This window comes from Shimia isoporae (assembly GCF_004346865.1).
GTDB lineage: Bacteria > Pseudomonadota > Alphaproteobacteria > Rhodobacterales > Rhodobacteraceae > Shimia > Shimia isoporae.
Genome location: NZ_SMGR01000004.1, coordinates 114096 through 170655 on the forward strand (window position 1 = coordinate 114096; position 56560 = coordinate 170655).

A 56560-nucleotide genomic window follows, 5' to 3' on the forward strand; every position below is an offset into this window, starting at 1 on the left:
GCAACGATCAAAAGGGCGAAACCGCCAATAATCGTCGACACCAAGGTAAAGTTGTCTTGTATCCAGTCGCTTACGGCGAGGACATACTGGGTGAGCGGAGGCAAAGGTTGACCCGAGATCTCGAACATGGCGACGATTTCCGGCGCGACGTTGATCATCAAAATTGCGCAAACGAGAAAAGAAACAGCGGCAACAAACGCGGGGTACACCAAGGCGCTGACAATCTCTGCCTTCTCGTTGCCGAGATTTTCCAGATGGCGTGCAAGTTCCTCAAATACTGCGGCAAGTTCACCAGCGCCTTCGCCGGCATGAATCGCTGCGGTGACATAGGCAGGAAATCCTGCGCCGGCTTCTTCCAAAGCTTCCGCAAGGGTACTGCCTTGCATCAGAGCCGCGCGCGCGCGAGTGGCAACGGTCGACAAAGTGGTTCCATTTCCGGATGTGCGGATCGCTTCCAGCGCGGCCTCAAGAGGCATTTCGGCAGATAGCAGGACGGCCATTTGCCGCGCGAAAACGGCTTGCAGGTCGCTGTTGAGGCGGGCGGAACGGCGCAGACGTTCTGTCAGATTGGTACGTTGGCGCGAAACGGAGAGTTCCGAAACAAACAAACCCTGCGCCCGCAGTCTGGCAGAAGCGTCAGACTCGGTATCTGCCAGAATGAGCCCCTTAGTGCGCGCGCCGTCAGCATCATAAGCGACATAGGAAAACGGTCTCATGCTCCGTCACCCACAACGCGCAATGCCTCGGCCAACGAGGTTTTGCCAGATGCAACCTGAAAAAGGGCCTGACCTATGAGAGTTTGTTCTTCGGACAAGCCAAGCCGCGTCAGCTCGATTTCGGAGGCGCCACCATCGATGGCAGTACGCATGGCATCGTCCACTTCCGTCATTTCGAAGATACCCACGCGGCCGGCATAGCCGGAAGAATTGCAAGCTGCACATCCTTTGGGAGCATGGATGCTTTCGGGTACGTCCATGTGGTGGCGAATGAAGTGTGCGGCCTCGGCTTGGCTCGGTGCAGCGGGTTCCGAGCATTCCGAACAGAGGCGTCGCAGCAGGCGCTGGGCGATCACGCCCCGTAGGGTGGCGGAGATCAGGAAGTCATCGAGGCCAAGGTCGCGCAGGCGCACGATTGCCCCGATGGACGAGTTTGCGTGCAGTGATGAAAACACCAGGTGTCCGGTGAGGGCGGCTTGGGCGGCGACAGAAGCCGTCTCAGTATCACGAATCTCGCCGACGAGGATCACATCAGGGTCTTGGCGCAGAGTGGCGCGAAGTCCGGCAGCGAAGGTCATGCCGATTTCGGAATTGACTTGCGACTGGTTAACACCTGGCAGGTCATATTCCACGGGATCTTCCACAGTAACGATATTTCGATCGTCGTGGTTGGTGAGCTTCAGGAGAGAGTAAAGAGTTGTGGTCTTGCCTGATCCTGTTGGGCCGGTGGCAAGAATGATGCCGTTGGGAAGGGCAGACAAACGTTCAAGCAGCGCAACCTGATCTGCGGTGAGGCCAAGTGCGTCGAGTTCCATCAGACCAGTGGAGCGGTCCAGAATACGCAGAACAATACGTTCGCCGTAGTTGCCGGGAAGCGAACTCACACGGGTGTCGATCAAACGACCTCCAAGCCGGAGCGGAATGCGCCCGTCTTGTGGCAGGCGAGTTTCGGCGATGTCCAGACCGGCCATGACCTTTAGACGGCTAACGACTCGACGGACAGGAACATCATCGCGCTCCATGATTGTTTGCAAAAACCCGTCGATCCGCATTCTGACTCGAAGGCCGGTTTCTGACGGTTCGAGGTGCAAATCCGAAGCGCGCGACAGGACCGCACGACGCAAAAGCTGATTCACAAGCTGGATAACAGGCGCGTCCTCGGCGTCTTCCAATAGGTCGCGCTGACGGGCTCCGGCGCTTCCCTCTTCGAGATCAAAGGACAATCCGTCGTCTGGCGCTGCTGCGGCGCCCTGAGATTGATAGAGCCGTTCCAACGCTCGCTCGAATGCATCTTGGCCTAGGTGCGAGATCGCAAGCGTACGCCCCGCACGTCGCCGTGCCTCCCGCAGTCCCAGAACGCTCGCCCGTGGCCCCACGATCAGTGTATCGCCGTCGCGCGCAACCTGATGGTCGCGGGCAAAGGAAAACGGCAAGCTTTGAGTTGACCGCGCCTCAGTTGGAGATGGGGAGGCGGGCTGGGAGGGGCGGGAGATTTCGGCTTTGGGCGACATTGTCGATGAATCCCGCATCAAAAGGTTGGTTCAGGTTGTTGCCATCAAAGGGCAGAGCCGCATTCGGCGTTTGCGGATAAAGATGACTGTCTGCGGGTTGCAAGGCAAGGCTGGCCTTGCGCGTCTCCCGTGCGACCTGTTTCGTGATGCGCTGGGCTTCGGCGTCGTTGTTGATCACGCGCGGGCGCAACATAACCAAAAGAACCGACTGGTTTTTCGTGGCGTTTTTGCCTCTGAACAGGCCTCCAATCAAAGGCGTGTTGGAAATACCTGGAACTTTTTTGGAGGTCGCGCCGCTTTCGTTTTCCAGAAGCCCGCCAAGCATGATGACGTTTCCGTCGCGAACCAGAACGGTTGTTGACAATGCACGGCGTGCCGTTATCTCACCACCGGCAGCGGAGGCTTGCCGGGTCAGGTTAGACACCTCCTGCTTGATTAGAAGGCGGACGGTCTGGTCTGCGTTGATTTGCGGTGTCACGTTAAGCGTCAAGCCAACGTCTCGTCGCTCAATGGTCTGAAACGGGTTTTCAGGGTTCGAATTGTTGCCGGTGGATGTATAGGAGCCGGTCACAAAGGGAACGTTTTGCGCAACAACAATTTCGGCTTCCTGATTGTTTAGGGTCATGATTGACGGTGTGCTGAGCAGGCGCACTGAGCTGGTTGAAGCAAGCGCTGAGATGAAGCCAAAGAACGCATTGTCGCCGCTCTGGTTACCGCCGCCAAACACACCGCCGTCTCCTGGGTTTACCACTTCGCCATTCACGGCAGCGGAAATAAGGCTGGTCAGGCTTGGGCGTCCTTCTAGCGTAAATTGAACGCCGCCAACGATCGCATTGTTAATAACGCCAGCGAATTGGCTGGACAGATCCGAATAGCCTTCAACGGAAAGTTCAAAGATAACCGCCTCCACGAGGACCTGCGTCGGGCGACGGTCAAGGTGGCGAACCATAGCTGTAATGTCTCGCATCATGTCGCGCGGAGCGGTGATCAACAATGCGTTGGTCTGAAGTTCCGGCACGATACGAACGAGCTGTCCCTGCTCGCTTTGGTCGGCAAAGCTGCGCAGGACAACGTCGGCAAGAGCGGAGGCATCAGCGTAGTTGAGTTGTTCGACGCTGCTGACGGTCACGGTTCCGCGCTGATCAAGTTTGGTGACCAATGCGCGAACAGTGTCGCGCACTTCATCCGAGCCAGAAACGATCAGTGCATTGGAGCGGCGGTCGACAGAAACGGTCGCGCCGCCACGAAGCAGTCCCATGCCTTCAACAACTCCGACCATTTCGGCGGCGCTGGCGTTGTTAAGGCGGATCAGTTCGATGGTGTCATCACGCGGTTGGTCGAGGCGTTTGATGAGGTTTGAAATGCGGCGATGGTTTTTGCCGCGGTCCGAAAGGATCAGCAAGCCTGACCCTGGTACAGGCGTTATTACCGCTTCTGAGGGCAACAGGGGGCGGATGACTGTGATTACTTCGTCCAGGGAGGCATGGTTGACCTTGATGACGCGGGTTTCATAGCCGGCACTATCAGTTGGAAGCGCCGAACCGTCTGCGAGTTCACGCGCAACGGTCATAGGCACAATGCGGGTCACAGCGCCGCCTTCGACCACTGTCAGACGATTGAGTTCAAGCACACTGAGAAACACTTCGTACAATGCGTCGGGTGCAAGGCCTTGCGGAGCCAGAACCGTAACGGTTCCTCTGACTTGAGGGTCGAGAACGAAGTTGCGTCCGGTGGCTTCGGAGACAATCTGAACAAAGCTGCGTAAATCCGCGTCACGCAGGTCCAGTTCCACTTGTGCTTGGACCGGGGATGTTGCCACCGACAACTGTGCAATTGCCAGACCGAAGGTCAAAACAAGTGTGCGAAAAGGGTGTTTCAACATGGTTTGCCTGCCCTGTTGGGGCCAAACAAGCCGCGATTCACGTCACCATCACACCGCCGGACCTGCCGTGGCATGAAAAACTTGTCTCGCGGGGTGCTCTGCCCTTGCCTCATGTGTTCGCCAATTTTTGGCGTTATTGTCGCAGAGGGTATCTTGCGTGACCGGTTTTGTCCCTATTGAAAATTGGATTTGACAGAACTTGGTACACACCCTGTGGCCAAATGCCCTCAGTTGGTTGTGCCGTTATTCTTTTACAAATCCCAAAAGAGCCCGTTCTCCACCTCTGTCGACCCAGAGACCCTCTTCGGTGATTTCAACCACTGTGATGCCGTCGGTGAGTTCATCGCCAACCCGTAAAAGCTGGTCGCCGGTCGGATGCCCGACAATGGCCCAGTCGCCTCTCCCATCTTCGGCACCAGTACGAACCATGCCTTTGAGAGTGTAGCCAAGGCTGTCTATCGGAGGAGCCGGTGGCTTGGGCGGCTGAGGTTCGCGCGGTTGTGTCGGTGGCGCTGGCGGTTGAGGTTCTTCCGCGACTACGGTGCCAAAGAGAGCAGGCCATCGTATCGGTGGTTGAGGCTCGTTGCGCGTTACGTCGGGAGCAGGTTTTGCGGATGCGACCCGTTGATCCGCGGGCGGCACGGGATTTGAGAGTGCTGTTTGAAGCTCAAGCGCGGCAAACGCCAGCCCGGCCATAGCAGCCAGAGTAAAAACGAAGGCAATCAGACGCATGGCGCACCTGTTTTTCTCGAAATATGCTGGTGCCGCAGGGCGAAAGAAATGGGCATGGGCGGCGAAGGCCTTTCGAGATTGTGGACGCGGATGCGCGCTTCATGGTAGGGTTTTTCCAAAGAATATAAAGAGCATGTGATGCAGGCAGGATCAATTCTCAGAAACGCTATGGCAGGCGTGTGCCTATGCCTTGTCGCGGCTTGCGGTGGGGATGGCAATTTCGGCGGTTCGTTCGGCGAAGGCACCTCGTTTGCTTCGCGCTATGCTTCGGCGCGCAGCGCACTTGAAGCGGGAAAGTATGACCGCGCCAACCGGATTTACGCTGATCTGGTCGAGACCGCCGGTCCGAACGAAGCAGCTGTGCGGCTGGAATACGCGCATAGCTTGTTGCGAGGTGAAGAATACGCGGAAGCCAGTGCACAAGCGAGGTTCCTGGCGCAGGGCAGCGAAGGAGCGGATCGGGCAGCGGCATTGTATGTGTTGGGAACAGCGCAGGATGAACTGGGTCGAGATGCAGCGCAGGCGGGCGATTTCCCACTGGCCAAAAGCCACTTCAGTTCCGCGCGCTCAGCCCTTACGGAAGCTCTGAAAATCAGCCCTGAAATGGATTCGATCGGGTCGATGGCTGGGCGGTTGAAAGAGATCGAACTAAGGTTGAAATCCCTGGGTTAGAGACTGTTTTTCAGGGTCTCAGTTTCGAGGGTGCAGTGCCAGCTCGGCAGACACCACGCCTGAAACGTCAGTCCGCTCCAGTCTGAAGCTGTTGAGTTCGTAGCCCCAAACCGCCTCGCTGTTAGACAACCAAAGTATCAGAGCATCGAATGCCACTTCGTCAAACCGTAGGGCAAGCGTTCCGTCACCGGGGTCCGAAAGTCCCGACAGGCTTTCTCGCAGACCAGAGGAAATCAGTGTCTGTTCGACGCCAGACGCGCCAATAGCTGGAGGAGATTTTTGGGGTGCAGTGGCGCGAAGCAGCGCGTTCTCGGCGGCTCGGTCATTAACCCAAGCCTCCAATGCCCGTGCTTCGTTCAGAGACGAAAGTGCAGTTACCCGATCCTGTGCCAAGGGTGCGAGCAGTCCAAACCATAGCGCAAGAGGCGCAATGACGCCGACGAGCACACCAAGTAGAGCCCGTTCCCGGCCAGAAAGACGGCCTAGCAGGTCAATCAGCCGATCAGTCATTCGCCGTCTCCAGTATCAGTTCAAGCAAAACGCCGGAACGCTCACCACCTGCTTCGGAACGCACAACATCAACGCTCAGGTTTAGGTCACCTAGTGCAGATACCAGTGCTTCGCCGGTCGCAAAGTCGGCCACTTCCAGAACCAACCGTAGCCCGTCGTTTTCGCGATATTCCACTCGTTCAGGGGTCACGCCGGGAGCGGAAATCAGATCGACAGTTTCGCCAAACAGCGCCAAAGGGGATAATCCGTCGTCGCTTAAAAGCGCCTCTGCGCGGGCTTCCGAGATGACACGACTGACCTGCGTACGGACATCCAAGACTGGGCCAGACGGAACAAACTGCGCGCGAACGACATCCATCGTTCGGGCAGTCACAATGTCACGTTCCTGCCGGAGGGCATCGACTGCAACCGTTTGGGCGGTGGCCCATATGCCCACGGCAATCAAGCCAATGATTACTGGCCAGCGCCACGGCAACACTGCTTGTCTTAGGTGTGCTCGCGTTGCGAACGGATCTTTTCGCAAATCCAGCGCCAATTCGCCATGACCAAGGATTTTGGCCCCGGCATCCTGAGAGTTTTGCACTCTGGGTAGGCCCGCGGTGTCAAAAAGCGCGGAAACAGTCTCTAACTCAGGCCCTTCCCACAGAATCGCGTCTGGTGAGGGGCCTTCGGAAAGAGCACGTTCAAGCAGCAAAGGAGCCAATGAGATTTCTGTTGTAAATCCATCGTCCAGTCCCAGGCGTGCCAACAATCGCTCCTCGGCTTCGTCGTATCGGAAGCTCCACAGACCAGATGCGGCAGGAAGGGCGACGTAGTCAGGAAGCACGGCTTTACAATCTGACGGTGCGGCCGCCACCCAGTCGATGATCAACTTTTGGTCCGCAACAAGCGCGCGGGTCCAGTTCTTGTCGTTTCCGGAAAGTGCGAAAGGACGGATTTCCGCAGTGTTAGGGTCTAAAGAGGCGCTGTCCTCGAGTTGACGCCTGGCCACTTGTTCGCGCGTGCTTCCGCGCAACGATACAGGCAGATCAAGCGGTAAAACGGGCACAAGCTCGCCCGGCACAAGGGTGGTGCCTTCCGGGCCGGCTTTGGTGGGTGTGACACCCGTCAGCGTCATGTCTTGATCCTGCATCATGGCCTATCTGACAAACGATAAGCGACCCGTGGCGCAAGAGGAAGCGGACGACGTTCAAAGACGGTCAGGCGTGTCACTCTCCTGCCACGTCCTTCGGGTTCTGTTGTGGCGGTCAGTTCCACGGCCACCCAGTCGGTCGCAACTGAGAAACGATTGTCTTCCAGATTTCCGGCAACCTCGAAGCCACCGACACCACCAAGCCGGGTACGAAAGTCATCTATTGAAACAAGAGGCTCGCGGAGGCGTTCGTTTGTAAGCCGGTTCCAGCCTGACAATGGAACACCCGGCAACATGGCATCCAGAACTTCGGGTGGCGCTGTATTGACGTTGAGTACACTGTCGCTTGGTAAGGCGGAGATAAATGGCAGCAGTTTGTCGAGTTCATTTTCACGCCATTCGGGCATAATGCGAAGCTGTTCTAACATCAGAACAGGGCCACCAACGTGCGTGATTGGTGGGGTTCGGTTTTCAAAACTGTCCTGCTTTTGTCCGGGTGTGAGGAACTTCGCGAGTGCATCACCCCGTGCGGCGGGTAACCCGAGACGTTGTAACAGGCGGTCGAAAGCGGCACGGCTGAATGTGTCCTCCGGGTTTGCCAGCCAGTTCACGTTAAAGCGGCCTTGAAGATCATAGGGTTTTAGCGAAAGTGTGCCGCGATCAACCGGAATAGCTTCCCATTCCTGCGCCCAGGAATCGTTGGCATGATCGATGCTACGAACATCCCGTAGAAGAGCGGTTCGCATCATTGCCTCGCCTCCATCCAGAGCCAGTCGTAATTGCGCGGCGTCCTGATCAGCAAGCCGGCGGGCAAAACTCTCGTTTGCACGAGACAGCAAGAGAACGGCCACAGCGGACAAGGCCGCGACAAGGATCAGCGCATTCAAAAGAACAAAGCCACGATTGTCGTTCATTGCAGCACCTCGACAAGGCGTAGATTTCCGAAATCGCGTGTGCGCAGAGTGATTTCCACCGCGACAGGAAGTTGGTCCGTGTATCCGTTTGCCGCCAGCGGACCGCGGTCACTGTCTTGTGCTGGCGCGGTGGTCGCCGGAGCCGGATTCGGGTCGTTTGTGCCATCAACCCAGCCGCGGACGGGCCAATACGTGCGAAGTGACAGAGAGGAAACGCCAGACAATACGGTTTGCTCAGGGCTTTTTGCCGTTGCGTTGGCGGGTGCCAACACGGGCCAGTGCTGACGCGTCAGCGTCCCTTCCGAGGTTACTCGCCATTCAATCCTGTGAAATCCCAATGCATCCACTGGTGGCAGGTCGGATTGGCCGGAAACAGAAATTTCGAATCCGCCAGGTGTGGACAGAAGTGCCGAAAGAGGCCGTGAATCTCCCGGTGGGTTGAACAGAAGCGGTGCTGCGTTGGCGATGTCGGCCCGCAAAAGAGCCAGGCTGCGCGACAATTCGGCGGTTTCGGTTGAACTCGTCTCCAGTCTGTCCCGCATCCGCAGCGTTCCTGTCATCAACTGCAGACCCATGACTGCGACCAAAGCAAAGAGCGCCATCGCCACAACGAGCTCAAGTAATGACAGTCCGGCATCGGATTGAACTTTCATAGCCCCGGACCCGCGTTGGGCGAAGCGATCCAGGTTATCCGAAGCGCGCCCGGGCCTCCGTTGCCTTCGGCAAGTTGTGCCCGAATGGTTGCCTCGGTAAAACCGCCTTCTGTCCCACGCAGGGTCTCGGTTATTCGGAACCGCAATCCGCCCATGGTGACTTCTGCCGGCAGAGCCCGCCCGCCGGGCAAACGCAGTTCTTCGGCGCGATTGTCCGCGACAACCCCGGCGAGAAGGCGGGCTTTCTCCTGTGTTATGGTAATTCCGGACTGATCCACTGCGGTCAGCACCGCGAGCGTTCCCACCGCCATGACGAACACAGCAACAACCAGCTCCAGAAGGCTAAGCCCCGCGTCGGATTGGCCGTTTTCGGCAATATTAGTCTCTAGTTCTGGCTGCATGTGACCTCCGCCCAGCCATCACTTTCACAGGAAGCGCTGCCACTTTCCGAGCTGAAGAACCTAATTTGAAACGCAGTGGTTTGTCCATTCGGTAGAAAGGTAACTTCCGGAGAGTCAAAGCTTTGACCCGCGCCAATCGGACCCAAGTTCTGGAAGGCAACGCGGCCGCGCCAACGAATTATCTGGCTTGATTGTTCCCAGCCGCCTTGTGTTCGCGCCATCAAGGCGACCCCGCGGGGTTCGATACGCAGACCACGCAATTGCTGCTTGTGAATGGCGAGTGTTCGACTGTTTTCAAATAGAGACTGAAATCTTGCAGCGTCAGAAGGGGCATTGTTCCCGTCGTTTCGCAAAGGCAGAGATATTCCTACCGCCAGCACAGACAAGACCGCAACAACGACCAGTAACTCGATCAGGCTAACACCGGCGTCGGCGGGTTTCACTGCCCGAGGGTCCAGGACCCAATATCGGCGTCAGCGCCTGAACCGCCCTGCGCCCCGTCTGCGCCGTAGGAAAACACGTCAAAGTCTCCATGCACGCCGGGTGCGAGATATTGGTAAGGTGTCCCCCAGGGGTCCACGGGCAAACGATCCATGTATCCGCCGGTAGCCCAATTTTTTGGAGCGGGTTCCGAAGTGGGTGCGGTGACAAGCGCGGCCAGACCCTGTTCCGTGGTCGGGTATCGGAAATTATCGAGCCTATAAAGGTTCACGGCGCTCACGATGGCTGCGATGTCGGCTTGCGCGCGAGCCGCGCGGGCTTGATCTGGGCGGTCGATGACGCGCGGCACAATCACCAAAGCAAGCACCGAAAGGATCACCACCACGACCATCAGTTCCAGCAAGGAAAACCCCGAGTCGCGCGTGTGTTCCGTGTCACCTGAGTTGTGCATTTTCGCCCCGCATTGTCCCGTATTTGTTTTGGCACATCATATGCGGGCTGCTGGGGGGCTGGCAATTGGCAAACGTGCTTCCGGACCGTAGAACCACACTATGTTTCAAACAGATGCTATAGTTGGTCCGGATGGTGGGGTGATCATTTTTCTGATCCTGCTCTCGCCCGCGGTTGGATCTTTTCTGGCGGTGCTGATTGACAGATTGCCGCGTGGTGAAGACGCTTTGATTGCCCGGTCTCGCTGTCGTAGCTGCCGCAACGCGCTGACATGGCGCGATCTGATTCCTTTGGTTTCTTTTTTCGCCTCGCGTGGTGTGTGTCGCCACTGCGGTGCTCCCGTGCCGCAGTGGTTGTTGGCGATGGAAGTCTCGGCTTTGGTGATTGCGCTGGTGCTTATCTTGCTGTGGCCTGAGAGTTGGCCGATACATGCGATGGCTGTCGATTTGGCATTTCTTTGGCTGTTGTTGGCGCTGTTTGCGGCGGACCTAAAATGGATGAGGCTTCCCGATTTGCTCACGGGAGCGTTGTTTGGTCTTGTCCTTCTTCGAAGCCTGGTGTTGCCGGGCATGGCTACGGGAGCCGCCTTAGCCGGTGCGGTTCTCGGGAGCATGAGTTTCCTGATTTTGCGGTGGGCTTACTTGCGTTTTCGCCGTCGTGAAGGGCTGGGCTTGGGCGACGTGAAGCTTATGGCGGGATTAGGAGCTTTTGCGGGGCCTTTGGATCTGCCGTTGTTGATCCTTGTTGCGGCTCTGTTGACGCTGGCGAGCGCATTGGTTTTACGTGTGTCGGGCAAGCAGGTTAACGTTGCAACCCCGTTTCCATTCGGCGCGGCGCTCTGTCTTTCAGGGGCGCTACTTTGGGTGGCTTATGCGACAGCAGTGATTGTTCCGGCATGAATGAGAGCGGATTACGCACTGGACCTGACCGGCGACTGAAGGCATTCTCCGCGCCAAAATGAACCGCGCCGTTGGGGTGCGTCCAGAAAAAACAAATTGAGATTTCATGACCCGTAAACTGGTTCTCGCGCTTTTGGTTTCAACTGCGATTGCAACTGTTTCTGCCGCTGAAGACGCGACCGATTCGCCTGTTGTTCCAAGCACAATGGAAGAGATTGAAAACGCGTATCGCGCTCAGGATTTCGCCGCAGTCCGCGCTGGTCTGAAAATGCTGGCGGAGACCGAGCCAACGGGGAATGTGGCTTATCGCTACGCCAGAATTTTGCTGGATGAGCGCAGTGGTCCGGTTGACCCTCAAGAAGCCGCTGAATGGCTGTCAAAAGCCGTAGAAGCGGAATATGCGCCTGCTCATACCTTGCTTGCCCGTCTTTTGTTGAGCGGCGGTGAGGTGCCGCGCGATGCGGAGCGCGCAGCTCGGCTGTTGCAGGATGGTGCTACCCGTGGCGAGCAAGAGGCTCAGTACTATCTCGCATTGCTGTCTCTGGCCGGTGATGGCGTAGAGCAAAACGAGCGCGATGCGTTTGTATGGTTTCGTGCGGCCGCAGAACAGGGCCATGTTGAATCTGCCTATGAATTGAGCCGCCTGTATTCCCGCGGGATCGGGACAGAAATGGACACCCAAAAAGCGTTGGATTGGCTGCGGCGAGCTGCGAGCGACGGTCACGTTCCAGCACAGTTCTTTTTGGCGAACGCGCTGGAAAGTGGTCAAGGCGCAAAGCAAGACCGGAACGAAGCTTTAGATTGGTTTCGCAAAGCAGCCGAAGGCGGTCATCCTTTGGCAATGCGGATTGTTGGAACAAAATATTTGCAGGGTGAAGGGGTCTATCAGGACACTGACGCTGCGATTGAGTGGCTCACCAAAGCCGCCGATGCGGGCGAACCCGGCGCTCTGTTTAACCTTGGTTTGATGTATGGAACCGGCGAGCAAGTCGAGCGCGACGATGTTCTTGCGTTCGCCTATATAGAGCGCGCTGCGGCAACCAATCTCCCTCGCGCAATCGCAATGCAAGCCGCCTTCCTCGAACTTGGCCGGGGGACGGACGCCGATTTGCCTCGGGCTGTAGCACTGTATCAAAAGGCAGCCGATGCTGGTCATGATCCCTCGAAAGATGCCTTGAAGCGGCTTGCGCTGTCGGGTGCGCTGGATGACGAAATGGCGCCTCACGACCTCGTTCCACTTGTTGCTGAGGTTGCGGAAGCTGGTGACGAGACCGCGATCGCATGGCTGGAGAAACAAACAGAAAGCGGCGTGACTCCTGCTGCGATCGCGCTTGGTGCTCTTTTGCTGGGTGATCCGGTGCGGGCCTCGGAGGGTCTGGCGTATCTGAAAGCGCCAGCGCGTCAGGGTCAGGCGCATGCTCAGTTTTTGCTGGGAGAGGCACTAAGCACGGGTTCCGGTGTTTCGCAGGATTTAGAAGCCGCACACATGTGGTTCAACCTCGCAGCGTCGCGAGGTCATAAATCGGCCGCGGAAAGCCGCGATGTTTTGACCGACCTTATGACACCAGAACAGATTGACGCAGCACAGGCGGCGGCACGCGCTTTTGTCGAGGAGGCGCCAACCGGCAGGTCGAAGCCATGAGGCACCTCGTCTGCGCTATTGCTATTTGTGCGCTGAACGTTTGGGCGTTTGCCGCGTGGGCGCAAGACGATGCTGACTCAATCTTTCAGGAAGCCAACAGGTTTCATCAGGGCGTCGAGGTTCCCCAAAATCATGGGCGCGCCGCCGCGCTTTACTTGAAGGCCGCGGAAATGGGTCATCACGGCGCTCAGCATCAGTTGGGCAAGTACCTTTTTGCTGGCTTGGGCGGTGAGTCGGCCGACGAAGTCAGAGCCCTTTATTGGCTCGGCAAATCAGCGGAGGCAGGCCAGCCGGAATACATTTTTGATTTTGCGCGGGCCTTGGAGGCGACGGGCGCGCTGGAAGAGGCGGTAGCTCAATACAGGATCGCAGCGGATCTCGGATATCCTGATGCGGCAGTGAGCCTTGGTGTGATGTACCAGAATGGCACCGGCGTTGCGCAAAATTTTGATGTCGCGCGTCAGTTCTATGAAGCCCCCGCAGCAAATGGACATCCGCGCGCAATGAATAACCTTGGACTGCTCTATGTACGAGGGGACGGGGTTGCGCAGGACTATGAAAAAGCCGCCCGACTCCTTGAACGTGCAGCCCAAGGCGGCCTCCAGCAGGCCATGACGAATCTTGGCGTTTTATATGACAACGGATTCGGTGTGCCGCAGAGCGACGAAACTGCCGCCTTGTGGTACCGGCGAGGCGGACAGGGCAGCGACGAAGCGCGAGGTTTCGCGATTTTTGATAACCGGTTGGCGCCCGTGCCCGAAGAGCCTCAGCAGAGAATCGATTTTGCTGTCAGAACTGAGGTTCAGGCAAAGGCTGGGGACCCGGTTGCGCAGTTTTTGGCCGGTTGGTTGGCACTGGAGCAGGGCGACCCCCGTTCCGCAGCGCTTTGGTTTTCGCAGGCGGCCGATCGCGGACATGCTCCATCAATGGCCAATTTGGCAAGGCTGCATTTCCTTGGTGAGGGTGTTTTGCAGGACTTCGTTGTTGCGCAAATGTGGGTCACATTGGCCATGGCGGGTGGTCTTCCGGCCGCTGACGGAATGGCCGCGAGCCTTGGAATTACCCTCACTCCTGCTCAGGTTGCATTGGCCCAGCAAGAGGCCGAAATCAGGTGGCGAGAGGCCAAATGATCAATCGCCAAGTTGACGCAGGGTCAATGTTTTTCATTTTTGGTAAAAAATGAGTTAAATTCCCGTGATCTACACGTTATGATGTTGATCAGGACGAGCGAGAAGCCCGTCTTAGCGATTGTCGGCCCGAAGAAATATGGCGCCGGCAAAAACAGGGACACAATAATGGCACGCAGAACTGGCCATGTAATCGCGCTGGCGACAGCGCTGGCATTTTCGTTTTTGAACGGGGTGCTTGCGGCTTCCGAGCCAGTCAAGCAGCACAACTCGAACGCGCTGTGGTTTGAAAACTGGGGGGGCATGACGAATGCGACTCTCAAAGTGTTTTCGCCTGATGGCACAATGACAGAACTGTTCACCAATGCAGGAACACCGGTTTATCAGCTGCCCGGTCGTGATGTCGTCGACGGCGTCTATCACTTCGAACTTAGCGCTGCGACAACCGAACAGGAAAAAGTCGTGAACCAGACGAACAACGGTCGCGGCGACGCGGCTCGTGATACGGTCGCGAAATCCTACCATACCTCCGGCTCCTTCACCGTTTCGCGCGGTGTTATCGTTACGCCGGAGGACATCAAAGAAGACGACAACAACTGATCCAATGGACATCCCGAGGGACGCCTCGGTCTTTATTCAGGGAGACTCAAACGTGAAACAAATTGGGACCAAAACAATTAGCAAACTCGCCGGCACCGCCTCGGCGTTTTGCCTCATGGCCGGCTTTGCAAGCGCTGATCAAGTATTCAACGACGATGTCATCGTTACCTTCAGCCTCTGTGTCGGCAACGACTGTGTAAACGGCGAGAGCTTTAGCTTCGATACGCTCCGCCTCAAGGAAAACAACCTTCGTATCCACTTCAGCGATACGTCCACTTCGGCTAGTTTCCCAAGCAACGACTGGCGCATCGTGGCAAACGACAGCTCTAACGGTGGTGCAAACTACCTGGCGATTGAGGACAGTACCGCTGGTCGCGTGCCTTTCCGCGTAGAGGCCGGTGCGCAAGCGAACACTCTTGTGGTTGAAGCCGACGGCGACATCGGTGTGAAAACCCTGAACCCCGCCGTCGACGTGCACATCGTCGAAGGCAACACGCCCACACTGCGTCTTGAGCAGGACGGCTCTGACGGGTTTACACCTCAAACTTATGACGTTGCAGCCAACGAAGCGAACTTCTTCATTCGCGATGTGACCAACGGCTCCAGGCTGTTCTTCCGCGCCAAGCCCGGCGCACCGGAAGACTCGATCTTCATCGCCGCAAACGGTGATATCGGCTTGGGCACGGACTCTCCGGAGAAAGATTTACACGTTCGCCGTACCGGTTCGGGCAACCACGTTGAAACGCAATTTGAACAAACCGATGGTGGCGCAGTTCAAATCCGTTTGCAGACTTCCAACGCCAACAACCGTCGTTTCGTTGGCCTGAGCGCTGCTAACACGCCTGTTTCTCAGATTAACCTTGGCGACGAACAAATTAGACTTGCAGGCTCTGCTTTCAACGCCCCGTTTGCGGTGTTTGATGCCTCAGGCGTGACAATCAATGGTACCGGCCTGAACGTTCCGGACTATGTTTTTGAAGATGACTATGATCTGCGCACACTGTCTGAAGTGCGCGCGTTCATTGATCAGAACGGCCACCTCCCCGACGTTCCGTCCGCGGCAGAGGTAAACGCCAATGGCCTTAACATGAACGACATGCAGCTGACCCTGTTGCGCAAGGTTGAAGAGCTGACGCTGTACACGCTTGCTCAGCAAGAAGAGATCGAGCGTCTGAACTCGCAGCTGCAGCAAGTTGAGGACTGAGGTTCAACGGTTTTTCCGAGACCTTCAGTCAACAGAGAATCGAAAAGTGCCGGGGCAAATCCTCGGCACTTTTTTGTAAGTTGCACTACGTTCCCGCCTGTACAGGCTGTCTCCAACAGTACGGCATAACGCCCAGTTCATTGCCGAGATGGACCTACGTCTGAATTGCGTTCATACAGTCATGGAACAACTCTCGCCGCAACAGTTGCAACCGGATTGGTAGGCCATGCACAGTTTCGCTTTCGTCCAAGAAGGACGAAACAGTCGATTTCTGATCTGTTTAATAGTGTTGATCGCTCTTGCTGTTATGTTCTGGACCGGATCACGTTATCCGGCGCTGGATGAAAAGGCGATGATGAGCGGTGCGATCCAATTGGACGATCCTCTGAGCTTTGATGCTGTGGTTCCGATTGATGCAGCCATGGGGACGCTGGAAAAAATCGGCTATTCCACGCTGAACTGGCTTAACACCAACAAAAAAGGCATGACTTTCGGTGTGCTCTTCGCGGCAACGTTCCTCACCTTGATGGGCTATGTCACACAGCGCAGTTTTCGGGGTGGACTCGCGAATGCGACCCTCGGATTGGCGATTGGAACGCCCTTGGGAGTATGCGTGAACTGTGCGGCCCCAATTGCCCGGGGAATGCACGCAGGAGGGTTGCGTGCAGAAACGACACTTGCCGCGATGATGGCATCGCCAACGCTGAACGTGGTGGTACTAACGCTGGCTCTGTCTTTGCTTCCGTTTTACATGGTCGCTGCCAAGCTTTCAGTTTCGCTCATCATTATCCTAGTGGCGGTTCCTGCTATCGCGCGTGTTTTGCCTGATGAAGTTCGAACACCTTCCCCCGAGATTTCCGCTCCCCAGCCTTGGACCGCTGCTGAGTTAGGTCAGGCTAAGTCCGAGCCTTTGGGTAAAGCTGTTATGGGCGTTGTGGCGGATTTCGCCAAAAACCTTTGGTTCATATTTAAAATGACAGTCCCGCTCATGTTTCTCGCCGGATTCCTCGGGGCTGTAGCGATAACTTTGTTGCCAGGGGAGTTGATCACCACATTGCCCTACGGCGTTTTGGCGTTGGTCGCGATCGCGGCTGTGGGATTATTTCTCCCAGTACCAATTGCATTTGACGTTGTAGTTGTAGGAGTGCTGCTGGCTGCCGGGCTTGCGCACGGATACGCAATGGCACTGCTCATCACACTTGGCAGTTTTTCAGTCTACTCATGGTTCATCGTGACTCAATCGATGGGAGCACGTGCCGCAACGATGATCGCGGGTGCTGTATTGATATGCGGCGTCGCTGCAGGCGCGCTTGTGCAAGGTTGGCATGATTATCAAAGCCAAAGAGCGCTGGAATTGTTGACCGGCGAAGGCCCGAAGACGACCCGGTTCATGTCTGCCGCTGCGAGCCCTTCAGCAGAGTTGGTGATCTCGTCCGAACCATTCGCGCCGCGTTCTTCTGCCGGTGACGCACCGTTTACCCGTATGGAGGCGCAAGCGCTTGGTATCGACAAACCGGTAGAATTTTCCATGCGTGATATGTGGCCGCCTTTCTGGGAGGGCCGCAGCCTTTCCAGCGGTGACATCGACAACGATGGCGACGTGGATCTGGTCATCGCATCCACAGAAGTCGGTCTGTATGTCTATTCCAACAACGGACAGGGACAGTTTGAGCGTATTGCCGTTGCGGGCGGGCCACTCGATCAATTACCGGTGTTCAATGCGGTTCTTGTGGACGTCGATAACGATGGTTGGCGAGAGATTGTGGTGGCGACTTATCGGCGTGGCATTTTCCTTGTGGAAAACGAATTGGGTCGACTTGTGACGGAAACGCCAGAGCCGATTGCAAATCGGGACGATGCCATTCTAGCGCTCGCGATGAGCTTCGGTGACCCAGACAGGGACGGGGATCTGGATCTTGCGCTCGGAAATTGGGCGGCAGGTTGGTATCGGCGCATTCCGGGAGAGGAATCTCGTAACCGTATCCTCTGGAACGACAACGGCTCTCTATCGGATGCAGCGTTTACTGACCTGCCAGGAATTCCAGGCGAAACACTGTCGATCCTTTTTGCCGATATGAACGCTGATGGTCATTCAGACCTTCTGGTGGGCAACGACTTCGAAATACCGGACTATTATTATTTAGGCGATGGGACTGGAGGGTTCGAGGCGATCACCTATCAGGACAACCTTGTCGAACATGTACCCACGACGACAATGGGCCTGAAGGTTGCGGACCTTCTGAATGACGGTTTGCCTGAAGTATACGCCGTTCAGATAGCGGGCCGGTCTTCTGGTGTTTCGGACCGCCTCAAGATGCAGCCACTCGCGCAATACTGTGATCGCATAGAAGACACGCAGGCAGCCGAAACGTGCCGTGAAAACATGTCGATCAAGCGTTGGTATCGCTCGGGGAACAACTTCAACCCGACCTACGCTACAAAGTGTCAGCAACTCGGTGGTCGGCAGGCGGCGGAATGCAAGGCGATGTTGATAAAAGACCTTGCGATACAGAAACGGGATCCCAAAGTTTGTCGATTGATCCCCGCCGATCAGTGGGTGGCGCAAAGTTATTGCGAGATTCATTTCATGCCTCCGCGCAGGATCACCCAGTCGGAGGCAGATGCGGCTTTGCCTCAGGTTAAGCGGGCAAATGTGCTTTTGGAAAGCGATACACAGGGTGCACCTTTTGCCGACACCGCTACAGAGCGCGGCCTGGAAGTTGGCGGCTGGAGTTGGGATACAAAAGTCGCGGATTTCGACAATGACGGGTGGCAGGACGTTTATATTGTGAACGGAACATGGGTACCGAATGAGGTCAGCCCCTCAAATCTGTTTTTTCGCAATTTGGGCGACGGGACTTTTGCCGAAGCATCCAGTCCGTTTGGGTTGGAAGACTATTTGATGACCGCTTCGGCCACGGCTTTCGACATGGATGGAGATGGCGATCTAGATATGATCACACATCCCGTTAACGGGCCGCTGGTGGCGTTTTTGAACAATACCCAGGAATCCAACGCGGTGGTTCTCCGCTTGAATGACCTACGTGGAAATCGCGACGGCATTGGTGCGCTTATAACAGTCACAGACGGTCTTGGTGTAACCCGCACGCGGGAAGTGCAGATGGGTGGCGGTTTCATGAGTTTTGACGCGCCCGAAGTGCATATTGGCCTTGGCGAGGCACAAGAGATCATCGGCGGCCAAATTCGCTGGGCTGATGGCACAGTGACCAAACTGGAGAAACCGCTGCGATCCGGATTTCGCTATACGCTGACGAGGCAATAGCCCATCAGAATAGGAAGTCGTTGGCGTCTAGATGTGCCAGATTCACACCTTGAAGCGTGATTGTGCCTGCTCCTGTGTCGATGACCACGTTTCCTCCAGCGGAAGATAGAATGTGATTGGTCAACAGGTCGTTGATATCTGAGACACCGGCGATGGCCGACAAGTCGATCTTTTCCAGATCATTTCCTTCGTTGAAATCGGTGATGGTGTCGTTGCCGTGAGCGCTTTGGAAAATGAACGTGTCGCCGTTTCCGCCACCACTCAACAGATCATTGCCAACCCCGCCAGTCAGCGTGTCAAAACCGTTGCCTCCAGTTAGCGAGTCAGCACCGTTGCCACCTTGGAGGATGTCGTCACCCCCCTGTCCAAAAGCCTTGTCATTCCCATTGCCTCCAACAAAGGAGTCGTTTCCATTGCCGCCCCAAAAACGGTCCTGACCCATGCCCCCAAAGGCGCTGTCATTTCCGTTTCCGCCGTGAAGAATGTCTGCGCCAGATCCGCCGACCAGCATATCATAGCCTGCGTCGCCGCGCAGGACGTCCTTGCCATCGCCGCCTTCCAGACGGTCCGCGTTCAGGCCACCGAACATGCGATCAGACCCGTCGCCGCCAAGCAGCGTATCGTTTCCCATGCCGGCAAGGAGGGAGTCGTTGCCGTTTCCGCCGGCAATGTTGTTTGCGGCTTCGTTACCCTGAACCGTGTCCGCACCCGAACCGCCGATGAAATTCTCGATAATTGTGCCGCGAGCGATGGCAAGGTTCTTTGTCCCGCCATTCAAATCCGAGAAGGTTTCGTCGTTCATGTCGATGCGGTTGTTGAACGTCGAAGAGGACAGATCAAAAGTATCGTTCCCGCCATTGTCATAGATGGTGAAAACCTGAGCATTGTTGGCTACGTCGGCGGAATCCACACCGTCAAAGAGTTCCCCAAAGAGGGTCGCCCAATAGCCGCTGAGATTGGTATTGGCGCCCCAAGTGGTGTTTCCGTTTGTGGCGGTGGATGCGCCGTAGAGTGTCTGCCCGGCCAGAATGTCCGCCAGCATAAGGCTGGAGACAAAACCGAAGGATGCGTCGGTTGTGTGGTTATTGTTCTGAGAAAAGTACGACATTACAGACATTTGCCAACTGTCGTTGGTGAAGGTTTCGTCGGTTCCGTAGCCATAGGTTGCGGCGCCGTTATATGACCCTTGGTGACCAAGACCGAGTGCGTGTCCGATTTCGTGGACAAATGTTTGCAGCGAGTAGGTTCCGATTTTGGTTCCCGCCTGCGTCAACCAGTCGGTCGATACGTTGATCCATGAACGAGAGATTGTGTCGCCAAACACCACGGAGTTTGCGAAAGCCCCAGCTGACACATCGTCAAAGTCGATCCTCGAGCCGGAACCCAAACCAGTCTCGACAAAGTTTACGTCGATGGCGGACTCCCATATCTCGAAGGCCCAACGTGCCAGCTGCTGGCCTTCGGCCGTAAGCTTGGTGATGTCGACCGTGATCTGGTTGCTTCCGGAAGTATCGAAAGATCGCGCGCTGCGGCCTGTGTCTTGCCAATACCCGTCTGTCAGATAACGCGCCAGTTGGTCCAGTGACCCATTTGTGGGAGCCGGTTTTGGTACGCCTGACGTTGCGATCGCGTAGCTGCCCACGTCGGACGAATAATACCCCTGTGCCGACAAATAGTATGTGCCTGTGTACAGCGCCGTATAGGTTATGGTCGCCGTTTGACCGGAACCGGCATCAATACTGTAATCAAGTCGTTGCGTTCCAGAGGAATAGAGCGCGAGAACGGAGTCGTTCAGACTGCCTCCAGTAAGCGTGAAAGTGTAGGTCTCTCCTTCGACCAGAGCGATCCGAACAACGTCGAAATCTCCGCCATAGGAAATACTTCCGTTGAACCTGTCGCCGGCCGAAAGCGTGTATGGAGTGCCAGTTGTGCTTGGTGCATCGCTTCCTTCGGTAATAACCGCGGAATCAGGCAAAGCAGTTGGCACTAACCCTTCTTGAAAGTGGCGGCTTGGGTCATAGGTACCCGTGGCTTCGCACATAAAACACATAAAAGAACTTCCTACTCTTTAGTCGATCGCTTGAAGCAATTCTCTGGCTACTCGGCCAAAAATTCCGGCGTCGCTTCTAGGAGACCTTGAACGAAGTGCGGAAAAAACTCGGCGGACAATGTGGTGTCCATCACGTCAAAGCGGACTTCCGGACCCTTTGAAGGCTTGGGAGAGGACGCGGTACGCCATTCCAAATGCCCGATGATGCCAAAATGGTTTTGAGACGTCACAACAAGTGACACATGCGTCCCGCTGGCGTGGCCCAAATTCTCCTGAGCAAAGTATAGCACAGAATCAGGGGAAATTGCCCGGATGCCGTCAGCTAGAGCTCTGCACAGTTTGTCTGACTCCGGCAGAGGCATCGGACAAGAAAGAACCATCTGGTGCTGTTTTGTAGTTTTGCCGATTGCCAAAGCATCCCCGAACATTGGGCCCGAAGTCGCGAGAACGGCCGCAGCGAATGTCAGCGCACGCCTTCGCAAGCCTTTGCAGCTAGCAAGGCAAGAATAAGAGTATACTGAAATCGCAGCAGCTATTTTCTTCATCTCCCCTCGCAACATCCCGCTGTTTCCAAAACCTCGAAAATCCCAACAACAACACTCACTGAACCGCATAATTTAATTGAAATGTGCCGACACTATGACTTTCTTCAGAATAGGACACATCCGAGAACGGCAAACACCCAGAATTATCCCGCAATCAGAGCCGGCGAATAAAAGCGGCAACAAAAAGGGCCACGTTGCTCGCTTTGGATTGCCGGTAGATTCCTAAGTCCTTCAATTCACTCAGACGTCGCAAGAGAGGGGCTTTTCTAAGCTTGGTAAACCTGTCGAGATCTGCTTGCGCTTGTGGTGTAAAACGATGACGCGAGGCCGCTAGAGCGATGACATTTATGTCGTTCCACTCTTTGAAATCGCCACGGATCATTCGCATCAGCCGATTTAGTTTTGCACGCAGACCATTGTTGGCGCCAACCTCGTTGCCTGCATGTTGACGATACAGAAGTGTCGGTGTGTCATCATGAACCACAAGACCACCAGCGCCGGTGACGATCTGATATGCCCACCAGTCGTGCATCACGACATCAGAGGTTTCTCTGGCCGCTTCCATTGCCAGCCGCGCAGCCGCTCCGTTCAAAAGGATTGTATTTCCAGCCGCGATGTTTTGTGCGAGCGCGTTAAGAAAACTGGGTGGGCGGGGTCGCGCTGCAGACAATGTGCGCCCCTTCAGGTTTTCGTCGACCACCCATGTGCGACTACAGTAAAGCGCGGGTCCTTCTGTAATTTCGTCCGAAACCGCAGCAACACTCCGCGCCAATTTGTCTGAGAGCCAGACGTCATCCTGATCGCAAAATGCAATCCAGCTTCCAGCAGGTAGGTTGTCCTCAGCCCGAGCCAGTAGTGACATGAAATTCGCGGCCGCTCCGTTTCCTCGACCTTTGAAAATTGTCACGGGATGTGAGGCACCGAAGTTATCCAGAATATTCAGGGTTTCATCGGTCGACCCATCGTCGCTGACCAAGAGCTGCCAATCCGTATGGCTCTGTGCATCCAAACTGTCCAGCTGCTCCTGAAGGCAGTCGGCACCATTGTAGGTTGCTAGCAAAATACCGATATGCGGGCGAGCGTCGGAAGCTTGTGATGCCGTCGGGTGCATGGCTGGCCGTCAGTGTTGAGTGGTCTGTTCAGAGGTAAATCAGCCGAAGGTTTCAGTCCAGCCTGTTGTGCGGACTGCCGCCAGCGTTCGGTCATTTCAGTACCTGTTGAGAAAGCCATGCGAGCGTTCGCTCTCCCGATCGCAGCACACAGGATTTCAGATGTCCGACCTTTCACCCAACCTGGATATGCCCTTTCTGTATCCTGCCCAAGCGCAGAAGCACGTAACGCACAATGAAGCTTTGCAGGTTCTGGACGCCGTTGTGCAACTGAGCGTGGCGGCATTCAACATCACCACACCACCATCGGCACCACAGGCGGGAAGCACTTTTGCGCTGGGCGCTGGTGCATCGGGGGTCTGGGCTGGACAAGACGGGATGCTCGCCCATTGGGATGGCACGGGGTGGTTGTACGTTGCTCCGAAGCAGGGGTGGCGCGCTTGGGGGCGTGCGGAAGGTGAGCTTCGGGTGTTCGACGGGTCGCAATGGCTGGTTCCTTCGATCGCAGAATTGGGAGTGAACACGAGCGCAGACGCAACCAACAGGTTTTCGGTTGCTGCCGAAGCCAGTCTTTTGAGCCACGAAGGTGCCGGTCACCAACTAAAGCTGAACAAAAACTCGACGTCAGACACGGCCTCGTTGCTGTTTCAAACAAATTGGACCGGACACGCAGAGATGGGCCTCGCAGGAGAGGACAACTGGTCTGTAAAGGTTTCGGCGGATGGCGTTGGCTGGACGGAGGCGTTGAAAATTGATTCCACAAGCGGTCTTGTCAGTGGGGCCGCGGTGCAAACTTCTGCAAATGACGCGACGCCCGGTCGATTGATGCGGGCTGACTTTGGGTACAGCCCTGCCAATCTTGTTGCGCCAGTCATTGAAATCGGTGGGGTTCCAAACGGGGGCGTCATAGAACGAGGAAGCAATGCAAATGGAGAGTTTGTTCGGTATGCGGACGGCACTGCAGAGGGCTGGGCGAGCTTGACGCTGGTCTATGCAAACGCGGCCAAATTAGCGGAGACCTGGACATACCCCATCGCTTTGGTCAGCGGTGTTGTTGTGTCAAGCGCCATCTTGAATGTGAGCGGTCTCTCAACTTCGGCCACACCTTCGACTTCTGATCTTTGCAGCGTTTGCGCAGGCACAATCTCTGTTTCGAGTTGCAACTTCCAACTGTTTCGAATGACAGGCGCACGAAACTTTGAAGCGGCCGACACCGCTCAGGTCCGCGTGCGTGTCATTGGCCGTTGGTTCTAAGGAGTATCGCGATGAAAATCAATTTGTCCCCGCAAGAACGCCCGGATCGACTTGAGTTGTGTCGCCAAGGTGACGTGCTTCTTTTCAACGGCGAAGCAACCGACCTTCGAGACTTGGTCGGTAAGGAGGAAATTGAACATCCATGGATCGCTGGACCTGTGCGAGAGGTTGGTGGATCCCTGTGTGTGACAGTCATCCTTCCGCATGGACCGGACGCGCCGTTAGACACAAGATATCCGTCGGCAATTGAGTTGACAGAAGACGGTAATGTCCCACTTCCCGCCTTTTCGCGCTAGAACTGCTGGGGTCAGTCCGACCCGAAAATATCCCGCGTGAACACCTTGTCAGCGACATCGGCAAGATCATCAGATAGCCTATTTGCTATGATGACATCCGCTTCGGATTTGAAGGTATCAAGTTCGCTGATCACGCGCGAATTGAAGAAATCATCTTCCTCCAGTGCAGGCTCATAAACGACAACCTCAATGCCTTTGGCCTTGATGCGTTTCATGATGCCCTGAATGGAACTTTGGCGGAAGTTGTCCGACCCGGCCTTCATCACCAAACGGTGCACACCCACGATCTTCGGCTTTCGCGATATGATCTGGTCGGCGATGAAGTCTTTCCGTGTCCGGTTTGCATCTACCACGGCGCGGATAAGGTTTTGCGGTACTTCGGAATAGTTGGCCAGAAGTTGTTTGCTGTCCTTGGGCAGGCAATACCCGCCATATCCGAAAGACGGATTGTTGTAGTGGTGCCCGATCCGCGGATCGTGTCCGACGCCTTCGATGATCTGGCGACTGTCCATGCCGAGAGCGAGCGCATAGCTATCCAATTCATTGAAATAGGCCACACGCATCGCAAGGTATGTGTTCGCAAACAGCTTGATGGCTTCTGCTTCATCCGAGCCGGTGAACAGCACGGGGACGTCTTCGTCCAGCGCCCCGTCTTTCAGCAACTGGGCGAACCGTCTACCAGTGTCTGTATCAGAACCCACGATAATGCGGGACGGATGTAAGTTGTCGTAAAGTGCTCGCCCTTCACGCAAAAACTCGGGGCTAAAAACCACACGGTCCGTATTTAATTCTGTGTTGATGCGTTTGGTAAAGCCAACGGGAATAGTCGACTTCACTACGATCAGCGCTTCGTCATTGACCGCAAGCACATCCCGGATCACGGCTTCGACCGAGGACGTGTCAAAGAAGTTGGTATTTGGGTCATAATTCGTCGGCGTCGCGACAACGACGTACTGAGCGCCTTCATAGGCGGCATGGGCATCGGTAGTTGCGATGAGATCGAGCTCTTTCTCCGCGAGATAGTGCTCGATTTCCGTGTCTTCGATCGGTGACTTGCGTGCATTGAGTTGCGCGACGCGCTCTTCGGAAAGATCAACCGCAACAACCGTGTTGTTTTGTGCCAGAAGAACGGCGTTCGAAAGGCCCACATAGCCGATTCCAACAACTGCGATTTTCATGACCCGAGCAAGCCTCATTCCGAAAATATTTGGACACACATGTCACGAAGACCGTGTTCACGCAAGGAACACGGTCAAAGACCGCTCAGGGAGTGGAACCGTTTCAGGCCAGCAGTTTACCCAGTTTCATAGCCACGCCCATCTCACCTGAAACCTTCAACTTGCCAGTCATGACGCCGGTCATTGGATTCAGTTTTCCGGTGAGCAGCTTGACCAGGTTGTCCTGGGTGATTTTTATTGTGCAGTCGGTATCCCTGTCTTCACGCGATGCAGTTCCGTCTGCGAGAACCACAACGCCGTCGGCGCCGCAGTCAAATTTCAAAGATCCGTCGAATTCTTTGCTTTTAAGCTCTTTCTGCATCCGTTCGACAACTTGATCGAGCATGTGAAACCTTCCTCTATAGCGCGTCGGCGAAGAGGTGGCAGGCGTTGGATTGCGACGCAAGTCTGACGTTCCGGCATCTATTTCGCGGCAAAACTTCCGCCCAGAGCCACGTTCAGGTCAACGAAATCAACTGCCCGGTTGCGCCGATCGAGGGCAAGCGCGTTTTGTGTGTCTAGATGCGCCCGTTCTGCGTCCAGAACCTGCAAGAACGACACGTTTCCTTCCGTATAAGACTTGCGGGCAATGTCCAGAACACGGGCTGTTGCCTTTTCTGCGGCTTCCGCTTTGGTCACGGCTTTGGTGTTCTGATCCAGCGCATACATTGCATTGCGCACTTCCTCCACTGCCAGAACAACTTCTTTTTCCCATGCAGCCTGCCGTTCTGCTATCAAGCCTTTTGCAGTTTCCACTTTGCCCCTGCGCACTGGTAGATCGAAAATTGGAAGGTCGAAATTCAGCCGTACAAATCCAGCGACAGGAGCAAACCCCGCGCCACCGTTGGACAGGTTGATGTTGCCCGTCACGCTCATGTTCGGATAGAGATCCGCCTCTGCCACGCCAAGTAAAGCGACAGCTTCAGCCAGTTTTTTTTCGGCATAGACGATGTCGGGGCGGTTGCGCACAAGGTCAGCGGGGACACCCGTTTTCAACACCTTTATGCTCGGGATTGGTTGAGGTGCTCTTACGTCTAGGTCATCCCTTTGCACGAGATCAGTGCTGCCAGCCAAAGCTGCAATTCGGTTCACCATCCGGACAAAGAATACGCGTGCGTCTGGGACCGCTGCTGCGGTTCGCAAAACCAGCGATTCGGCTTGCGCCACTTCGAGTTCCGTTGCTCCGCCAGTTTCCTGCAACTTCAGCGTTGCCGCCAACGTGTCTTCGCGACTTTTAAGAACCCGCTGGATGATCCGGATCAGCTCCTGACCATAGCGCATGTCCATGTAGGCGGTGATAACTTCATCGACAAACAACAAACGCCAGACATCCGCGTCAGCGTAGCTTGCTTCCAGCCGGGCAAAGGCAGATTCTTTTTCCCGTTGCAACTTGCCATAAAGGTCAAGTTTCCAGGTCGCTTCGGCACGTGCGAAACCCGTATGGTCTGGCCGGTCTCCACCCCCGCCCGAAATGGCGGCTTCGCCCACTTTGGTCGCTCCGGAAAAAGGAAATCCGGAAGACGCAAGAATTCCCTGGGATTGCTGGATACGCGCTGCGATGCGTTGAATGTCTTTGTTGTTCTCCAGACCGTAAGCTACCAGCTGATTGAGGAGGTTGTCGTTAAATGCTTTCCACCATTGTTCGGTGTTGTTGCGGGCAACAGACGACTCTTCGCGGAGAAATCTGCTTGGAAGCCCAATTTTGGGTTTCTCGAATTCTGGACCCGCGACTGTGCAACCGGACAGCAAACCAAGAACGAAACCACGCCGGGACATACGTGCTGCCGTGCCCATGCTCGTCAGGCCTCCTTGGGCTCTTCGTCCGGAATCAGCGTTGCTTCATGGGCGAGAGGACCTTCCCAATCCACGTCCGATATTTTCAACTCGGCTGTATCGGCCTCATAATTTGGCGTCATGATCTGGACTTGGTTTTCATTGAAAACGTCGGTGATGTTCTTGTGCAATTCAGACAGCATGAGGGGCAGCGATGAGCCTCGGGTTGTGAAAGCGTTGATCTGATAGATCGTCGCAAAATCCGACAAACCGGTTACCAGTACAAACGGTGCGGGAGATTTCTTGAGTCCGGTTGTACGCCGCGCGGACTCAATCAACATCGCTTCGACTTTTTTGCGCGGTTCTTCATAGCCGATGCCGACAGACGTATGCAGCAACAACCCCTTGCCGTCGATCTTGCTTGAATAGTTGATGACTTCGCTGGAAAGCAGCGTTGCGTTGGGGATCGAGATCAGCTCGTTTTTGACAGACTTGAGATAGGTTTCCATCAGGCGGATCTGCATTACGTCGCCATAAAAATCACCTACACGGATGCGGTCACCGACATTCATACTGCGTTTATAGAGCACGAACAGACCTGCAAGCACGTTGGAAACCACGGAGTTCGAGCCAAGAGAAACCATCACACCAACAAGGATTGTCAGACCTTGAAAGGCCGCTGAGTCTGACCCGGGTATATAGGGAAAACAGATCACAGCAGCGATCACGATCAGTCCGCCACGGATTAAGTTGAAGGTCGGCCAGATCCAGTGCTCTTCAAAGGCGTGCAGCTCTATGACGCCCTGATCGACGCTTTCAAAAAACAACCGGGTTCCTTTTATGAGCCAACGTGTGATTGCAGCAATGATCAGGATCGTGATCAGGTTTGGCAAATAACTCAAAAAGCCAGCCAGAATACCCAATATCGGGTCGGTTACATAGCGGATCAACAGCTCCGCGATCGGGCGGGTGTTCGGAAACGATAGAAGCACAAACGACAGATAGTAATAAAAGCCGGTAAACAGCGTAATATCCACCAGCAGGCGAATGAAGAAACGCGCCAAGTTGGACACTGCCGAACTTTGCACGATGTCTGCGGTCGCTTTCTGAAGCGCGCGCGCGCGTCGTTCCACAAGCCTTGCGACCAGCCGCGGAACCCGCTTTCTGAGCCAGAGCAGGATTGCGCAATAAAGACCAAAGACCAAAGACCATATGCCAGCCGCGATCGCCCCGTAGGAAAACGCCTCATCCGTGCGATTTGCACGATACAGCAGGATGGCTTCTTCAACGGCGTCGGCATGCAATTGCGCCAGCACCACAATGTCCATTTGCTCAAAATCGGCGTCGGCTGTTGTAGTCACTGTTACAAGCGTGCCGTCAGCGTAGATCGAGCGCCCAAGTTCGCTGCGCTCGATGCGCATATGTACTTCGGTCGCTTCATTTCGCGTGGCCACTTCAATTATGCGGGTGTTGACCAGGTCGGCCCGCTCTTCTGCCGGAAGCGCGGTGGACCCCCTGACCGAAAATATTTCTTCGCCATCGACAACCACTGGGGCGAGGTAGACCTCACTGTCTACCGCATTGACGTCTTCTTCCGGGGGGTCTTCTTGGGCAACTGCCAGCGTGGCGCAGAACATCAGAATGCTCACAGCCATCAGTTTCTTGAGCAGTGAAGTCATCCTGTTCGTCCCCGTCAGAGTGCCTCAGCGGTTTACATCCGCTGCTTTTGTAAAATGCTAGTTGCGCTTGGCACATTCGCAAAGTGATTTATCGATCTCTGTGCAATCAGCTTGGCGAGTGTCGAAGCGGGGACTCAGTTGAGGCATCTCGGTTTCAAACGAAAAGGCCCGCCAAAACTGGCGGGCCTTTGAAAACTCAAGGTGGCCGTCGGCTTCAGCCGTCGACGCGTTTGTTGCGCATTGCGATGAGCTTAAGACGCAGCGCTTGCAATTGGATGAAGCCGGCAGCGTCCTTCTGGTCGTATGCGCCAGCGTCGTCCTCGAAAGTCACATGTTCTTCCGAATAGAGAGAGTGTTCCGACCAGCGACCGACGGTATTCACAGAGCCCTTGTAAAGTTTCAGGCGCACCGTGCCCGTTACGTGTTCCTGGCTCTTGTCAATTGCCGCCTGGAGCATCTCGCGTTCGGGCGAGTACCAGAAGCCGTTATAAATTAGCTCGGCATAGCGCGGCATCAACTCGTCTTTGAGGTGCATCGCGCCGCGGTCCATCGTGATCGATTCTATACCGCGGTGCGCTTCAAGCAACAGCGTGCCACCCGGGGTTTCATAGATGCCACGGGATTTCATCCCGACGAAGCGGCCCTCTACGAGGTCAAGACGGCCGATACCATGCTTGCCACCGTATTCGTTGAGTTTGGTCAGGATCGTTGCTGGGCTCATAGCCTCGCCATTGATGCTGACGGCGTCGCCCCGTTCGAAACCGATCTCGATGAATTCGGGTGCATCGGGCGCTTCCTCTGGATGCACCGTGCGCTGATAAACATAGTCCGGTGCCGCAACAGCCGGATCCTCAAGTACTTTGCCCTCGGAGGATGTGTGCAGCAAGTTGGCGTCCACAGAGAACGGCGCCTCGCCGCGCTTGTCCTTGGCCACCGGAATCTGGTGTGCTTCCGCGAATTCCAGAAGTTTGGTGCGCGATGACAGGTCCCATTCACGCCAAGGCGCAATCACCTTGATGTCCGGGTTCAGGGCGTAGGCCGCCAATTCGAAACGGACCTGATCGTTGCCTTTGCCCGTGGCGCCATGCGCCACAGCATCGGCACCGGTTGCCTCAGCGATCTCGACCAGTCGCTTGGAAATCAGCGGACGCGCGATGGACGTGCCAAGCAGGTAAAGACCCTCGTAAACCGCATTGGCGCGGAACATCGGGAACACAAAGTCACGCACGAATTCTTCTCGGACATCTTCGATAAAGATGTTTTCAGGCTTGATGCCCAGCATTTCGGCTTTTTGGCGGGCTGGTTCCAGCTCTTCGCCTTGACCCAGATCGGCGGTAAAGGTCACAACTTCGCAACCATATTCCGTCTGCAGCCACTTCAGGATGATCGAGGTATCCAGGCCGCCAGAATAGGCCAGCACAACTTTCTTCGGTGCGGACATGTCCAAATCCTTTGTACGTGTATCGCAGGCGCGATAACGGGTTTTGACCAAAGGGGCAAGACGGAGGGGCACCCTGACTTGCTTTTGCTGCCCAATCAGGTTTTTTCTGGTGTCACGACAGAACCAAAATACTTTGAACGGGGAATTTCATGGAAGGCTGGAAAATTTTTGCGCATTCGGTGCGCCTTGTCGCGCGTAACTGGCGTGAGGCACTCAAGATATTTCTCGTGCCCGGTCTTATTGCCGCCATTGTCCTTGGATTTGCTCTCACATCGAGCGGCGTTTCCTATTCCATGATGACCAGCGAAGAGGCGACCTCTGCAGAGTTTTTCTCGGGGACGACAGTGTTTTCGCTGCTGGTCGGATATCTTGCTGTTTTGATTGTTGCGTTCTGGTGTGTCGTCTCGTGGCACCGTTATGTGCTTCTTGAGGAATATCCGTCCGGATGGATTCCGCCTTTCCGTTTTGATCGCATTCTGTCCTATCTCGGACACGGTCTTCTGCTCATACTGGTCGCGATGGTTTTGATGGTTCCGGTGTTTGCGATTATTGCATTGTTGGCAAGCATCGGCCTTGAAGGGTTGACTGTCGTCCTTGCCATTCCCGCCTATTTCTTTGTCGTCGTGATTATGTACCGGCTGGCTCCAATCCTTCCAGCAGCAGCCATCGGCAAACCATTGAAGCTCATGGAAAGCCTTCAAGCCACAAAGGGTGCGGCGGGCGCGATCATCCTTCTGCTGGTCGTCAGCTTCGCGGTGAACTTGGCTGTTCAACTGTTGGCAACTTTGCTCGGAATGATATCTCCGGTTGTTGCCGGTCTGGCCCTGTTTCTTGCAACCTTGTTCCTGATGATGGTCAACATCAGCATTTTGACCACTTTCTACGGGCTTTACATCGAAGGCCGGTCCATCGACTGACCCTTGCCACCGCACCCGTCTTCGGTATGTGATCGGGCATGTCTGATTTTCAAACCAGTGCCCGGTCCGCCGTTGCGGCGATGCGTGAAGTCTTTCCTGCAACGCCCCTGCAACTCAACGCACACCTTTCCAAACGGTTTGAGGCGGATGTCTGGCTCAAACGCGAAGACCTGACGCCGGTCCGTTCCTACAAGTTGCGCGGAGCGATGAACGCGATGCGAAAACGTCGCGCCGAGGATCCCGACCAGCGAATTTTTGTCTGTGCCAGTGCGGGCAATCACGCACAGGGTGTCGCATTCATGTGCAAGCATTTTGGAGTTCAAGGCGTGATCTTCATGCCGGTAACAACCCCGCAGCAAAAGATCTTCAAGACTCAGGTTTTCGGGGGCGATAACGTCGAAATTCGCCTTGTCGGGGACTATTTTGACGATACCCTCGCTGCCGCCAAGGCCTATTGTGACGAAGCCGCCGCCGCATTTCTCTCGCCCTTTGACGACGAAGATGTGATCGAAGGGCAGGCGGCTGTGGCAGTCGAGATTGAAGAACAGCTAGGCCGCGTTCCGGATCACATTATCCTGCCCGTCGGCGGAGGAGGGCTGAGCTCTGGTGTGCGGAGCTACTTTGCGGCCCAAACCCGCTACACATTCGTGGAACCCTCAGGTGGTGCCAGTCTCGCGGCTGCCGTTGAGGCGGGGCATCCGGTTACGCTCAATCAATTGGATGGATTTGTGGATGGCGCAGCTGTGGCGCGCATTGGCGATCTGACTTTTGCACGTCTTGCAGACATATCGCGAAGCTCGGTGATCGCAGCTTCGGAAGACCGGATTTGTGCCACAATGATGGAGATGCTGAATGTCGAGGGAATCGTATTGGAGCCTGCAGGCGCGCTCGCTGTCGATGCCCTAACCGATGTGGCTGACCAAATTCGCGGAAAGACAGTTGTTTGCGTCGTGTCTGGCGGAAACTTCGACTTTGAACGCCTGCCCGAGGTCAAGGAGCGAGCGCAGCGTTTCTCTGGGGTGAAAAAATACTTCATCCTGCGGATGCCCCAGCGACCCGGTGCTCTGCGTGATTTCCTTGAAACATTGGGGCCCGAAGACGATATTGCGCGTTTCGAATACCTCAAGAAGTCGGCACGCAATTTCGGCTCGGTTCTGATTGGTATTGAAACAAAAAGCCCGCAGAATTTCGACGCGCTTTTTGAACGCATCGAAGCTGCGGGCATGACGTTTACTGACATAACCAACGATGAAACGTTGGGTGAGTTCGTCTTGTAATGTCTTAGGCGGCGGCCAGTTTCTGTTGGAAAGTTGCTTTGCTGTCTGCAAACGCAGCCAGCACAGCGGGCACGTCAACAGATGCAGCCTGACCAGCGGCGGAGGCCGCTTCGCCTGCCTGGCAAAGCTGAGAAAAGGTTTCAAAACCGAGGTTTAGCGCGCTACCTTTGAGGAAGTGCAGGTCGGCCTCCAACGAAGACAGATCAGGTTCCGAACGCAGACGTTCAATCACTTCTTCGACTTCGTCCAGAAAGAGGTCGACGACCTCATCAAAATCTTCGGGTCCGATCTCGTCGCGCAGTTCTTCCACGCGTTCCCAGTTAATCATGGGTCTCTCCATTTTGACTTTGGGTGGAGAGTCGCAGGGAATGGTTAACAAAGTCTGGCTTTTAAAATTTTATGTAAATCTTGCTTCGCGTTGACGTGCTATTAAGTGACACCCCTCTAGGGTTTGGAGAATTCCCAAAGACCGAGGGTTGGATGACTTTGCAAACGATGAATGTACAGGCTGTGGACGTTGCGCCGGATACCGGGGTGATCCGCCGTGTGCTGGTTGTGGATGACAGCCGGGTCCAACGCCGTATTCTCAGTGTTTCGCTGAAGCGCGAGGGCTATGAAGTCATCGAAGCCGCCTCTGGTCAGGAAGCACTCGAAATCTGCCGTGAGGACCTGCCCGATCTGATTTTGTCGGATTGGATGATGCCCGGCATGTCTGGTCTCGAGTTCTGCCGCGAATTGCGCGAGATCCCATTTGAAAGCTACGCATATTTCATCTTGCTGACCTCCAAGAGCGAGAAGGGTGAAGTTGCTCAGGGATTTGCGGCGGGTGCGGATGATTTTCTCACCAAACCGGTGAACGGATACGAATTGCGCGCGCGGATCAGCGCGGGGGAGCGCATTCTCAAAATGCAGCATGAGCTGACCGAGAAAAATCGCGTGATTACCGATACGCTGGATGAGCTACAGCGACTCTACGACTCCCTCGACAACGACCTTCTGGCGGCCAAGAAGCTTCAGCAGTCTCTGGTCCCGGATCGGTTCCGCGACTTCGGTCAAGGCGCAGTCTCTCTTCTGTTGCAATCCTCAGGCCACGTTGGCGGTGACCTTGTTGGGCACTACAAAATCTCCGAAACACGTGTCGGGCTCTACTCGATCGATGTTTCCGGTCACGGTATCAGCTCGGCGCTGATCACCGCGCGGCTGGCAGGATATCTTTCCTCGTCTTCTCCGGAACAGAACGTGGCGATGCAGGTTTATCCGGACGGGTCGCACGAACACCTGGAGCCCAAGGAAGTTGTGCAGCGCCTGAACGAGATCATCCTCGATGAGATGGAGACAGAGCACTATTTCACTATGCTACTGGCCGATGTCGATCTCGAAACCGGCAAGATTGTTATGGCGCAGGCAGGTCACCCGCACCCGCTGATACAGCGTGCAGATGGCACAATTGAACAGGATGGTCCCGGTGGCCTACCTGTCGGTCTGATCCCCGGCGCGGAATTCTCGCAGTTTGAGTTGAGCCTCAAGCCGGGCGATCGTCTGTTTATGATGTCGGACGGCGTCACGGAGTGCCCGGACACCAACAACGGCATGCTTGGTGAGGAAGGCTTTGAAGATCTGGTCAAGGGTCTGAAAGGCCACGCGCTTGAGGAAACGCTGCAGACGATTGTTTGGCAGCTTGACGAATACAGCGGTGGTCAAGGCTTCCCCGACGATATTTCCGGTATTCTGTTTGAGTATCGCGGCTAAAGCAGAAACGTCCTGACAAACTGTCGGTCGCCTTCGTTGGCAAGCACTTTTGCTGCCACCTTTGCAGGCATCCACACCGGCTCATGATCGGTTTCCAAAGGCGGGCCAAGTCGTAATGCTGGTCGCGCCACGTAAATCGCACAGACCTTCTCGGCCCATTTGTCGTATTCCGGCATATACGTGAAACGGCGAAATGCGCCCAATCGCCGTGGCGTGGTCATTGTATATCCGGTTTCCTCGTATACCTCACGATGCAGAGCCGACACCGGAGACTCTCCCGGATCAATACCGCCGCCCGGCAGCTGGAACTCGTCATGCGGCGCATGCTGATAGGTCACCAACAACTCGTCTCCGCGCAGCAAAATGGCGTAAGCGCCAGGCCGGATAACATAACGCCGTCCGCTTTCCGGTGTCCGTCCGAAACGTGGTATCATGCGTGAAACCCCTTTTTGTCGCTCTTGCTGGCCCTATATAGTCGCGGTATGGCAAGGGAAGGCCGATAAGGAAACCCCATGAAACCCGCAAACTCGATTGCCTGGGACGACACAGTACTGCCGTTCCAGCTGGACAAATCTGACATTCGCGGCCGCGTTGCGCGCCTTGATGGCGTGCTGTCGGGCGTGCTCAAGCAACACAACTACCCAGAAGTTGTGGAAGCTCTGGTGGCCGAGATGGCCTTGCTGACCGCATTGATCGGCCAGACCATCAGCCTGCGCTGGAAGCTGCAACTTCAGGTGCAATCCAATGGCCCTGTGCGCATGATCGCGACCGACTATTATGCTCCCACCAAGGAAGGCGAACCGGCCCGCATTCGCGCCTACGCCAGCTTTGACGAAGAGCGACTTACCGATGGCGCACCATTCGATCAGCTTGGCAACGGTTACTTCGCGTTGCTCATCGATCAAGGCGAGGGCATGCAGCCCTATCAAGGCATCTCTGGTCTGAACGGCGGCTCTTTGCAAGCTTCGGCGGAGGCGTATTTTGCGCAATCCGAACAGCTGGCCACCCGCTTTTCGCTCAAGTTCGGCAAATCGATCGAGCCCGGTGTGGGTGAGCATTGGCGGGCCGGAGGCATCATGCTTCAGCACATGCCCAAAGCCAGCCCGCACGTCACCGGCGAGGGCGGAAGTGGCGATGGTGGGCTTTTGTTGGCTAAAGACGTGCTGAATGAAGAAGACGAAGAGAACTGGAACCGCGCCAATATCCTTCTGGATTCGGTTGAGGATCTGGAAATGATTGGGCCTTCCGTTCCACCCACGGACCTTTTGATCCGTCTGTTCCACGAGGAACAGCCGCGTGTTTACGACACGCAACCGGTCAAGTTCGGATGTACCTGTTCTGAGGAACGTGTGCGCCAGTCGCTGTCGATTTATTCGGCCAAGGACATCGAAAAGATGACCACACCCGAGGGTCGTGTGACTGCGGATTGCCAATACTGTAGTGCGCACTACGACCTTGACCCGGCGACGGTCGGCTTTGATGCCAAAAAGGACGGAGACGCCGCGGGTGCCTGACCCGCTCGCTTCCCTCAGGGCCGCGCTTTCTGCAGAGAGCGCGGCCTCTTCCGACTTTGATCTGAACCCAGATGTCGTCCTACCACAAGGTCGCAAGTTACGGCCGGCAGGCGTTCTGGTTCCCATCGAAATCCGCGATGGTGTTCCGCACGTGATCCTCACTAAACGGGCCAGCCATCTCAAGCATCATCCCGGTCAAATCGCGTTTCCCGGTGGAAAGCAGGACGAGGCCGACGCTGATGTCATCGCCGCTGCTTTGCGTGAGGCCCGCGAAGAAATCGGACTGCCGCCAGAAATTGTGGATGTCATTGGCACATTACCCACGCACGAAACGGTCACCAGCTTTCGGGTTACGCCAGTTTTGGGACAAGTGAATGATGTTTTCGACATTGTCCCCGAACCGGGAGAAGTCGAGGAAGTATTTCGTGTCCCACTGGCTCATGTAACCGACACCGCGCGGTTTTCCGTCCAGTCCCGCCGATGGCAGGGGCAGCGGCGCCACTACTTTACCGTTCCCTTCGGCCCCTATTACATATGGGGTGCAACGGCCCGCATATTGCGCGGCCTGGCGGAGCGGATGGACCAAGTATGAAGGTAACCGGGGATTGGCTGACCAATCCAGCGACACAGAAGGTGTGCAAAGCCCTAACTGAGGCGGGCCATCGGGCGCTGTTTGTTGGCGGTTGTGTGCGCAACGCGCTTTTGCAGGCACCCGTCAACGACATAGACATCTCCACTGATGCTCTGCCGGAACAGGTGATCGCGTTGTCGAAGGCCGCCGGTCTCAATGCCGTTCCAACGGGCATTGAGCACGGAACGATAACTGTCATTTCCAGCCATATTCCGCATGAAGTCACCACCTTTCGCCACGATATAGAAACCGATGGAAGACGTGCCGTGGTGGCCTTCTCGCAGAATGTCGAAGACGATGCGCGAAGACGCGATTTCACAATGAACGCGATCTATGCCGAACCGGATGGTACCGTTGTCGACCCACTGGGCGGCATGGAAGATCTGAAGGCGCGTCGCTTGCGATTTATCGATGCTGCTGAAGATCGCATTCGAGAGGATTACTTGCGAATTCTGCGCTACTTTCGTTTTCACGCGATCTACGGCGATCCTACTGCGGGTATGGACCCTGATGCGCTGGCTGCGATTGCGGCCAACACAGACGGGCTATCGACGCTTTCAAAAGAGCGCGTGGGGTCGGAGATCAAAAAACTACTGAAAGCTCCTGATCCGGCACCTGCCGTCGCGGCAATGCGCTCGACGGGTGTTTTGCATGCAATTCTTCACGGCACTGACGATAAGGCGCTAGCTCCACTGGTGTATTTCGAGCAAATGCTCGATCTGTCGCCAGCTCCCATGCGTCGCCTTGCAAGCCTTGGGGGAGTTGGCATGACAGAAGCGTTGCGTCTTTCCAAACGCGAGTCCCGCGTCCTTCAGGACTTGCGGGAAGGCGTGGAGAACACCATGGGTCCCGCCGAGTTGGGCTATCGTCTCGGAGAAGAGGCGGGCGTTTCCATTCTTCTTTTGAGGGCGGCAATGCTTGAGTTGCCTTTCAACCCTGCAGGTCCGGCCGAGGTCGCGCGCGGAGCAGCTGCTGAGTTCCCCATCCGGCCAGCGGACCTAATGCCTGATCATGCCGGTCCAGCGCTGGGCAAGGCTCTCAAAACGCTGGAAGCGCGCTGGATCGAGTGCGGACTTACGGCGACAAAGTCAGAATTGCTTGCCCATTTGAAGGGCTGACGGCATCCGAGAATCGATACCGACGAAAAACCGATGTTTTGCCGACGCGATGCAGACAGCAAAATCCGGCACGCCCGAAGGCGGGGTTTTCTCACCAAACATTCACAGACTGTGCGATTGACAGGCCGATGACCTTGCGGCAGTCTGGCGTCACCTGAGTTGAAGGAGGGTGCAAGATGTATCGCGGAATCTGGTTGTCATAAGCACACCCTGACCGCACGCGCGCGGCCAGACGGTTCGTGCGCTCTCACATTTTGTCCACCCTTTTTGTTTGGGTTTCCCCATGTTCAAGTTTTTCGAAAACCTCGTTGACCCTTATTGCGACTACGTTGAAACCGACGAGCCGCCCCGCAGGCTTTGGCCTTTCCTTATGGATTACGCGCAGCCATTCAAGCGCGTATTCGTGTTGGCCGCGATCATGTCAGTCGTGGTCGCTGCAGTTGAAATCGGCCTGATTGGCTACATGGGTCGCATTGTCGATTTATTGGTTGGCGATCCCACACAGGTTTGGGTCGAGCACAAATTGGAGTTTGCGCTTGTCGTGTCTTTTGTGCTGTTGATCCGACCCCTGTTGCAGGGTCTGGATGTGCTGCTGCTCAATAACGCAATGCTACCAAACTTTGGCACACTGATACGTTGGCGTGCACATAAACACGTTTTACGACAATCGGTTGGTTGGTTTGAAAATGATTTTGCAGGCCGCATAGCGAACCGGATAATGCAGACGCCTCCCGCGGCTGGAGAGGCGATGTTTCAAGTCTTTGACGCCATCACGTTTTCCATCGCCTATGTAGTTGGTGCAGCCATCTTGTTGATGGATGCGGATCCACGCTTGGTGCTGCCCATGCTGATATGGCTGGGCCTTTACGGCGTATTGGTGCGCTGGACAGTGGTCCGTGTCGGACCTGCTTCACAAAAGGCTTCGGACGCTCGTTCACGCGTTACTGGTCGTGTTGTCGACGCCTACACCAACATCCATTCAGTGAAGCTGTTTGCACACAACAAGCGCGAGTTGGACTATGCCAAAGATGCCATCGAATATTCCCGCGAGACGTTTCAAGAAGAGATGCGAATCTACACCATTATGGATGTCGTCCTTGTTTTCTTGAACGGCCTCTTGATTGTAAGCGTGGTTGGTTGGGCGATTTGGCTTTGGATGCAAGGCCAGGCCAGCGTTGGCGTGGTAGCGGCGGCAACAGCTTTGACTCTGCGCCTGAATGCCATGACAGGTTGGATCATGTGGGCTTTGACCTCGTTCTTCCGTCAATTGGGCGTTGTGGCAGAGGGCATGGAAACCATCGCGCAACCGATAGATCTGGTGGATGACAACCAAGCGACGCCACTTCGTCTGTCTGAAGGCAAAGTCGAAATCGATGCGCTCTCGCATCACTACGGTCGTGGTTCTGGTGGTCTGGACGCGATATCACTGACCATCGGTCCGGGGGAAAAAATTGGGCTTATCGGTCGCAGTGGTGCGGGCAAATCGACGCTCGTGAAACTGCTGCTGCGGTTCTATGACGCCGAATCGGGCCGAATCCTAATTGACGGTCAGGACATCGCCAAAGTCACCCAGGATAGCTTGCGCGATGAGATAGGCATGGTGCAGCAGGACAGTTCGTTGCTTCATCGGTCTGTGCGGGACAACCTACTTTATGGTCGGCCTGATGCGACAGAAGAGATGATGATCGAAGCCGCCAAAAAGGCGGAAGCGCATGATTTCATTCTCGATCTTGAGGATCCACAAGGACGAAAAGGGTATGATGCACACGTTGGAGAACGTGGTGTGAAACTATCAGGCGGCCAGCGCCAACGCATCACGCTTGCGCGGGTCATACTAAAAGATGCGCCGATCCTTCTTCTGGATGAAGCAACCAGTGCCCTGGACAGTGAGGTGGAGGCAGCTATCCAGAACACGCTATATGGAATGATGGCTGGCAAGACGGTGATTGCTATTGCCCACCGACTCTCCACAATCGCCGAGATGGATCGGATTCTGGTGCTGGATGACGGAAAGATCGTGGAGCAAGGCACCCATTCGGAACTCCTGGGATTGGGCGGACTGTATGCAGGCTTCTGGGCAAGGCAGTCCGGAGGTTTCATTAATGCGGACGAGGCTGCCGAGTAAATTGACCCATACGCGTCCTCGGGGTAGGGGACGCGTATGAAGCAGTTCACAATTCAAAGACTGGGCCTTCATGGCGATGGAATCACCGATGGTCCAATCTACGCTCCTCTCACGTTGCCCGACGAAGAGGTAACCGGCGTAGTCGATGGAGATCGTCTGAGCGACATTCGGATCGTGACTCCTTCGGAAAGCCGCGTGAAATCTCCTTGTCAGCATTTCAAGGTCTGCGGTGGGTGCCAGTTGCAACATGCCTCTGACGATTTCGTGGCGAACTGGAAGGTGGGTGTCGTCCAGAAAGCCCTTGCAGCGCAAAGCCTCGACCCAAATTGGAAGCCAATTCTGACATCTCCTGCGGCCTCGCGCCGTCGCGCCGTTTTTTCAGCAAAGCGCACAAAAAAAGGAGCGACAGTTGGTTTTCACGCACGCGCCTCGAACGTCGTCGCGGATATTCCAAAGTGCATCTTGCTTGATCCCAAACTCGTCCCAGCCATGGGTATTGTTGGAGAGTTGGCCCGTATCGGCGGCTCGCGCAAAGGCGAACTCAGTGCAACAGTGACGGCTTCGCTGGGTGGTTTGGATATTGCCGTTAAGGGAGGCAAGCCTCTCGATGGTCCCCTGCTGTCATTACTCGCTCAGGAAACCGAGAGACACAAACTGGCGAGATTGGCGTGGGAGGGCGAAGTCGTAGCAACGCGTGTTCCTCCCTATCAAAAGTTCGGCAACGCCAAGGTGTTGCCGCCGCCAGGCGCGTTTCTACAGGCGACCCCACAAGGCGAATCAGCCTTGCTGGAGGCGGTAGAGGCGGCGATCTCACAAGGTGACAAGGGAGTCGATCTTTTCGCTGGTTGCGGGACTTTCACTTTGCCACTTGCTCAACGCGCGCAGATGCATGGAGTCGAAGGTGAGCGAAGCATGATCAAGGCCTTGGACGAAGGCTGGCGAACGGCGGAAGGCCTCAAGCGCGTGACATCCGAGACCCGTGATCTGTTCCGGAACCCGATTATTGCGCAGGATCTTAGATATGATTTCGCAGTAATCGACCCACCACGTGCAGGGGCAGAGGCACAAGTCGCCGAACTGGCTCAATCTGAAATTCCGGAGATTGCCTTCGTCAGTTGTAATCCGGTTACCTTCGCGCGTGATGCAGCGACTTTGGTCAAATCCGGTTATACTTTGGACTGGGTCCAGGTTGTGGACCAGTTCCGATGGTCCAGCCATATCGAACTGGCGGCCAGATTCGTGAGAAATTGATGTATTTCACAGCGACGTGACAGGTTTTTGCGGCTTTTCTCTGGTATGAAATTGTCACAAGACAACAAAAAACATAACGAGGCGAAATCGATGCGTTGGCTTTCCATGGTTCTGATTCTTGTCGTTGCATTCGGCGCGGCCGGATGTGCAAGCAAGTTCAAAAACTACTATGGCCCAAAGGTGACTCATGTTGTTGTCTACAAAGAGCAACGCAAAATGCACCTGTTGCATCACAACACAGTGCTTAAGTCCTACGATATCGATTTGGGATTTGCGCCAGAGGGCCACAAACAATTCGAGGGGGATGGCCGCACGCCAGAAGGTCAGTACTGGATCGATCGCCGCAACCCAAACAGTGCCTTCTATTTGTCCATCGGAATTTCATATCCCAATGCCGATGACCGCGCCTATGCCAAGTCGCAAGGAAAATCCCCGGGCGGCGATATTTTTATCCACGGCCAGCCTGAGCTTTTCAAAGCAGGAAAAGACGACTGGACTGCCGGCTGTATTTCAGTGACCAACCGCGAGATGAGAGATATCTATGCAATGGTCAAGAACGGTACCCAGGTCTGGATATACCCCTGATTATCCGTCAAAATTTGCGATATCAGTGGTGGCATAGGATGGTTGACCCATAACCAAGGTCCACCATATTTTGCCGTTCTTTTCCTGAAACCACGCAAAGCCCATTTCTCTCGCGTTCGGATCAAGAATTACGGCACGCGTGTCGTCTTGTTCCATCCAGGCCGCGAGGGTTTCTGTTTCGGTTTCGTAGGTTTCGGAAATCGTCTCGCCGGTCAGAATGCCTTGGTAGCCGACGCGCGCTACACGATCCAGAGGCGACGAACCATCAGATCCGAAATGCCAAGGGCGATTCTGCAGTGACATGTCTCGGGAATGGGTTGCGGCTGCGGCGTTGAGTTTTGCGTTGTACTCGACCGGCACTGCACCGGAGGCCTGACGAAGGGCATTGATGCTGTCCAATACCCGAAACTGGATCTTGTTGGTCGCGCCAGATGAAATTCGGTAGTTTTTTGAACCGGAATAAGAGCCAGTTGTATCGCAAGCGGCCAGACCGAGTGTCAGGATGAATAGTAATTTGAACAGCCGCATGGGAATCCACTTTCGTCAATCTTGCGTTTTGCATTGATCTACCTGCATGAAGTTGACATGAAAACCCACATCGGCGTGTGACAGCCGATCTGACGATTGATTGATTTGCGACTGAGGCTTTCCGGCAATATCGTGTCGCAATCAAAGAGGACGTGTCTGGGAGAGCACCATGACAGAGAAACGCAGCACTTTGGGCCGTCGGGCCTTCTTGGCATCTGGCGCCGCATTTGCGAGTGCGCCAGCACTGGCGCAAACCGAGTCAGGTACGACTGAGGTTGAGCGCGACCTCACCGAAACGGTTACACGGAACATTTCTAGCTTCCGCTCTCTGGATTGGCGCCCATATTTCTCATCACTGAGGAACGGAGCCGTGCTTGTCGACATCACAAGCCGCGCGCTGCACTATTGGTCCGAAGACCAATCCGTCTATAAGCTGTATCCGTCATCGGTGCCCCTGACAGAGGATTTGACTCGAAAGGGCCGCACGAAAGTTGTTCGAAAGGTCGAAGGCCCTAGCTGGCGTCCGACCCCGTCGATGAAGAAACGTAACCCTGAGTGGCCTGACTTCGTTGGTCCCGGCCCGGATAATCCCTTGGGTACGCATGCGCTTTACCTTAGTTGGACCTACTATCGAATCCACGGCACCCATGACACACGCAAAATTGGCCGCCGATCGTCCAATGGGTGCATCGGTCTCTACAACGAGCACATTGCGGAGTTGTTTTCGTTGACAAAGGTGGGCACACAAGTGTTGCTAATTTGACGACATTTTGCGTCGTAAGGCCTTGAATCGTTAAACTAAGGTTTGCAAAGCCAGACTTTTTCCTGTTTAGACGAATACACGAGGTTAAGTCTTGGGTGCTTGTCATCGCCCTCAATTGTTTTTGGTGGCAAGCGAATTCTGGAGGATACTATGAAGAAACTCGTTCTCGCTGCTGCACTTACCGCCGCTGCTTCCACCGCTTTTGCGGGTTCCATGGCTGAGCCGGTTGTTGAACCGCCGGTCATCGAAGAAGAAGCATCGAGCTCCAACGCAGCTATCTGGGTTCCGCTGATCCTGCTGGCAGTTATCGCTGCAGCCGCTGCGAACAGCTAATACCAATTTCACTTTGTGAAATGCGAAAGGCGAGGCTTAGGCCTCGCCTTTTTCTTTTCTTCATAGAAGTTACGGTGACACCCAACCGCCTAGGTTTTCGCCTATGATCCTGCTGAGGGCGTTGATGTGCGCCTCATCCGCGTTCAGGCATGGAATATATAGGAATTCTTCTCCGCCTGCCTCTTCGAAGCTTTCCTTTATCTCCTCGTTGATCTCTTCCAAAGTTTCGATGCAATCCGCAGAGAAAGCCGGTGCGATCACGGCGATGTTCTTTTTGCCTTCTTCTTCGGCCAATCTGGCTACTTCTTCGACTGTATAAGGTCGTAGCCAGTCTTCCGGGCCGAACTGCGACTGGAAAGTCGTTCTCAGTTCGGTTTTTTCCCACCCTAGGCGCTCTTGTAGGAGTCGCGTGGTTTTTTGGCACTGGCAATGATAAGGATCGCCTTCCATCAGGTATCGTTTTGGCATGCCGTGATAGGACACAACCAGTAGATCAGGGCGCTTTTCGCGCTCGGCATATGCTGATTCGACAGACGTCGCGAGTGCTTCGATGTAAGCAGGGTGTTCAAAATATGCAGGCACGGTGCGAGACGCGGGTTGCCATTTTTCCTTCATCAGCGCTCGGAAGAACTGGTCGTTGGCGGTTGCCGTCGTGGCACCGGCGTATTGAGGGTAGAGTGGGAAAAAAAGAATGCGCTCGCATCCGGCAGCGACCATTTCCCGAACTTTGGAAGGTGTCGATGGGTTGCCATAGCGCATGCAGAAATCAACCATCACCTGGTCGCCATACTGCGCTTTCATTTTGTCAGCGATCGCAGCTGTTTGTTCCTTGGTAATCACCATTAACGGGCTTTCGCCACGCTCTTTGTCCCAGATCGACTCGTATGCTTCTCCGCTGGAGAAGGGTCGCTTTGTCAGAATGATCAGTTGAAGGATGGGTTGCCATTTCCACCAAGGATAGTCGATCACGCGTTTGTCTGACAGAAATTCGTTCAAATAGCGCCTCATCGGCCAATAGCTATAGTCGTCAGGTGTACCTAGATTGGCCAGAAGAATACCGGTTTTTCCGCGCGGAACTGCAGGGTGTTCAGCCGGAGCGTGGGCAGGGCAGGCGACGTCTTTCATCTTGTTTGGTCCAATGTGTGAGTGCCCTATTTGGGCAGTTTGATTTCGGAGGCACCCAAGGCGTCGGCAAGGCGGGTCGATGCCGAGCCCGGGCGAAGTGGTTGGGGCTGGCTGTCGTCCGGAGCCCAACCGGTCATGAAAACCATGTCAAAGGTTGCAGGAATGCGTCCATTCTCCATGAAGCTGTTTACGTAGATTTCTGCTGCCCGGATCAGCACTTGGCGGCGCGTGGGTTTTCTCAAGCGCTGGTGAAGTGCATTGGTTTCTCCCATTGATCGCAGGTCTCTCATAAGGTTCCACGGCGTTTCATAGGTGACTTTTGTAGGCACCGAATCAGCCACCGGTAGCGCGAGCCCCGCCCTTTGTAGAAGTGCGCCCAAATCTCTAATTTCTCCCATCGGGACGACGCGCGGAGACAGTCCGCCGGTGATTTCGATTTCGGCTTGCGCCAAGGCGCTGCGTAGTTCGTTGAGAGTTTGCCCCCCGAACGTCACTGCCAAGAAAAGTCCGTCGGGTTTGAGGGCCCGACGACTTTGAATAACTTGTCCAACAGGATCATCTGCCCAATGAAGGCCCAGTGCGTGAATGACCAAATCATGTTCACGTTCTTGAAGATCCAAGACGTCGGTGTCGGAAACGATCAGAGCATTGGGTACGCAGCGCTGCCAGACAACCGGAAATCCGGTCACTATGGCGGGACGCGTAAACCCTCTGTTAACCATCCTCAGACGATCCTGAACTTCTTCGATTGCGGCTTCGTGCAGAAACATTCCTTTTGACAAGTCGGCACGAGCGCGATTGCGCGTCAAAGCTCTGCGATCGGTGAGTTTTGGCTGGGTCTGCATGAGGCGGACAATATGATGATGGTTTCGAAGTTTCAAACGGCACTCCAATGGGTCTTTCCGCCTCGCTGTGTCGCTTGTGGGGCGCTGGTGGATGGGGATTTCAGTTTGTGCGGTCATTGCTGGGCGCAGACCCCGTTCCTAGGCGGCACTCAATGCGATTTCTGTGGCGTACAGGTGACGGCCGATAGTGTTGAGGACCAGCTGACGTGTGACGATTGCCAAACACGTGAACGCCCATGGATCGCCGGAAACGCTTCGCTCGCATACGAGGGCGTTGCCCGAAAGCTCGTTTTGGCGTTGAAGCATGGAGACCGGTTAGACATCGCTGTGCCGGCAGCCAAATGGATGTCAGGCTCTGCCCGAAATTATGTCGAGGAGAATTGTCTCGTTGCGCCTGTGCCGCTTCATTGGAGTCGCTTTTTGAAGCGTCGCTACAATCAATCTGCTCTGCTTGGAAGGAACATGGCTCGTAACCTTGGCATAGAGTTCTGCCCGGATGCATTGGCAAGGCCGCGCGTTGCGGGAAACACCGCGGGTCTGACGACAGATGAGCGATTTTCGAAGCTCGAAAATGCGATTGAGCCCCATCACAAGCGCGGGTCTCGCATGGATGGCCGTCGGGTGATTTTGGTGGATGATGTGATGACAAGTGGCGCAACGCTGACGGCTGCCGCAAAGGCAGCGTTACAAGCGGGTGCCAAAGATGTGTGCGTGGTGACACTGGCGCGCGTTGCAAAGGACGCCTAAATGCCTGACAAATGATCAAGCTCTAGGGGTCAAATCAATGACGATTGAAATCTACACAAGCCCGCTCTGTGGGTTCTGCCACGCAGCGAAACGTCTTTTGAATGAAAAAGGCGTAAAGTTTTCCGAGATAGACGTTTTGTCTGATCCGGCGCGAAAGCCTGAAATGATCAAACGTGCCAACGGAGGCCGCACTGTGCCACAGATTTTTGTAGGAGATATTCACGTAGGCGGTTGTGATGATCTTTATGCTCTCGAGCGGGCTGGCAAGCTGAATAGTCTTCTGGGTCTGCAATAACGCATGCGGGTCGCGCTGCTTCAACTCACGTCCTCTGATGATCCGTCAGAGAATCTGAAAACTCTGGAGCCTATGATTCGCGACGCTGCTGAAGGTGGTGCGCGGTGTATCTTCACCCCTGAGGTGACCAATTGCGTTTCGATGAACCGCCGTCGGCAGTTGGAGGTGCTTTACGAAGAAACCGACGATCCGATGTTACGGCGAGTGCGGGAAATATGTGCGGAACTGCGACTTTGGGTGAACCTTGGTAGCCTTGCCCTGAAGACCCGCGATCCAGATGGTCGCTTTGCAAATCGGTCCTTCGTAATCGACGACAACGGCCAGATCGCCGCGCGATATGACAAAATCCACATGTTTGACGTCGAGGTGACGCCAGAAGAGACCTATCGCGAATCAGATGGTTACCGCCCAGGGGGCGTGGCCAGAACAGTGCGGGGTCCTTGCGGCGCATTGGGTTTGTCGATTTGTTACGATCTTCGGTTTCCTCATCTTTACCGCTCTCTGGCCAAATCGGGAGCGCAAATCTTGAGCGTCCCCGCCGCATTTTCTCCGATTACTGGGGCTGCACACTGGGAGGTTCTTTTGCGCGCGAGGGCGATTGAAACCGGATGTTTTGTGATTGCTGCTGCCCAAACAGGGCTGCATTCGAGCAAAATGGGTAAATCCCGGCGAACTTATGGGCATTCTTTGGTTGTGGCACCATGGGGGGAAATTCTTGCGGATGCTGGAGAAGAAGTCGGCATCACTTATGTTGATATTGATCTGTTGATGGTGGACAAAGCCCGCAGACAAGTGCCCGCACTGGGCCACGACCGAGAATTCGACGGACCCTGATGAACGAAAAAAGCGGCTTGGCCATTACGCTCTTTGGCGAAATCCTTATGGTGGATCAACTCGCCCGAACGCGCCTCACGAAGGCGTTGCCAAAAGGGATGGAACTGTCCCATTTTTCCGTTCTCAATCACCTTGATCGAACCAACACCGAGCGCAGCCCGGCCCAATTGGCCAAGACTTTCCATGTCACGCGCGGGGCGATGACGAACACGCTGCACAAGCTGGAACTGGCTGGTTATGTACATATTCGCCCGGATTGGGATGACGCGCGTCGCAAAATGGTAGCAATCAGTCCCGCAGGCAGGCAGGCACGCGACGCCGCTCTGGCGGGGATGGAGCCGCTGATTCGCGATATCGTTGCAAATTTGGGTGATGAACGCGTGCGTTCAGCGCTGCCGATCTTGCGCGAGCTTCGACTGCGACTTGAGGACGAATCCTAAGTTATTGTGCGTCCGGTTTTGTGCTTGCGGTGACATAGTTAACGCTGAGATCCCGCGCGGAAATTGACCAGCTCCAAGCAACAGGATTGAAGACAAAACCTTTGCGATCCACCGGGATCAGGCCAGCTCTTTCAAGTAACTCAAAAAGTTCGTCAGGCGTTATGAATTTGTTCCACTCGTGCGTGCCCTTGGGTAGCCAACGCATCACAAATTCTGCGCCGACAATGGCCATGGCAAAGCTTTTGGGATTTCGGTTGATTGTTGAACACAAATGCAGTCCGCCAGGTTTCAGCAATTGCTGACAGACGGTCAGGAAGCTGAGCGGATCGGCAACGTGTTCCACCACTTCCATATTCAGCACTACATCAAATTGCTCACCGTCTTCGGCCATGGCTTCGGCAGTCGTGTGCCGATAATCGATGTCCAGACCTGACTGCTCTGCGTGAACTTTTGCGACGGGTATGTTTCCGCTTGCCGCGTCTGCGCCTATCACCGTCGCGCCAAGCCGCGCCATCGGTTCTGACAACAAGCCGCCGCCACAACCGATGTCCAGCAATCTAAGACCCGCGAACGGCTTTTTGATGCTCAAGTCGCGATTGAACTCCGCAGCAATCTGCGTCGTAATGTAATCCAAGCGGCATGGGTTGAGCATATGGAGAGGTTTGAACTTACCCTTCGGATCCCACCACTCGGCCGCCATTGCTTCGAACTTGGCGACTTCTGCAGGATCAACGGTGCTCTGAGAGGCTTGCATTTCGTTCTCTCCATAGGTCATGTGGGCTGTCTATACACTTAAGGAAAGACATGGACAAAAACTCGGGCCAAAAGCGCGCAGTGCAGTACCTTTACCCTCCGGTCGAACCGTTTGACCAGAGAATGCTGGATGTGGGCGACGAGCATCAGGTCTATGTTGAACAGTCCGGCAATCCTAAAGGTCTGCCGGTTGTTGTCGTACACGGTGGCCCGGGTGGCGGGTGCAGCCCAGCTATGCGTCGCTATTTTGATCCCAAAGTCTATCGCGTCATCCTATTCGATCAGCGTGGTTGTGGAAGGTCCCGACCGCATGCAAGCACCAAAGCCAATACGACTTGGCACCTGATCGCGGATATGGAACTCATTCGAACTACGCTCCAAATCGAGGACTGGATTGTCTTTGGTGGAAGTTGGGGGGCGACTTTGTCGCTTCTCTACGCACAGGCCCATCCGGAACGTGCTGTTTGTCTTGTCTTGCGTGGTGTCTTTCTGATGATGCAGCGGGAGCTTGATTGGTTTTACGGGGGGGGCGCCGGCCATTTCTGGCCTGAACCGTGGGAGCGTTTCACCTCTCTAATCCCTGTAGAAGAACAAGGAGACTTTATTGAGGCCTATCACCACCGGCTATTCTGTGGAGACAGCGCAACTGAAGTGAAGTACGCGCGAGCGTGGGCTTCATGGGAAAACGCTCTGGCTTCAGTTTATTCAAGTGGCACTGGTGGCGAGGCACCCGCAGAATACGCGCGGGCCTTTTCGCGGCTTGAGAATCACTATTTCCGTAACCAGGGTTTCTTGGAGTTCGACGGACAGATTCTTGGCCACATGGACCGAATCCGCCATATCCCCGGTTTCATCGTTCAAGGTCGATACGACATGATTTGCCCACCGAAGGCGGCATTTGAACTCGCCAATTCTTGGGGTGAAATGGCCGATTTGCGGGTCGTTCGCAACGCTGGCCATGCTTTGTCGGAGCCGGGTATAAGTGCCGAACTTGTGCGGATTATGGATCAACTCGCCAGAGCATGATTGGAACGTGATAGTATTGGGCTGGACATCAGGCCGTTCCCGTCGTCTGATCGTCGCTCGAACTTGGAGACCTAGTCATGTCCCGGATCAGCCGGCGTAGCCTTTTGACCAGCGGTGCAGCAGCCGGTGTGCTTGCGGCAAGTGGTCTTGCATTGTCTGCTGCACCAAAACCGGGTGGCACACTGCGAGCGGTTTTACCTGGCGGGTCATTGCAAGATAGTTGGGACGCGCGAACGCACTCCGGTCTTTTTATGATGGCGGCCGCCCATGGTGCGGTTTTTGATTGCCTCACCGAAATCGGGCCGGATGGCGCGTTGCGCGGAGAATTGGCCGAAGGCTGGGAAGCCAGTCCCGACGCACGGGTCTGGACCTTCGATCTTCGAAAAGGAGTGACTTTTCATAACGGCAAACCGTTCGTTGCCGACGATGTGTTGGAAACCTTTTCCATGCATAGTCGTGAAAGTGGCTCTGCCGTTTGGCCGCTGCTCGCCAGTGTGTCCGAAATTCGAAAGATCACACCGCATCAAGTACAATTCGAGCTTGATGCGCCGAACGCGGACTTTCCATATCTGCTCTCTGATTATCACTTGGTAATTTACCCGGCTGGTTATGTCGAACTTGCGATGATTGGCGGAATTGGCACAGGTATGTATCGGGTCGAAGATTTTGCGCCAGGAGAAGCGTTTCGGGCGTCGCGGGTGAACGGTCACTACAAGGACGGCAAAGCAGGTTTCTTTGACGATTTGGAGTTCTTGTCCGAGTCATCAGAAAAAGGAATGCGGCTGTTGCGTGATGACGCGACAGACACCGTCGCGCAGATCAGCCCAATTCAAGCAGCACAACTAGCGGATTGGCGTTCCGGTAGTCTGCAACGGATCAACGGCAACGCGCATGTTTCGTTAGCTGTAACTACCGCGGGTCCTGAGGGATCCCATCTGCGCCGAGCCCTGCAGCATGGAGTCGATCGTCGCGCTCTGCTTGATGATGTCTTGCTCAGTCATGGTGATATTGGACGCGACACCCCTGTCGGGCCGGCAAACCAATATTTTGACGCCAAACTAGACCCGCCAGCCTTCGATCCTGACCTTGCACGTTACCATTTCAAGAAGTCCGGACTTGATCGGCTTGAGATTATGATCGACGAAAAACTTCCGAGTTCAGCAGGCCAAATCGGAAAGGCTGTTGTTGCCCAAATGAACGAACTTGGTTTGCGTTCCGGCGTTGGCGAAGGGGCAGCGCGTGTTGACAGCAGCTCTGGTCGCGCGATTGAAGATTGGACGTTGTCGACGTATCTGACAGCAGGAGCGCCTTGGAATGCGTCTAAATGGTCGCATCCCAATTTCGAAACGATGTTGCTTTCTGCGCGATCCGAATTGGACACCGCGAAGCGAAGATCGAGGTACGAAGACCTACAGCAACTCCTTCGTGATGAAGGCGCAATTACGGTGCCAGTGTTTGCTGATCATCTCGCGGCCACAAGTGAACGAATTGCCATGCCAACGACCATTGGTCGTCATTGGGCAATGGACAATGCCAGATTTGCCGAGCGCTGGTGGCGGGCTTGATCTGGTAAAATCGATTGACCCTTGCAGACTCGGGCGTTCGGTCGTATATCCCCACTCAACAGCGGCGCGGTCGGGTTAGCCTGAACGCTCCACCGGGAAACATCGACGGGCCGCGCGCCCGTTTTTTTGTGCTTGGAAGACAAGAATGAGTGACCTGATTGCCAAAGCGGCAATTGACCGCAAACTTGCCGAGATTGTTGGCCCCGTTATCGAGGATATGGGATTCGAACTCGTGCGTTTGCGTTTGATGGGTGGCAAAACCCATACGCTGCAGATCATGGCCGAACGCCCTGAAGGCGGTATCGAAGTGGACGAGTGCGCAGAGATTTCCAACGCGGTCAGTGCCGTATTGGATGTCGAAGACCCGCTTGTCGACAGCTATGTGCTTGAAGTCGGTAGCCCCGGGATTGACCGCCCGCTGACCCGCCTAAAAGACTTTGACACCTATGAAGGTTACGAAGCGAAGCTGGAAACCAGTGAACTGATAGACGGCCGAAAACGGTTCAAAGGTGTGCTTGCTGGCATCGAAGGCAGCGACGTGCTGATCAATATCGAAGATCAGGGTGAAACAGTGACCGTGGGTCTGCAATTCGACTGGTTGGCAGAAGCCAAACTGGTTTTGACCGACGATCTTATCAAAGAAATGCTTAAAGCCCGCAAGGACGCGGGTGTTTTGAACGAAGACCAATTTGACGACATCGAGACCGACGAGTCCAACGACGAGTCTGAGGAGTAAAGAAGATGGCAATCACCTCTGCAAACCAGCTTGAGCTTCTGCAAACTGCCGAAGCGGTGGCCCGTGAAAAGATGATCGACCCGAGCCTCGTGGTCGAGGCGATGGAAGAGTCCCTCGCGCGCGCCGCCAAAAGTCGCTATGGCGCCGAGATGGACATTCGCGTGTCGATTGACCGCAAGACGGGCAAGGCAACTTTTACTCGTGTGCGTACGGTGGTCGCGGATGAAGAGTTGGAAAACTATCAGGCCGAATTCACCGTCGAGCAGGCCAAACAGTATATGGAAAACCCGGAAATCGGCCAGCAGTTCATCGAGGAAGTGCCGCCAGTTGAAATGGGCCGTATCGCCGCGCAGTCTGCAAAGCAGGTGATTTTGCAAAAAGTGCGCGAAGCCGAGCGGGATCGTCAATATGAAGAGTTCCACGATCGCGTGGGTACCATCATCAACGGTCTGGTGAAACGTGAAGAGTACGGCAATGTCATCGTGGATGTGGGCCGCGGCGAGGCAATTCTGCGTCGCAACGAAAAGATTGGCCGCGAAAGCTACCGTCCGAACGATCGTATCCGTTGCTACATCAAAGATGTGCGCCGCGAGACCCGTGGTCCGCAGATTTTCCTGTCCCGCACCGCGCCTGAGTTCATGGCGGAATTGTTCAAGATGGAAGTGCCGGAAATCTATGACGGTATCATCGACATCAAGGCCGTTGCGCGTGACCCCGGCTCGCGCGCCAAAATCGCAGTGATCAGCCATGATGGTTCCATCGATCCCGTTGGTGCCTGTGTTGGTATGCGTGGTTCGCGTGTGCAGGCAGTTGTGAATGAGTTGCAAGGTGAGAAAATTGACATCATTCCGTGGAACGAAGACCAACCGACTTTCCTCGTGAACGCTCTGCAGCCTGCCGAAGTTTCCAAAGTTGTTTTGGATGAAGAAGCCGGAAAAATCGAAGTTGTCGTGCCGGATGAGCAATTGAGTCTTGCAATCGGTCGCCGTGGTCAAAACGTACGCCTTGCGTCGCAGTTGACAGCGCTCGACATCGACATCATGACCGAAGCTGAAGAATCCGAACGCCGCCAGAAAGAATTTGAAGAGCGTACCGCGCTGTTCATGGAGACGCTCGATCTGGATGAATTCTTCGCTCAGCTTCTGGTTTCTGAAGGCTTTACAAACCTCGAGGAGGTCGCCTACGTCGAGATTGACGAACTGCTTGTGATCGATGGTGTTGACGAAGACACAGCCAACGAGCTCCAAGCCCGTGCGCGTGACTACATCGAGGCTCAGAATAAAGCCGCTCTGGATGCCGCGAGGGAACTGGGTGTTGAAGACAGCCTGGTTGAATTCGAGGGGCTGACACCCCAAATGATCGAAGCGCTGGCGAAAGACGGCGTTCTTACGCTTGAAGACTTCGCAACCTGTGCGGACTGGGAGTTGGCCGGAGGCTGGACCAACGTCGAAGGAGAGCGGGTGAAAGACGACGGTGTTCTGGAGCCGTTCGGAATGTCATTGGAAACTGCGCAAGACATGGTGATGACCGCGCGTATTGTGTTGGGCTGGGTTGATCCCGCCGAACTGGAAGCCGAAGCAGAAGATGGCGCGGAAGACGGCGCTTCCGAAGAGGAAGCCGAGGCCTGATTTCAGGCCTCGGAGGGCGCGAAATGAGCCGCGGAGGGCGGGCCACCGAAAGGCCAACCGAACCGGAGCGTAAGTGCATCGCCACAGGCGCGAGCTTGCCCATAGTTGGGTTGGTTCGCTTTGTGGTGGGTCCAGACGGGTCCATAGTGCCGGATATCTTGGGCAAGTTGCCCGGTCGAGGCGTGTGGGTTTCCGCAGAGCGCGGCGCGATAGAGAAGGCCGTAAAGAAGGGGCTTTTTTCCCGCGCTGCCAAGCAGAAGGTTCAGGCTTCTGGGACCTTGGTTGATGAAGTTGAGCGGCAATTGGCTCAACGCGTCGTGGACCTGGTGAGTCTGTCGCGACGATCTGGTGCTGCAGTCACTGGTTACGAAAAGGTCAAGGACTGGCTGGTCAAAGACGTGGCCGAGGTCCTTTTGCAAGCTTCGGATGGTTCGGAGCGTGGAAAAACAAAACTGAGACCTCCCTATGGGGGGCATTACTTCGACTGTCTGACAGCCAGCGAATTGGGTTTGGCATTTGGGCGACAAACTGTGATACATGGGGCGCTTGCGTCTGGCGGACTCACTCAACGTGTTGTAGAGGAAGCCCAAAGATTAAAAGGCGTACGCAAAAATTCGGTGGTAGCGGCCACCGGGAAGGACAAGAAAGCCAGATGAGCGATAACGACGGTAAAAAAACCCTGGGTCTGCGCGGTGGCAACCGCCCTGGTAACGTGAAGCAAAGCTTCAGCCACGGGCGCACCAAGAACGTTGTGGTGGAAACCAAACGTAAGCGCGTGGTTGTGCCCAAACCGGGTGCGGCCAAACCGGGTGCCGCATCGGGTAAGATAGCGGGTGATCCCTCGCGGCGTCCTGCGGGCATTTCCGATGCGGAAATGGAACGCCGCATGAAGGCGTTGCAAGCCGCCAAGGCACGCGAAGCTGAGGAAGCTGCGAAACGTGAGGCCGAAGAAAAAGCCCGCGCCGAAGCGCGTGAGCGTCGCCGTCAGGAAGCGGAAGCCAAGGAGCGCGAACAGCGCGAGGCTGAAGAGAAGGCGCGCAAAAAGGCCGAAGACGAAGAGCGCAAGAAGAAAGAAGCTGAAGAGGCGGCCAAACGCGCCGCTGCTGAGGCTGCTGCGGCAGCGGCACAACCGAAGCAGGAAGCTTCGGCCCCGCGCTCCGGTGCGTCCAAATCGGCGGCACCTGCCCAGACGCCACGCAAGTCTGATCGCGAACGCGAGCAGCGCAACACACGCGGCAAAGGCCGTGACGATGGACGTCGTTCTGGCAAGTTGACCTTGAATCAGGCCCTGTCTGGCGATGGTGGCCGGCAGAAATCCATGGCCGCGATGAAGCGCAAACAGGAGCGTGCCCGTCAGAAAGCCATGGGTGGCTCGGTCGAACGCGAAAAGGTAATTCGCGACGTTCAGCTGCCGGAAGCCATTGTCGTTTCCGAACTGGCAAACCGTATGGCCGAACGTGTTGCCGACGTTGTCAAAGAGCTCATGAAAATGGGCATGATGGTAACACAAAACCAGACAATTGACGCTGATACTGCTGAACTCATCATTGAGGAATTCGGCCATAAGGTCGTGCGCGTTTCCGATGCCGACGTCGAGGATGTGATTGCCGATGTTGAGGACAGTGAGGAAGACCTTCAAGGGCGTCCACCGGTCATCACAATCATGGGTCACGTTGACCACGGCAAAACATCGCTTCTGGATGCGATCCGCGATGCAAAGGTTGTTGCAGGTGAGGCCGGTGGTATCACTCAGCATATCGGTGCCTATCAGGTTCAAACCGACGATGGCGTGACACTGAGCTTCTTGGATACTCCGGGCCACGCAGCCTTTACCTCCATGCGTTCGCGTGGAGCCCAGGTAACAGACATCGTGGTACTCGTTGTGGCAGCAGATGACTCTGTGATGCCTCAGACCATCGAAGCAATCAATCACGCCAAGGCCGCGGAAGTCCCGATGATCATTGCGATCAACAAAATGGACAAACCGGCAGCGAACCCCGATCAGGTTCGTGCGGAGCTTCTTCAGCACGAAGTGATCGTCGAAAAGATGTCTGGTGACGTGCAGGACGTGGAAGTTTCAGCAATGACCGGTCAGGGTCTGGACGAACTTCTGGAAGCTATCGCACTTCAGGCAGAGATTCTGGAACTTAAGGCGAACCCGAACCGCGCCGCTCAGGGCGCTGTTATTGAAGCGCAGCTTGATGTTGGTCGGGGTCCGGTTGCGACGGTTTTGGTTCAGAACGGTACCCTGCGCCAAGGCGACATTTTTGTTGTCGGCGAGCAGTACGGTAAAGTTCGTGCGCTGATCAACGACAAGGGCGAACGCGTAAAGGAGGCTGGACCCTCTGTACCGGTTGAGGTCCTTGGTCTTAATGGAACGCCAGAAGCAGGCGACGTTCTCAACGTTACCGAAACCGAAGCGCAAGCGCGTGAGATCGCTGCATATCGCGAGCAAGCCGCCAAGGACAAACGCGCTGCTGCAGGCGCCGCAACCACCTTGGAACAGCTTATGCAGAAGGCCAAGGAAGACGAAAACGTCGCCGAGTTGCCGATCCTGGTCAAGGCAGACGTTCAGGGTTCGGCTGAAGCTATCGTTCAAGCGATGGAAAAGATTGGTAACGACGAAGTGCGTGTTCGCGTTCTGCACTCGGGTGTAGGCGCGATCACTGAGACAGATGTTGGTCTGGCGGAAGCCTCAGGCGCGCCTGTCATGGGCTTCAACGTTCGGGCGAACGCTTCTGCCCGCAATACGGCCAACCAAAAGGGTGTCGAGATTCGCTACTACTCGGTGATCTATGACCTCGTTGACGATGTAAAAGCTGCGGCTTCTGGTTTGCTTAGCGCGGAAATCCGAGAGAAATTCATCGGCTATGCGGAGATCAAGGAAGTCTTCAAAGTCTCCGGCGTTGGCCGTGTCGCTGGCTGTTTGGTCACAGAAGGTGTTGCTCGCCGCTCCGCAGGTGTTCGCTTGCTGCGTGACAACGTGGTTATCCACGAAGGAACGCTTAAGACGCTCAAGCGCTTCAAAGACGAAGTTGCGGAAGTTCTGTCTGGTCAGGAATGTGGTATGGCCTTCGAAAACTACGAAGATATCCGTCCTGCGGACGTAATCGAGATCTTCGAGCGCGAAGAAGTTACTCGCACACTTGAGTAGTGCATTCACACAACCCAAAAGAGAAGGCCGCCCGATTTGGGCGGCCTTTTCATTTAGCGGTTTATCGTGGAAATAGGCTTGCCTGAATAAGTTTGCTCGCCCACCCGAATGGTGATCCGACCATCTGGCAAATTGCCCACGACTGTACCTTGAATGGACACGCAGCTGCCCACCGTGATCGTCCGTAACATGTCAATGCCCCCAGCTGATTGACAGGTTGATGATGGTAGTAAGTCCCGACACAACTAGTGATGTCGCATCGATGGGCGAGATATTAACAAAAATTTCACACAACAAAAGCGTATCTTTTACGCATCTCGCCCAATATGTGCCATCTGGGGCGGATTGTTGCGAATTTTACACCCAATCACGGATAATTGGGATCAAAGGTAAATCTGCTGCCGGCATTTCGTAGTCCCTAAGATTCGCAGTTCGCACCCACTTCAGAACCTGGCCTTCACGCGCTTGTGGGATACCTTCCCATTTGC

General features: G+C 55.3%; 56 protein-coding genes (2 of these 56 only partly in view). 30 read left to right on the forward strand and 26 right to left on the reverse strand.

Annotation, left to right across the window (positions count from 1 at the left end):
• The 4 genes from BXY66_RS17425 to BXY66_RS17440 all read right to left on the reverse strand — a co-directional run.
• Positions 1 to 716 carry the 5' portion of a type II secretion system F family protein gene (locus tag BXY66_RS17425; protein ID WP_132861685.1) on the reverse strand. 499 nt of this gene lie to the left of the window's left edge, so 716 of the gene's 1215 nt are visible here — the first part of the coding sequence; the start codon lies at positions 714 to 716; its stop codon lies off the left edge, out of view.
• Positions 713 to 2149: a GspE/PulE family protein gene (locus BXY66_RS17430; protein ID WP_243694423.1), complete on the reverse strand. Its 1437-nt coding sequence runs from the start codon at positions 2147 to 2149 to the stop codon at positions 713 to 715. Before BXY66_RS17430 ends, BXY66_RS17425 begins: the two co-directional genes overlap by 4 nt.
• A gap of 19 nt (positions 2150 to 2168) precedes the next feature.
• Complete coding sequence (gene gspD, locus BXY66_RS17435; protein WP_132861687.1) at positions 2169 to 4109, reverse strand: type II secretion system secretin GspD; 1941 nt, start codon at positions 4107 to 4109, stop codon at positions 2169 to 2171.
• 243 nt (positions 4110 to 4352) lie between these two features.
• Positions 4353 to 4841 (reverse strand): type II secretion system protein N, encoded by a 489-nt coding sequence (locus BXY66_RS17440; protein WP_132861688.1) that lies wholly within the window; start codon positions 4839 to 4841, stop codon positions 4353 to 4355.
• Positions 4842 to 4979: 138 nt separating this feature from the next.
• Between BXY66_RS17440 and BXY66_RS17445 the strand changes: the two genes are divergently transcribed.
• The gene (locus BXY66_RS17445; protein ID WP_132861689.1) at positions 4980 to 5513 is read left to right on the forward strand and encodes an outer membrane protein assembly factor BamD; all 534 of its coding nucleotides are present in this window, start codon (positions 4980 to 4982) and stop codon (positions 5511 to 5513) included.
• Between the two features lie 18 nt (positions 5514 to 5531).
• Here the strand turns inward: BXY66_RS17445 and gspM are convergent, their stop codons facing one another.
• Genes gspM through gspG form a run of 7 tightly spaced genes read right to left on the reverse strand, consistent with a single transcriptional unit; the run spans position 5532 to position 10015 of the window.
• Positions 5532 to 6023 carry a type II secretion system protein GspM gene (gene gspM, locus BXY66_RS17450; protein WP_132861690.1) on the reverse strand — a complete coding sequence of 164 codons (492 nt, stop codon included), beginning with the start codon at positions 6021 to 6023 and terminating at the stop codon, positions 5532 to 5534.
• On the reverse strand, positions 6016 to 7158 hold the full coding sequence (gene gspL, locus BXY66_RS17455; RefSeq protein WP_132861691.1) for a type II secretion system protein GspL: 1143 nt from the start codon (positions 7156 to 7158) through the stop codon (positions 6016 to 6018). The genes gspM and gspL overlap by 8 nt, the downstream gene beginning before the upstream one ends.
• Positions 7155 to 8069 carry a type II secretion system minor pseudopilin GspK gene (gspK, locus tag BXY66_RS17460; protein WP_132861692.1) on the reverse strand — a complete coding sequence of 305 codons (915 nt, stop codon included), beginning with the start codon at positions 8067 to 8069 and terminating at the stop codon, positions 7155 to 7157. Before gspK ends, gspL begins: the two co-directional genes overlap by 4 nt.
• The gene (locus BXY66_RS17465; protein WP_132861693.1) at positions 8066 to 8722 is read right to left on the reverse strand and encodes a type II secretion system protein GspJ; all 657 of its coding nucleotides are present in this window, start codon (positions 8720 to 8722) and stop codon (positions 8066 to 8068) included. Before BXY66_RS17465 ends, gspK begins: the two co-directional genes overlap by 4 nt.
• Positions 8719 to 9123, reverse strand: a complete 405-nt coding sequence (locus BXY66_RS17470) for a type II secretion system protein (RefSeq protein ID WP_132861694.1) — start codon at positions 9121 to 9123, stop codon at positions 8719 to 8721. The genes BXY66_RS17465 and BXY66_RS17470 overlap by 4 nt, the downstream gene beginning before the upstream one ends.
• Positions 9108 to 9566, reverse strand: a complete 459-nt coding sequence (locus tag BXY66_RS17475; RefSeq protein ID WP_165929233.1) for a prepilin-type N-terminal cleavage/methylation domain-containing protein — start codon at positions 9564 to 9566, stop codon at positions 9108 to 9110. Before BXY66_RS17475 ends, BXY66_RS17470 begins: the two co-directional genes overlap by 16 nt.
• Positions 9563 to 10015: a type II secretion system major pseudopilin GspG gene (gspG, locus tag BXY66_RS17480; protein WP_132861696.1), complete on the reverse strand. Its 453-nt coding sequence runs from the start codon at positions 10013 to 10015 to the stop codon at positions 9563 to 9565. The genes BXY66_RS17475 and gspG overlap by 4 nt, the downstream gene beginning before the upstream one ends.
• A gap of 100 nt (positions 10016 to 10115) precedes the next feature.
• Between gspG and BXY66_RS17485 the strand changes: the two genes are divergently transcribed.
• From BXY66_RS17485 to BXY66_RS17510, 6 genes are all read left to right on the forward strand, one after another.
• Positions 10116 to 10913, forward strand: a complete 798-nt coding sequence (locus BXY66_RS17485) for a prepilin peptidase (protein ID WP_132861697.1) — start codon at positions 10116 to 10118, stop codon at positions 10911 to 10913.
• Positions 10914 to 11019: 106 nt separating this feature from the next.
• Positions 11020 to 12555, forward strand: a complete 1536-nt coding sequence (locus BXY66_RS17490) for an SEL1-like repeat protein (protein WP_132861698.1) — start codon at positions 11020 to 11022, stop codon at positions 12553 to 12555.
• The gene (locus tag BXY66_RS17495) at positions 12552 to 13685 is read left to right on the forward strand and encodes a tetratricopeptide repeat protein (RefSeq protein WP_132861699.1); all 1134 of its coding nucleotides are present in this window, start codon (positions 12552 to 12554) and stop codon (positions 13683 to 13685) included. The genes BXY66_RS17490 and BXY66_RS17495 overlap by 4 nt, the downstream gene beginning before the upstream one ends.
• 165 nt (positions 13686 to 13850) lie before the next feature.
• Positions 13851 to 14282 (forward strand): hypothetical protein, encoded by a 432-nt coding sequence (locus BXY66_RS17500; protein WP_132861700.1) that lies wholly within the window; start codon positions 13851 to 13853, stop codon positions 14280 to 14282.
• A 52-nt stretch (positions 14283 to 14334) separates the two neighbouring features.
• Positions 14335 to 15486, forward strand: coding sequence for a hypothetical protein (locus BXY66_RS17505; RefSeq protein WP_132861701.1), 1152 nt, complete (start codon positions 14335 to 14337; stop codon positions 15484 to 15486).
• Positions 15487 to 15772: 286 nt separating this feature from the next.
• Positions 15773 to 18769 carry an FG-GAP-like repeat-containing protein gene (locus tag BXY66_RS17510; protein ID WP_243694424.1) on the forward strand — a complete coding sequence of 999 codons (2997 nt, stop codon included), beginning with the start codon at positions 15773 to 15775 and terminating at the stop codon, positions 18767 to 18769.
• A gap of 4 nt (positions 18770 to 18773) precedes the next feature.
• Here BXY66_RS17510 and BXY66_RS17515 read toward each other — a convergent pair whose 3' ends face one another.
• Both BXY66_RS17515 and BXY66_RS17525 read right to left on the reverse strand, forming a co-directional pair.
• A complete protein-coding gene (locus tag BXY66_RS17515; protein ID WP_132861703.1) occupies positions 18774 to 20819 on the reverse strand; it encodes a M10 family metallopeptidase C-terminal domain-containing protein in 2046 nt (681 codons plus the stop codon).
• 699 nt (positions 20820 to 21518) lie between these two features.
• Entirely contained in the window at positions 21519 to 22475 is a 957-nt protein-coding gene (locus BXY66_RS17525) for a glycosyltransferase family 2 protein (protein WP_132861705.1), read from the reverse strand.
• Positions 22476 to 22635: 160 nt separating this feature from the next.
• On the opposite strand from BXY66_RS17525, the gene BXY66_RS17530 reads away from it, so the two are divergent.
• Both BXY66_RS17530 and BXY66_RS17535 read left to right on the forward strand, forming a co-directional pair.
• Entirely contained in the window at positions 22636 to 23727 is a 1092-nt protein-coding gene (locus BXY66_RS17530; protein ID WP_132861706.1) for a DUF2793 domain-containing protein, read from the forward strand.
• Positions 23728 to 23738: 11 nt separating this feature from the next.
• Complete coding sequence (locus BXY66_RS17535) at positions 23739 to 24023, forward strand: hypothetical protein (protein WP_132861707.1); 285 nt, start codon at positions 23739 to 23741, stop codon at positions 24021 to 24023.
• An 11-nt stretch (positions 24024 to 24034) separates the two neighbouring features.
• Here BXY66_RS17535 and BXY66_RS17540 read toward each other — a convergent pair whose 3' ends face one another.
• The 5 genes from BXY66_RS17540 to BXY66_RS17560 form a co-directional block, all read right to left on the reverse strand.
• On the reverse strand, positions 24035 to 25201 hold the full coding sequence (locus BXY66_RS17540; protein ID WP_132861708.1) for a nucleotide sugar dehydrogenase: 1167 nt from the start codon (positions 25199 to 25201) through the stop codon (positions 24035 to 24037).
• Between the two features lie 103 nt (positions 25202 to 25304).
• Complete coding sequence (locus BXY66_RS17545; RefSeq protein WP_132861709.1) at positions 25305 to 25586, reverse strand: SCP2 sterol-binding domain-containing protein; 282 nt, start codon at positions 25584 to 25586, stop codon at positions 25305 to 25307.
• A 77-nt stretch (positions 25587 to 25663) separates the two neighbouring features.
• Positions 25664 to 27034 (reverse strand): efflux transporter outer membrane subunit, encoded by a 1371-nt coding sequence (locus BXY66_RS17550; RefSeq protein ID WP_132861710.1) that lies wholly within the window; start codon positions 27032 to 27034, stop codon positions 25664 to 25666.
• 5 nt (positions 27035 to 27039) lie between these two features.
• Positions 27040 to 28692 carry a mechanosensitive ion channel family protein gene (locus tag BXY66_RS17555; RefSeq protein WP_243694425.1) on the reverse strand — a complete coding sequence of 551 codons (1653 nt, stop codon included), beginning with the start codon at positions 28690 to 28692 and terminating at the stop codon, positions 27040 to 27042.
• Positions 28693 to 28906: 214 nt separating this feature from the next.
• Complete coding sequence (locus BXY66_RS17560) at positions 28907 to 30133, reverse strand: argininosuccinate synthase (protein WP_132861711.1); 1227 nt, start codon at positions 30131 to 30133, stop codon at positions 28907 to 28909.
• A 149-nt stretch (positions 30134 to 30282) separates the two neighbouring features.
• Between BXY66_RS17560 and BXY66_RS17565 the strand changes: the two genes are divergently transcribed.
• Together BXY66_RS17565 and ilvA are read left to right on the forward strand one after the other, a co-directional pair.
• A complete protein-coding gene (locus tag BXY66_RS17565) occupies positions 30283 to 31050 on the forward strand; it encodes a hypothetical protein (RefSeq protein ID WP_132861712.1) in 768 nt (255 codons plus the stop codon).
• 38 nt (positions 31051 to 31088) lie between these two features.
• Entirely contained in the window at positions 31089 to 32327 is a 1239-nt protein-coding gene (ilvA, locus tag BXY66_RS17570) for a threonine ammonia-lyase IlvA (RefSeq protein WP_132861713.1), read from the forward strand.
• A 4-nt stretch (positions 32328 to 32331) separates the two neighbouring features.
• On the opposite strand, the gene BXY66_RS17575 is transcribed toward ilvA, so the two are convergent.
• The gene (locus BXY66_RS17575) at positions 32332 to 32655 is read right to left on the reverse strand and encodes an Hpt domain-containing protein (protein ID WP_132861714.1); all 324 of its coding nucleotides are present in this window, start codon (positions 32653 to 32655) and stop codon (positions 32332 to 32334) included.
• A gap of 152 nt (positions 32656 to 32807) precedes the next feature.
• Between BXY66_RS17575 and BXY66_RS17580 the strand changes: the two genes are divergently transcribed.
• On the forward strand, positions 32808 to 34076 hold the full coding sequence (locus BXY66_RS17580; RefSeq protein ID WP_243694426.1) for a PP2C family protein-serine/threonine phosphatase: 1269 nt from the start codon (positions 32808 to 32810) through the stop codon (positions 34074 to 34076).
• Here the strand turns inward: BXY66_RS17580 and BXY66_RS17585 are convergent.
• On the reverse strand, positions 34073 to 34510 hold the full coding sequence (locus BXY66_RS17585) for an NUDIX hydrolase (protein ID WP_132861715.1): 438 nt from the start codon (positions 34508 to 34510) through the stop codon (positions 34073 to 34075). The two genes, BXY66_RS17580 and BXY66_RS17585, sit on opposite strands and share 4 nt — an antisense overlap.
• Positions 34511 to 34588: 78 nt before the next feature.
• Here BXY66_RS17585 and hslO point away from each other — a divergent pair, with 78 nt between their 5' ends.
• The 6 genes from hslO (at position 34589) to BXY66_RS17615 (ending at position 41300) form a co-directional block, all read left to right on the forward strand.
• Entirely contained in the window at positions 34589 to 35590 is a 1002-nt protein-coding gene (hslO, locus tag BXY66_RS17590; RefSeq protein ID WP_132861716.1) for an Hsp33 family molecular chaperone HslO, read from the forward strand.
• The gene (locus BXY66_RS17595; protein WP_243694427.1) at positions 35583 to 36182 is read left to right on the forward strand and encodes a CoA pyrophosphatase; all 600 of its coding nucleotides are present in this window, start codon (positions 35583 to 35585) and stop codon (positions 36180 to 36182) included. Before hslO ends, BXY66_RS17595 begins: the two co-directional genes overlap by 8 nt.
• Entirely contained in the window at positions 36179 to 37339 is a 1161-nt protein-coding gene (locus BXY66_RS17600) for a CCA tRNA nucleotidyltransferase (RefSeq protein ID WP_132861718.1), read from the forward strand. Before BXY66_RS17595 ends, BXY66_RS17600 begins: the two co-directional genes overlap by 4 nt.
• 283 nt (positions 37340 to 37622) lie before the next feature.
• Positions 37623 to 39464, forward strand: a complete 1842-nt coding sequence (locus BXY66_RS17605) for an ABC transporter ATP-binding protein (RefSeq protein WP_132861719.1) — start codon at positions 37623 to 37625, stop codon at positions 39462 to 39464.
• Positions 39465 to 39500: 36 nt separating this feature from the next.
• Positions 39501 to 40715, forward strand: coding sequence for a class I SAM-dependent RNA methyltransferase (locus tag BXY66_RS17610; protein ID WP_132861720.1), 1215 nt, complete (start codon positions 39501 to 39503; stop codon positions 40713 to 40715).
• A 90-nt stretch (positions 40716 to 40805) separates the two neighbouring features.
• Positions 40806 to 41300 carry a L,D-transpeptidase family protein gene (locus BXY66_RS17615; protein WP_132861721.1) on the forward strand — a complete coding sequence of 165 codons (495 nt, stop codon included), beginning with the start codon at positions 40806 to 40808 and terminating at the stop codon, positions 41298 to 41300.
• On the opposite strand, the gene dalA is transcribed toward BXY66_RS17615, so the two are convergent.
• Positions 41301 to 41828 (reverse strand): divisome-associated lipoprotein DalA, encoded by a 528-nt coding sequence (gene dalA / locus BXY66_RS17620; protein WP_132861722.1) that lies wholly within the window; start codon positions 41826 to 41828, stop codon positions 41301 to 41303.
• 169 nt (positions 41829 to 41997) lie between these two features.
• Between dalA and BXY66_RS17625 the strand changes: the two genes are divergently transcribed.
• Together BXY66_RS17625 and BXY66_RS17630 are read left to right on the forward strand one after the other, a co-directional pair.
• Entirely contained in the window at positions 41998 to 42591 is a 594-nt protein-coding gene (locus BXY66_RS17625) for a L,D-transpeptidase (RefSeq protein ID WP_132861723.1), read from the forward strand.
• A 150-nt stretch (positions 42592 to 42741) separates the two neighbouring features.
• Positions 42742 to 42924 carry a hypothetical protein gene (locus BXY66_RS17630; protein ID WP_132861724.1) on the forward strand — a complete coding sequence of 61 codons (183 nt, stop codon included), beginning with the start codon at positions 42742 to 42744 and terminating at the stop codon, positions 42922 to 42924.
• A 69-nt stretch (positions 42925 to 42993) separates the two neighbouring features.
• On the opposite strand, the gene hemH is transcribed toward BXY66_RS17630, so the two are convergent.
• Together hemH and BXY66_RS17640 are read right to left on the reverse strand one after the other, a co-directional pair.
• The gene (hemH, locus tag BXY66_RS17635; RefSeq protein WP_132861725.1) at positions 42994 to 44049 is read right to left on the reverse strand and encodes a ferrochelatase; all 1056 of its coding nucleotides are present in this window, start codon (positions 44047 to 44049) and stop codon (positions 42994 to 42996) included.
• A 26-nt stretch (positions 44050 to 44075) separates the two neighbouring features.
• Entirely contained in the window at positions 44076 to 44894 is an 819-nt protein-coding gene (locus BXY66_RS17640; RefSeq protein ID WP_132861849.1) for a methyltransferase domain-containing protein, read from the reverse strand.
• Between the two features lie 12 nt (positions 44895 to 44906).
• Here BXY66_RS17640 and BXY66_RS17645 point away from each other — a divergent pair, with 12 nt between their 5' ends.
• From BXY66_RS17645 to BXY66_RS17660, 4 genes are read left to right on the forward strand one after another with little or no spacing between them, the layout of a single operon-like run.
• Positions 44907 to 45641: a ComF family protein gene (locus BXY66_RS17645; protein ID WP_341785820.1), complete on the forward strand. Its 735-nt coding sequence runs from the start codon at positions 44907 to 44909 to the stop codon at positions 45639 to 45641.
• Between the two features lie 37 nt (positions 45642 to 45678).
• Positions 45679 to 45936 carry a glutaredoxin 3 gene (gene grxC / locus BXY66_RS17650; protein ID WP_132861727.1) on the forward strand — a complete coding sequence of 86 codons (258 nt, stop codon included), beginning with the start codon at positions 45679 to 45681 and terminating at the stop codon, positions 45934 to 45936.
• Positions 45937 to 45939: 3 nt separating this feature from the next.
• Positions 45940 to 46770 carry a carbon-nitrogen hydrolase family protein gene (locus BXY66_RS17655; protein ID WP_132861728.1) on the forward strand — a complete coding sequence of 277 codons (831 nt, stop codon included), beginning with the start codon at positions 45940 to 45942 and terminating at the stop codon, positions 46768 to 46770.
• Positions 46770 to 47210, forward strand: coding sequence for a MarR family winged helix-turn-helix transcriptional regulator (locus BXY66_RS17660; RefSeq protein ID WP_132861729.1), 441 nt, complete (start codon positions 46770 to 46772; stop codon positions 47208 to 47210). Before BXY66_RS17655 ends, BXY66_RS17660 begins: the two co-directional genes overlap by 1 nt.
• 1 nt (position 47211) lies before the next feature.
• On the opposite strand, the gene ubiG is transcribed toward BXY66_RS17660, so the two are convergent.
• Positions 47212 to 47964: a bifunctional 2-polyprenyl-6-hydroxyphenol methylase/3-demethylubiquinol 3-O-methyltransferase UbiG gene (gene ubiG / locus BXY66_RS17665; RefSeq protein WP_132861850.1), complete on the reverse strand. Its 753-nt coding sequence runs from the start codon at positions 47962 to 47964 to the stop codon at positions 47212 to 47214.
• A gap of 50 nt (positions 47965 to 48014) precedes the next feature.
• Here ubiG and pip point away from each other — a divergent pair, with 50 nt between their 5' ends.
• From pip to infB, 6 genes are all read left to right on the forward strand, one after another.
• Positions 48015 to 48989, forward strand: coding sequence for a prolyl aminopeptidase (gene pip / locus BXY66_RS17670; RefSeq protein WP_132861730.1), 975 nt, complete (start codon positions 48015 to 48017; stop codon positions 48987 to 48989).
• Positions 48990 to 49066: 77 nt separating this feature from the next.
• Positions 49067 to 50554: an ABC transporter substrate-binding protein gene (locus BXY66_RS17675; RefSeq protein ID WP_132861731.1), complete on the forward strand. Its 1488-nt coding sequence runs from the start codon at positions 49067 to 49069 to the stop codon at positions 50552 to 50554.
• A gap of 145 nt (positions 50555 to 50699) precedes the next feature.
• A complete protein-coding gene (rimP, locus tag BXY66_RS17680) occupies positions 50700 to 51290 on the forward strand; it encodes a ribosome maturation factor RimP (protein ID WP_132861732.1) in 591 nt (196 codons plus the stop codon).
• Positions 51291 to 51295: 5 nt separating this feature from the next.
• Positions 51296 to 52918 (forward strand): transcription termination factor NusA, encoded by a 1623-nt coding sequence (gene nusA / locus BXY66_RS17685; RefSeq protein ID WP_132861733.1) that lies wholly within the window; start codon positions 51296 to 51298, stop codon positions 52916 to 52918.
• A gap of 23 nt (positions 52919 to 52941) precedes the next feature.
• Positions 52942 to 53574, forward strand: a complete 633-nt coding sequence (locus BXY66_RS17690; RefSeq protein ID WP_132861734.1) for an RNA-binding protein — start codon at positions 52942 to 52944, stop codon at positions 53572 to 53574.
• Complete coding sequence (infB, locus tag BXY66_RS17695; protein ID WP_132861735.1) at positions 53571 to 56072, forward strand: translation initiation factor IF-2; 2502 nt, start codon at positions 53571 to 53573, stop codon at positions 56070 to 56072. The genes BXY66_RS17690 and infB overlap by 4 nt, the downstream gene beginning before the upstream one ends.
• Before the next feature lie 53 nt (positions 56073 to 56125).
• Here the strand turns inward: infB and BXY66_RS20525 are convergent, their stop codons facing one another.
• Complete coding sequence (locus BXY66_RS20525) at positions 56126 to 56263, reverse strand: hypothetical protein (protein WP_165929234.1); 138 nt, start codon at positions 56261 to 56263, stop codon at positions 56126 to 56128.
• A 166-nt stretch (positions 56264 to 56429) separates the two neighbouring features.
• Positions 56430 to 56560, reverse strand: the 3' end of a protein-coding gene (locus tag BXY66_RS17700; protein WP_132861736.1) for a (deoxy)nucleoside triphosphate pyrophosphohydrolase. 268 nt of this gene lie beyond the right edge of the window; only the last 131 of its 399 coding nucleotides appear in the window; its start codon lies off the right edge, out of view; it ends in the stop codon at positions 56430 to 56432.

Bases quoted from the DNA above. Each gene is read 5' to 3' on its own strand.
- BXY66_RS17660 (WP_132861729.1), top strand. From the start codon at position 46,770: ATGAACGAAAAAAGCGGCTTGGCCATTACGCTCTTTGGCGAAATCCTT.
- BXY66_RS17465 (WP_132861693.1), bottom strand. From the start codon at position 8,722: ATGAAAGTTCAATCCGATGCCGGACTGTCATTACTTGAGCTCGTTGTG.
- BXY66_RS17630 (WP_132861724.1), top strand. From the start codon at position 42,742: ATGAAGAAACTCGTTCTCGCTGCTGCACTTACCGCCGCTGCTTCCACC.
- dalA (WP_132861722.1), bottom strand. From the start codon at position 41,828: ATGCGGCTGTTCAAATTACTATTCATCCTGACACTCGGTCTGGCCGCT.
- BXY66_RS17540 (WP_132861708.1), bottom strand. From the start codon at position 25,201: ATGAAAATCGCAGTTGTTGGAATCGGCTATGTGGGCCTTTCGAACGCC.
- BXY66_RS17550 (WP_132861710.1), bottom strand. From the start codon at position 27,034: ATGGGCACGGCAGCACGTATGTCCCGGCGTGGTTTCGTTCTTGGTTTG.
- pip (WP_132861730.1), top strand. From the start codon at position 48,015: ATGGACAAAAACTCGGGCCAAAAGCGCGCAGTGCAGTACCTTTACCCT.
- hemH (WP_132861725.1), bottom strand. From the start codon at position 44,049: ATGAAAGACGTCGCCTGCCCTGCCCACGCTCCGGCTGAACACCCTGCA.
- BXY66_RS17655 (WP_132861728.1), top strand. From the start codon at position 45,940: ATGCGGGTCGCGCTGCTTCAACTCACGTCCTCTGATGATCCGTCAGAG.
- BXY66_RS17555 (WP_243694425.1), bottom strand. From the start codon at position 28,692: ATGACTTCACTGCTCAAGAAACTGATGGCTGTGAGCATTCTGATGTTC.
- BXY66_RS17495 (WP_132861699.1), top strand. From the start codon at position 12,552: ATGAGGCACCTCGTCTGCGCTATTGCTATTTGTGCGCTGAACGTTTGG.
- BXY66_RS20525 (WP_165929234.1), bottom strand. From the start codon at position 56,263: ATGTTACGGACGATCACGGTGGGCAGCTGCGTGTCCATTCAAGGTACA.
- BXY66_RS17645 (WP_341785820.1), top strand. From the start codon at position 44,907: ATGATGATGGTTTCGAAGTTTCAAACGGCACTCCAATGGGTCTTTCCG.
- BXY66_RS17445 (WP_132861689.1), top strand. From the start codon at position 4,980: ATGCAGGCAGGATCAATTCTCAGAAACGCTATGGCAGGCGTGTGCCTA.
- BXY66_RS17600 (WP_132861718.1), top strand. From the start codon at position 36,179: ATGAAGGTAACCGGGGATTGGCTGACCAATCCAGCGACACAGAAGGTG.
- gspM (WP_132861690.1), bottom strand. From the start codon at position 6,023: ATGACTGATCGGCTGATTGACCTGCTAGGCCGTCTTTCTGGCCGGGAA.
- nusA (WP_132861733.1), top strand. From the start codon at position 51,296: ATGGCAATCACCTCTGCAAACCAGCTTGAGCTTCTGCAAACTGCCGAA.
- BXY66_RS17560 (WP_132861711.1), bottom strand. From the start codon at position 30,133: ATGTCCGCACCGAAGAAAGTTGTGCTGGCCTATTCTGGCGGCCTGGAT.
- BXY66_RS17530 (WP_132861706.1), top strand. From the start codon at position 22,636: ATGTCCGACCTTTCACCCAACCTGGATATGCCCTTTCTGTATCCTGCC.
- BXY66_RS17675 (WP_132861731.1), top strand. From the start codon at position 49,067: ATGTCCCGGATCAGCCGGCGTAGCCTTTTGACCAGCGGTGCAGCAGCC.
- BXY66_RS17625 (WP_132861723.1), top strand. From the start codon at position 41,998: ATGACAGAGAAACGCAGCACTTTGGGCCGTCGGGCCTTCTTGGCATCT.
- BXY66_RS17580 (WP_243694426.1), top strand. From the start codon at position 32,808: ATGACTTTGCAAACGATGAATGTACAGGCTGTGGACGTTGCGCCGGAT.
- BXY66_RS17525 (WP_132861705.1), bottom strand. From the start codon at position 22,475: ATGCACCCGACGGCATCACAAGCTTCCGACGCTCGCCCGCATATCGGT.
- BXY66_RS17615 (WP_132861721.1), top strand. From the start codon at position 40,806: ATGCGTTGGCTTTCCATGGTTCTGATTCTTGTCGTTGCATTCGGCGCG.
- BXY66_RS17490 (WP_132861698.1), top strand. From the start codon at position 11,020: ATGACCCGTAAACTGGTTCTCGCGCTTTTGGTTTCAACTGCGATTGCA.
- gspK (WP_132861692.1), bottom strand. From the start codon at position 8,069: ATGAACGACAATCGTGGCTTTGTTCTTTTGAATGCGCTGATCCTTGTC.
- BXY66_RS17470 (WP_132861694.1), bottom strand. From the start codon at position 9,123: ATGCAGCCAGAACTAGAGACTAATATTGCCGAAAACGGCCAATCCGAC.
- BXY66_RS17610 (WP_132861720.1), top strand. From the start codon at position 39,501: ATGAAGCAGTTCACAATTCAAAGACTGGGCCTTCATGGCGATGGAATC.
- grxC (WP_132861727.1), top strand. From the start codon at position 45,679: ATGACGATTGAAATCTACACAAGCCCGCTCTGTGGGTTCTGCCACGCA.
- ubiG (WP_132861850.1), bottom strand. From the start codon at position 47,964: ATGCAAGCCTCTCAGAGCACCGTTGATCCTGCAGAAGTCGCCAAGTTC.
- infB (WP_132861735.1), top strand. From the start codon at position 53,571: ATGAGCGATAACGACGGTAAAAAAACCCTGGGTCTGCGCGGTGGCAAC.
- BXY66_RS17440 (WP_132861688.1), bottom strand. From the start codon at position 4,841: ATGCGTCTGATTGCCTTCGTTTTTACTCTGGCTGCTATGGCCGGGCTG.
- BXY66_RS17585 (WP_132861715.1), bottom strand. From the start codon at position 34,510: ATGATACCACGTTTCGGACGGACACCGGAAAGCGGACGGCGTTATGTT.
- BXY66_RS17485 (WP_132861697.1), top strand. From the start codon at position 10,116: ATGTTTCAAACAGATGCTATAGTTGGTCCGGATGGTGGGGTGATCATT.
- BXY66_RS17515 (WP_132861703.1), bottom strand. From the start codon at position 20,819: ATGTGTTTTATGTGCGAAGCCACGGGTACCTATGACCCAAGCCGCCAC.
- gspL (WP_132861691.1), bottom strand. From the start codon at position 7,158: ATGATGCAGGATCAAGACATGACGCTGACGGGTGTCACACCCACCAAA.
- gspG (WP_132861696.1), bottom strand. From the start codon at position 10,015: ATGCACAACTCAGGTGACACGGAACACACGCGCGACTCGGGGTTTTCC.
- BXY66_RS17500 (WP_132861700.1), top strand. From the start codon at position 13,851: ATGGCACGCAGAACTGGCCATGTAATCGCGCTGGCGACAGCGCTGGCA.
- BXY66_RS17640 (WP_132861849.1), bottom strand. From the start codon at position 44,894: ATGCAGACCCAGCCAAAACTCACCGATCGCAGAGCTTTGACGCGCAAT.
- BXY66_RS17565 (WP_132861712.1), top strand. From the start codon at position 30,283: ATGGAAGGCTGGAAAATTTTTGCGCATTCGGTGCGCCTTGTCGCGCGT.
- rimP (WP_132861732.1), top strand. From the start codon at position 50,700: ATGAGTGACCTGATTGCCAAAGCGGCAATTGACCGCAAACTTGCCGAG.
- BXY66_RS17535 (WP_132861707.1), top strand. From the start codon at position 23,739: ATGAAAATCAATTTGTCCCCGCAAGAACGCCCGGATCGACTTGAGTTG.
- BXY66_RS17605 (WP_132861719.1), top strand. From the start codon at position 37,623: ATGTTCAAGTTTTTCGAAAACCTCGTTGACCCTTATTGCGACTACGTT.
- hslO (WP_132861716.1), top strand. From the start codon at position 34,589: ATGAAACCCGCAAACTCGATTGCCTGGGACGACACAGTACTGCCGTTC.
- BXY66_RS17545 (WP_132861709.1), bottom strand. From the start codon at position 25,586: ATGCTCGATCAAGTTGTCGAACGGATGCAGAAAGAGCTTAAAAGCAAA.
- gspD (WP_132861687.1), bottom strand. From the start codon at position 4,109: ATGTTGAAACACCCTTTTCGCACACTTGTTTTGACCTTCGGTCTGGCA.
- BXY66_RS17575 (WP_132861714.1), bottom strand. From the start codon at position 32,655: ATGATTAACTGGGAACGCGTGGAAGAACTGCGCGACGAGATCGGACCC.
- ilvA (WP_132861713.1), top strand. From the start codon at position 31,089: ATGTCTGATTTTCAAACCAGTGCCCGGTCCGCCGTTGCGGCGATGCGT.
- BXY66_RS17690 (WP_132861734.1), top strand. From the start codon at position 52,942: ATGAGCCGCGGAGGGCGGGCCACCGAAAGGCCAACCGAACCGGAGCGT.